This is a genomic window from Pseudomonas sp. NPDC087336 (assembly GCF_044744285.1).
Classification (GTDB): Bacteria; Pseudomonadota; Gammaproteobacteria; order Pseudomonadales; family Pseudomonadaceae; genus Aquipseudomonas.
On record NZ_JBIUYA010000016.1, the window covers coordinates 1 to 55,189 of the forward strand.

Sequence of the window (55,189 nt, forward strand, 5' to 3'; positions counted from 1 at the left end):
TCTACAGCGTTACACGCTGCTGTCAACACCTCTTTTTCAACTTCCTTCTAGCTTCGATGAACTGAAGCAACCTGCTGCCGAAAACTTCGTAACTCGTTGTTTAGCAAGGAGTTTTCCGTTTCGACTGCGCCGGAAGTGGGGCGAATTATAGGCTTCCAGAATCTGCCGTCAACCGCTATTTTCATAAAACAGTCATATAGCTAAAAAACCCGAAAAACAAAAGGCCGACCCAATGGGTCGGCCTTCCTTCTCTACCCTTCTACTTACAAGCTAGGGAAAGCGAACTGCGAAGCTTCATGGCTCGCACGCTGCGGCCAGCGCTGGGTGATGGCCTTGCGGCGGGTGTAGAAGCGCACACCATCCGGACCGTAGGCATGCAGGTCGCCGAACAGCGAACGCTTCCAGCCACCAAAGCTGTGGTAAGCCACCGGCACCGGAAGCGGTACGTTGACGCCGACCATGCCGACTTCGATCTCGTCGCAGAACAAGCGCGCCGCTTCCCCGTCACGGGTGAAGATGCAGGTGCCGTTGCCATACTCATGATCGTTGATCAGTTGCATCGCCTCTTCCAGGCTGTTGACCCGCACGACGCACAGCACCGGCCCGAAGATCTCTTCCTTATAGATGCGCATTTGCGGCGTGACGTTATCGAACAGGCAGCCACCCAGGAAGAAGCCTTCCTCGTGACCTGCGACGGTCAGGCCACGGCCATCCACCACCAGTGTCGCACCGGCGGCTACGCCATCTTCGACATAACCACTGACCTTGTCGCGTGCCTGGCCAGTCACCAGTGGGCCCATGTCCAGACCGCAGGAAGTACCGGCGCCGATTTTCAGCGCCTGGATCTGTGGTACCAGCTTGGCCACCAGCGCATCCGCCACCTGGTCTCCGACGCATACGGCAACCGAGATCGCCATGCAACGCTCGCCGCACGAACCGTAGGCCGCGCCCATCAGTGCGCTGACGGCGTTATCCAGATCCGCGTCCGGCATCAGCACGGCGTGGTTCTTCGCCCCGCCCAGGGCCTGCACGCGTTTGCCGCGTTTGGTGCCTTCGCTATAGATGTACTCGGCAATCGGCGTCGAACCCACGAAGCTCAGCGCTTTAACTTCCGGCGCTTCGATCAATGCGTCCACCGCAGTCTTGTCACCGTGCACCACGCTCAGCACACCTTTAGGCAGACCAGCTTCCAGCAGCAACTGGGCGATCAGCAGCGTCGAGCTCGGGTCACGCTCGGACGGCTTGAGGATGAAGCAGTTGCCGCAAACGATCGCCAGTGGGTACATCCACAGCGGCACCATGGCCGGGAAGTTGAACGGCGTGATGCCGGCTACTACGCCCAATGGTTGGAAGTCCGACCATGCATCGATATTCGGGCCGACGTTGCGGCTGTATTCGCCCTTGAGGATTTCCGGCGCCGCGCAAGCGAACTCGACGTTCTCGATACCGCGCTTGAGCTCACCCGCAGCGTCTTCCAGCGTCTTGCCGTGCTCTTCGCTGATCAGTTGAGCGATACGCGCTTCGTTCTGCTCCAGCAGTTGCTTGAAGCGGAACATCACCTGGGCGCGCTTGGCCGGCGGCGTGTTGCGCCAGGCAGGGAATGCAGCCTTGCCGGCATCGATGGCGCTCTGGATGGTTTCGCGGGTCGCCAGCGGCAACTTGTGGATAGCCTGGCCGGTGGACGGGTTGAACACATCAACCGCGCGACCGTTCTCGGTCACCAGTTCGCCGTTGATCAAATGCGGAATAACGCTCATGGAAGCTCCTGAAAGTTGTCCACAGGCGCACCCCATCGGCGCGCCCGTTGTTTGTAGGTCTATAGAAGAAAAATCAGTCGATCTTGCCCAGCACTTCGCCGACCGCGTCGAACAGACGATCCAGGTCCTTCGGCTTGCTGTTGAACGTTGGGCCGAACTGCAGGGTGTCGCCGCCGAAACGCACGTAGAAACCGGCTTTCCACAAGGCCATGCCCGCTTCGAATGGGCGCACGATGGCGTCGCCGTCACGTGGCGCGATCTGGATCGCACCTGCCAGGCCATAGTTACGGATATCGATGATGTTCTTGGTGCCCTTCAGGCCATGCAGCGCGTTTTCGAAATGCGGTGCGACTTCGGCGACGCTCTGTACCAGGTTTTCCTTCTGCAGCAGGTCGAGTGCTGCCAGGCCGGCGGCGCACGCCACCGGGTGTGCGGAATAGGTGTAGCCGTGGGGGAATTCCACCGCGTATTCAGGCGTCGGCTGATTCATGAAGGTCTGGTAGATCTCGGAGCTGGCAATCACCGCGCCCATCGGGATCGCACCGTTGGTGACTTGCTTGGCGATGCACATCAGGTCCGGGGTCACGCCGAAGGTGTCGGCCCCGAACATGTTGCCGGTACGGCCGAAACCGGTGATCACTTCGTCGAATACCAACAGGATGTTGTGCTGATCGCAGATCTCGCGCAGGCGCTTGAGGTAACCCTGTGGCGGAACCAGCACGCCAGCGGAACCGGCCAAAGGCTCGACGAACACCGCCGCGATGTTCGATGCATCGTGCAGCTCGATCAGCTTGAGCAGTTCATCAGCCAGCGCGATACCGCCCTGCTCCGGCATGCCACGGGAGAACGCATTGCTCGCCAGCAGGGTGTGTGGCAGGTGATCGACGTCCATCATCGCCTGGCCGAACAGCTTGCGGTTGCCGTTGACGCCACCCAGGCTGGTGCCGGCGATGTTCACGCCATGGTAGCCACGGGCACGACCGATCATTTTGGTCTTGGTCGACTGGCCTTTGAGGCGCCAGTAGGCCCGCACCATTTTCACCGCCGTGTCGGCGCACTCGGAACCCGAGTCGGTGAAGAACACGTGGTTCAGGTTGCCCGGCGTCAGGTCGGTGATCTTTTCCGCCAGCTGAAAGGACAGTGGATGGCCGTACTGGAAGCCTGGCGAGTAGTCGAGGGTGCCCAGTTGCTTGGCCACCGCTTCCTGGATTTCCTTGCGAGTATGGCCCGCGCCACAGGTCCACAGCCCGGACAGCGAGTCATAGACTTTGCGGCCCTTGTCGTCGATCAGCCAGCTGCCTTCTGCGCCAACGATCAGGCGTGGATCGCGCTGGAAGTTACGGTTGGCGGTGTAAGGCATCCAGTGAGCGTCGAGCTTGAGCTGGCTGGCCAGGGATGTCGGAGCGTTCTCGGGCAAATTCATGGGCGAAACCTCGCAAGGCAATAAGCGGCGTAGGGGTTTAAAAACCGTAGTTGCAGCTAAGTTGCCACGGGGATAAAGTCGGTGAAATCCAACTTTTGTAACCTTCAGTCAGCCATCCACTAAACTATCGAGAAAGAGCATGAGCAGCCGCCGCCCCGATCCACTGGCGCAAGTCAGCGACTTCGATATCCGCCTGCTGCGGATCTTTCGCAGCGTGGTCGAATGCGGCGGCTTCTCCGCGGCTGAAAGCGTACTTGGTATCGGTCGATCGGCGATCAGCCAACAGATGAGCGACCTGGAGCAGCGCCTGGGTTTGCGCCTGTGCCAACGCGGTCGCGCCGGGTTTTCCCTGACCGAAGAAGGTCGCGAGGTTTATCAATCGGCGTTGCAGCTACTCAGTGCACTGGAAAGTTTCCGCACCGAGGTCAACGGCCTGCACCAGCACCTGCGCGGCGAATTGACCATCGGCCTGACCGACAACCTGGTGACCCTGCCGCACATGCGCATCACCCACGCCCTGGCGCAATTGAAGGAACGCGGTCCGGATGTGCAGATCCAGATCCGCATGATCGCGCCCAACGAAGTCGAACAAGGCGTACTCGACGGGCGCCTGCATGTCGGCGTGGTGCCCCAGGCCAGCGCGTTGTCGGGGCTGGAATATCAGCCGCTCTACAGCGAACGCTCATTGCTGTATTGCGCGGTTGGTCACCCTTTGTTTTATGTCGACGACAAGCAGCTGGACGACGGGCGCCTGAACAGCCAGGACGCCATCGCCCCGACCTTTCGTTTGCCCGCGGATATCCAGGCGCATTACCAGGCACTCAACTGCACCGCCAGCGCGTCGGACCGCGAAGGCATGGCGTTCCTGATCCTGACCGGGCGCTACATCGGCTACCTGCCAGACCATTATGCGAGCCTCTGGGTGCAGCAAGGCCGCCTACGCGCGCTGAAACCCAAGGCGCGGTTTTATGACCTGAGCCTGGCCTCGGTGACCCGCAAGGGACGTCGCCCGCACCTGGTGCTGGAAAGCTTCCTGGAGAGCCTGGCCGCTACGCGCTGACAGGGGTTTTATCGTACCGGGACTTGTCTGGAGCCTGTGGGTGCGCTATCAACGTCATGGCCCGCAACCCCACTTGATCGGAAGTGCCCATGACCTTTGAAGTCCCAGCTCACAGCGGCAAACCCGCCAGCCGTATTCGTCAGAAAAACGAAGAGACCATCATCAAGGCCGCCGAGGACGAGTTCGCCCGTCACGGGTTCAAGGGCACCAGCATGAACACCATTGCCCTGAATGCCGGCTTGCCCAAAGCGAACCTGCATTATTACTTCACCAACAAACTCGGCTTGTATGTGGCGGTGCTGAGCAACATCATCGAGTTGTGGGACAGCACCTTCAATACCCTGACCGCCCAAGACGACCCCGCCGAAGCCCTAACCCGCTACATCCGCGCGAAGATGGAGTTTTCCCGGCGCCAACCGCAGGCGTCTCGAATCTTCGCCATGGAGGTCATCAGTGGCGGCGAATGCCTGACCGAATATTTCAACCAGGACTATCGCGCCTGGTTCCAGGGCCGTGCCGCGGTATTCCAGGCGTGGATTGACGCTGGCAAAATGGACCCGGTCGACCCGGTGCACCTGATTTTCCTGTTGTGGGGCAGCACCCAGCATTACGCCGACTTCGCCACGCAGATCTGCCGGGTCAGCGGACGCAGCAAGCTGACCAAGCAGGACATGGAAGACGCCGGCAATAACCTGATCCGTATCATTCTCAAAGGCTGCGGCCTGACACCTTCCCTCTAAGATCACTATGCCTTTTACCCTCAGCGACTTTTGCGAATACCGCGAAGAGATTCGCAAAAGCCGCTTCATCACCTTCGCCGCGCCGATCGCCAGCCCCGCCGAAGCCCAGGCCTTCATCGCCCAACACAGCGATCCCAACGCCACGCACAATTGCTGGGCATGGAAGCTCGGCGATCAATACCGCAGCACCGACGACGGCGAGCCCGGCGGCACGGCTGGCCGGCCGATCCTGGCGGCAATCGAAGCACAGGATTGCGATCAAGTCGTCGTACTGGTGATTCGCTGGTATGGCGGCATTCAACTGGGCACCGGTGGACTGGCCCGAGCCTATGGCGGCGGTGCCAACAAATGCCTGCAAGCGGCACCGAAGGTTGAGTTGATCAGTCGGGTGCCAGTGCGATGCGCTTGTGCGTTCGGTGAGCTGGCGTTGGTCAAGCTGCGGGTCGCGGAACTCGGTGGATTGGTGGTGCAGGAGGATTTCACGGCCAATGGCGTTGAACTGCAACTGGCGGTGGGCGCCGGGCAGATCCAGACGTTGCAATCTCAACTGGCTGATTTGAGTCGTGGGCGGATCGTGTTGGAGTGTTGAAAGAGCAACCTGGAGCTGCCGCAGGCTGCGATCTTTTGGGGCGCTGCACTTTTTCCCATATTCCATAGTTGCCCACATCCGCTGTGCACCCGGCTGTGGATAACCTGAGCACATACCGCTGTAACCCTTCTGTCATGCGGCTTTGCGGGCTTTGTTCATTTTTCGTCCATTTCACCTATAAAATTGCTAAATTCAAATAAAAACAATCAGTTAGGTTGGTTTATCACTTTTAGAAGAAAGCCGCCCCACGCTTATGCCCGTCCCTTGAGCTTGCGCACAAATACTGTGGAGCAATCTGTGGATAACCCGTTCATGGCTGGCGCGGCTGCATATCGGGCGTGGCTTGCGCTCGAGTGCTCATTTTTTAATCAAAACCCCACGCGCGAAACAAGAGCAGATCAACGGCGTTGCACTTATGTGGTGCCTGGCTTGCGATGACCTTCAGTCCGACAGCGAACTCAATGCCCTCACACACGGGCATCAGGAAGATTTCCTGACCTGATGGCCAGAAAATTGCTTTATCCACAGGCATCCATTCAATCGAATCGAGCCTGTCATGCCCATTGCCGATCCAACGCCCCGTTTGCAACTGAGCAACATCAGTAAACGCTACCCCGGCTGCCTGGCCAACGATGCTATCGATCTGACTATCGCGCCTGGTGAGATCCACGCGTTGCTCGGCGAAAACGGTGCGGGCAAAAGCACCTTGATGAAAATCATCTACGGCGTCGTGCATGCCGACGCTGGCGAGATGTTCTGGCATGGCCAGCCTGTGAACCTGCGCAATCCGGCCCAGGCTCGCGACTTGGGGATCGGCATGGTGTTCCAGCATTTCTCGCTGTTCGAAACCCTGAGTGTGGCGCAGAACATCGCATTGGCCATGGGGCCGGCGGCAGGCTCGCCCAATCAGCTTGAACATAAGATAAGTGAAGTGTCGCAACGCTACGGCATGGCGCTGGAGCCGCAGCGACTGGTCCACAGCCTGTCCATCGGCGAACGGCAACGGGTGGAAATCATCCGCTGCCTGATGCAGGACATCCGCCTGCTGATTCTCGACGAACCGACTTCGGTGTTGACTCCCCAGGAGGCCAAGGACTTGTTCGTGACCCTGCGTCGACTGGCTGCCGAGGGCTGCAGCATTTTGTTCATCAGCCACAAACTCGCCGAAGTGCGCGCGTTGTGCCACAGCGCGACCGTGTTGCGCGGCGGGCGAGTGGCCGGGCATTGCGTACCAGCTGACTACTCGGATCGGCAGCTGGCGCGCCTGATGGTTGGCGAAGCGGCGGAGTTGATCGCCGATTACCCAAAGGTGGTGGGCACCGACGTTTTCTTGAAAATACAAGGTTTGTCCTGGCACAACCCGGACCCGTTCGGTTGCTCGCTCAAGGCCATCGACCTGGCCGTGCGCAGCGGTGAAATAGTCGGCATCGCCGGTGTCGCCGGCAATGGTCAGGATGAGCTGCTGGCATTGCTCAGCGGCGAAGAAAGGCTGGGCCGCAATGAGGCCGCGACCATCAGTTTCGGCGGCGAACCGGTCGCGCATCTACGTGCCGATGCGCGTCGCCAACGCGGACTGGCCTTCGTCCCGGCCGAACGATTGGGGCATGGCGCCGTGCCGGATTTGAGCCTGGCCGACAACGCCCTGCTCAGCGCATTCCAGCAAGGGCTGGTGAGCAAGGGGCTGATCCAGCGCGGTAAGGTCCAGGCGCTGGCGCAAGCGATCATTCACCGTTTCGGGGTCAAGGCTTGCGGCACCCAGGCGCCGGCCCGCAGCCTGTCCGGGGGTAACTTGCAGAAATTCATCCTGGGTCGGGAAATTCTTCAACAACCGAAATTGCTGGTGGCCGCGCACCCGACCTGGGGCGTGGATGTCGGCGCGGCCGCGACCATCCACCGTGCGCTGATTGCCCTGCGCGATGCCGGCGCGGCGATCCTGGTGATTTCCGAAGACCTCGACGAACTGTTCCAGATCAGCGACCGCCTCGGAGCCTTGTGCAGCGGCCGGTTATCAAAGCTCAAGGCTACCGTCGACACCCGCCTTACCGATGTCGGTGGCTGGATGGCCGGCCAGTTCGACGCCCCTCAATTGCCTGCCTGCGCAACACGTTAACGGAGCCTCACATGCTGCTTTCCCTTGAACCCCGTGGCCAGCAATCGAGCCTGATGCTGTGGTGCTCGCCGTTGTTGGCGGCGGTCCTGACCCTGGGCAGTGGCTCATTGCTGTTTATCGCATTGGGGCTCGATCCGTTGCTGACTTTGCATACGCTGTTGATCGCGCCGATCAGCGACCTGTATGGCCTCTGCGAGTGGCTGGTCAAAGCGTTACCGATCCTGCTCTGTGCGTTGGGCCTGGCCGTTGCCTACCAGGCGCGGATCTGGAACATCGGCGCCGAAGGCCAACTGCTGCTCGGCGCCTTGGCTGGCAGCGCGTTGGCGGTAAACGTCATCGAGATGCAAAGCCGCTGGGCACTGGTGCTGATCCTGCTTGCCGGGACCCTGGCCGGCGCCGCGTGGGCGGGGCTGACGGCATGGTTGCGCACGCGCTTTAACGCCAATGAGATCCTTACCAGCATCATGCTCAATTACATCGCCCTGAACCTGCTGCTGTTTTGCGTTCACGGCCCGCTGAAAGACCCGCAAGGGTTCAATTTTCCGCAGTCGGCGATGTTCGGCGACGCCAGCCGCTTGCCGCTGTTGATGGAGGATGGCCGGGTTCACGCCGGCGTGTATTTCGCCCTGCTCGCCCTGGTGGCGGTGTGGGTGCTGTTGCACAAAAGCTTCGTCGGGTTCCAGATCAAAGTGCTGGGGCTGGACAAGCGCGCGGCCGGTTTCGTCGGCTTTCGCGAAAAGCGCCTGATCTGGCTGGCGCTGTTGATCAGCGGTGGCCTCGCGGGCCTGGCGGGTGTGTGCGAGGTAACCGGGCCGATCGGCCAATTGGTGCCGCAAGTGTCGCCGGGCTACGGCTATGCAGCGATCACCGTGGCGTTTCTCGGGCGCTTGAACCCCATCGGCATTGTGTTTTCCAGCTTGTTGATGGCGTTGCTGTACATCGGTGGCGAGAACGCGCAGATGAGCTTGAACCTGCCGCAAGCGATCAGCCAATTGTTTCAGGGGATGATGCTGTTTTTCCTGCTGGCCTGTGATGTGCTGATTCTCTACCGCCCCCGCTTGAACCTGCGCTGGGCGCGCCGCGCACCCGCCAACGCCGTACAACAAGTAGGTGCGCTGTGATGGATATCGATCTGTTGAGCAACATTTTCTACGCCATGGTTCGCTGCGGTACGCCGCTGCTGCTGGTGGCGCTGGGCGAACTGGTCTGCGAGAAGAGCGGCGTACTCAACCTGGGCCAGGAAGGCATGATGCTGTTTGGCGCGGTGATGGGCTTCATCATCGCGTTCAGCACCGGCAACCTGTGGCTGGGCGTATTGCTGGCGATGTTCGCCGGGATGCTGTTGTCATCGTTGTTTGCCTTGGTGGCGCTGGTGTTCAACGCCAACCAGGTGGCCACCGGGCTGGCCCTGACGATTTTCGGCGTGGGACTGTCGACCTTTGTCGGCGCGGAGTGGGTCGGCAAACCGTTGACGGGCTTCGAGCCGGTGGCGCTGCCTTACCTGAGCGAGATACCGCTGATCGGACGCATGCTGTTCGCCCAGGATTTGCTGGTGTACCTGTCATTCGCGCTGTTTGCGCTGGTGGCCTGGGTGACGCTGAAAACCCGTGTCGGGCTGATCATCCAGGCGGTCGGCGAAAACCCGGACGCCGCCAGTGCCATGGGCTTGCCGGTGTTGGCCGTGCGGGCATTGGCGGTGTTGTTTGGCGGCGCGATGGCCGGGCTGGCCGGCGCGTACCTGTCGCTGGCCTACACACCGATGTGGGCGGAAAACATGAGCGCCGGCCGCGGCTGGATTGCCCTGGCACTGGTGGTGTTCGCCAGTTGGCGGGTATGGCGCTTGCTGTTGGGGGCGTATCTGTTCGGACTCGCCAGCATCCTGCACCTGGTGGCGCAGGGGCTGGGGCTGGCGATTCCATCGAGTTTGCTGGCGATGCTGCCGTATGTGGCGACCATTGTGGTGCTGGTGCTGCTGTCCCGGGACAAGGTGCGCACGCGATTGTATGCGCCGGTTTCCTTGGGACAGCCATGGCAGGCTGGGCATTAATTGTTGTTTGTGCGGTCCCCTTCGCAGGCAAGCCCGCTCCCACATTGAATGGGTGTGAACTCGGTCAAAGGTGGGAGCGGGCTTGCCCGCAAAGGGGCCCGCAAAGGCAACACTTGAGCAATGCCCCACGCCAACTCAAAGAATAGAAAAATCACCAACAATGAACTTGCACCATGGGCCAGGGCATATAGCTGCCAAGCCGAAAACAGAAACCTGGCCACGGCGTCATACCGCCCATAAACCTGCTGCGGATCACGAATCCGCAGCACTGACCAGACGCAGACAATCGACCCCAACAGATTCGCCATCAACATGTGCATCGGTTCGAACGGCGGCAGTTCGCCGGGCAAACTCAACGCCTGGCTCACCCCCGTCAAAACCCCGTGCAACGCGGCAAAACTCCACGGTGTGACAAACGCGGCCGTCACAATCAAGTCATACCAGGCACTGCCACGAACCAGGCGGCGATACTGTGTTGAAGTCCACATCGACATTGCTCCATCAATTTCCGGGAGCAACCAGGCTAAAGCCTGGAGTATGCTCCAGGGTCAAGCCCTCGAAGAGACGTGATGATGCGCATCGGTGAATTAGCCCAGGCCAGCGCCGTCAGCCGCGACACGCTGCGATTCTATGAGCAGCGCGGATTGATCGCCGCACAACGCAGCGCCAACGGTTATCGCGACTATCCGGCAGACATGGTGCAACTGGTGCAGTACATCAAGACCGCTCAACAGCTGGGCTTTACCCTCGGCGAGATCGGCCATAGCGTCGGGGCCATCTGGCAGTCGCCCGATCCGGACAGTGCCGTCACACGATTGCTGCAAGACAAGCTCAAACTGATCGAAGCGCGCATGGCCGAACTGGGCGCATTGCGCGATGAGTTGCAACAACGGCTTGGACAAGCTTGTCCATTGAATCCACGTCCCTGAACTTCAAGGAAGCCATACATGTCCAGAAACGCACTGATCATCGGTGCCTCCCGCGGCCTTGGCCTCGGCCTGGTGAAAACCCTGCTCGCCGACGGCTGGCAAGTCACCGCCACCGTGCGCAATCCGCAAAACGCCGATGCCCTCAAGGCACTGGGCCAGGTGCGGATCGAGAAACTCGACATGGACGATCAGCAAGCGGTGATCATGCTGAGTCAGCAACTCAAGGGCGAAGTGTTTGACCTGCTGTTCGTCAATGCCGGGGTAAAAGGTCCTGAGGTGCAGACGCCAGACGGTGGCGCGACCCTGGCCGAAGTCGGGCAACTGTTCTTCACCAACGCCGTGGCGCCGATCAACCTGGCACAACGCTTCGTCGGGCAAATCCGCCCGGACGGCGGCGTGCTGGCCTTCATGAGCTCGGTATTGGGCAGCGTGACCATGCCTGACGCGCCGGAACTGGCGCTGTACAAGGCCAGCAAGGCTGCACTGAATTCCATGACCAACAGCTTCGTCACCCAGTTGGGCGAAACCAGCCTCACCGTGCTGTCGCTGCATCCGGGCTGGGTGAAAACCGACATGGGCGGTGAAGGCGCTGACATCGATGTGGACACCAGCACCCGCGGGCTGGTTGACCAGGTGAATGCGTATGCCGGCAAGGGCGGCCATCACTTCATCAACTACAGGGGTGAAACCATTCCCTGGTAACACCACACCTTTGTCGGGGAAGGCTTGCCCGCGAAGCCCTTTTGATCGACACTTCGCACCTCGCCTCCCCGGCGACCCTGGATCAGCAGACAGGGCAACACTGAGCTGGCAACCCTGAACCCAACTTTCAGAGGAGCCGGCCAACATGCCTGCGACCCGTACCTGGTTAAAAAATCCCCTCGCCATTTTCACGGCCAACGATCTCGATGCCCGTGGCGGCCTGGTGCTGCAAGACGGTGTGATCGTCGAAGTGCTTGGCCTCGGCCAACAGCCCTCCAAGCCTTGCAATGAAGTGTTCGACGCCCGCGAACATGTAATCCTGCCGGGGCTGATCAACACCCATCACCACTTTTATCAAACCCTGACCCGCGCCTGGGCACCAGTGGTCAACCAGCCGTTGTTTCCGTGGCTGAAAACCCTGTATCCGGTCTGGGCACGCCTGACACCGGAAAAACTCGCCCTGGCCACTAAAGTCGCGTTGGCCGAACTGCTGTTGTCCGGTTGCACCACGGCCGCCGACCACCACTACCTGTTCCCCGAAGGCCTGGAAAATGCGATCGACGTACAGGTCGAGAGCGTTCGCGAACTGGGCATGCGCGCCATGCTGACGCGCGGCTCCATGAGCCTGGGGGAAAAGGACGGTGGCCTGCCGCCGCAGCAAACCGTACAGGAAGGTGAAGTGATCCTGGCCGATAGCCAGCGCTTGATCGCCGAGTACCACGAACGTGGCGAAGGCGCGCAAATCCAGATCGCCCTGGCCCCCTGCTCCCCCTTCTCCGTCACCCCGCAAATCATGTCCGCCAGCGCCGAACTGGCGAACCAACTCGACGTGCGCCTGCACACGCACCTGGCGGAAACCCTCGACGAAGAAGATTTCTGCCTGCAGCGCTTTGGCCTACGCACCGTCGATTATCTGGACAGCGTCGGCTGGCTCGGTCCGCGTACCTGGCTGGCACACGGCATCCACTTCAACCCGGACGAAATCGCCCGCCTCGGCGCTGCTGGCACCGGCATTTGCCATTGCCCGAGCTCGAACATGCGCCTGGCCTCCGGTATCTGCCCAACCATCGAGCTGACCGATGCCGGCGCGTTGCTCGGTCTTGGCGTGGACGGTTCTGCCTCCAACGATGCGTCGAACATGATGCTCGAAACTCGTCAGGCGTTGTACATCCAGCGTCTGCGCTACGGTGCCGAGAAGATCACTCCGGAGCGCGTCCTGGGCTGGGCGACCAAAGGCTCAGCCAGTTTGCTCGGACGTAGCGACATCGGGGAAATCGCCGTGGGCAAGCAGGCTGACCTGGCGCTGTTCAAGCTCGACGAGCTGCGTTTCTCCGGCAGCCACGATCCGGTATCGGCGCTGCTTTTGTGCGGCGCAGACCGCGCGGATCGGGTGATGGTCGGCGGCAAGTGGCGAGTGATCGACGGGCAGGTCGAGGGGCTGGACCTGAAGGGGTTGATTGCCGATCACAGCCAGGCGGCCCGGCAGTTGATCGCGGGTGTCTGACACGACACCAGCGCCTACAGGCCAAGCAGCGACAACATGATGAACGTCGCAAACAGCACAAAGTGAGTCATCCCTTCGATGGCGTTGGTTTCGCCATCGTTGAGGTTGATCGCACTGACGATCAGGGTGATGAAGATCATCACGGTCTGCACCGGGGTCATGGCCATCTGGAACGGTTGGCCGGTGTAGAGCGCCATGGCCTCCATCACCGGCACCGTCAGGATCACCGGCGGTGCGCCCGTCCCCTCCAGGCCCAGGTCCAATGTCTTGGACATCACTTCGGCCAAGGCGCCGATCACCACCACACCGACCACCAGGATGCCAATCGACAACGACAGGCTGATGGGTGCCGGCTCCTGCTCCAGCGGTTCCTTCTTGCGGCGTTTTTCCGGGTAGCTGTAGCTGAAAAAGTAACTGTGCGGCCCGACCTGCATCCGCAGGAACAAGGTGTAAAGCACCACCATCGCGCCAATGGTAAACGCCGAATAGAGCTTCCAGTCGCCTTCGGGAATGAACTCCGGCACCACCATCGACACGCCCATGGCAGTCAGGATCATCACGCTGTAGCTGCGCGCCGAATCGTCGTTGTAGGACTGTTCGCCGTGCTTGAGACCGCCCATCAACGCCGCCAGCGATATGCGACTGACTGCAGCGCGGCGCTAACGTTTCGTTTCACCTTAGCGCACCAGCCGATGGCAGCCGTGCAAGCCCATGCACTTTTATCGGCCTCAAGGGCCTCATCGCGGGCAAGCCCACTCCCACAGGGGGCGCGTTGATCCTGTGGGAGCGGGCTTGCCCGCGATGGCCGTTACGCGGTTTCAGAATGTTTGTTGTCCTGTTGGTCAGCAATTTGCATTGCCCCTGCCAACCACAACAAAAGGGAGTTCGAATTCATGCAAATACGTCCGCTGCACAAACTGCTATGCGCCGCCATCGGCCTCGGGATCAGCCTGAGCGCCTCTGCCGCTGACCCACTGAAAGTAGGCTTCGTCTACATCGGCCCGATCGGCGACCACGGCTGGACGTATCAGCATGAACAGGGACGCAAGGCACTGGCGCAACAGCTTGGCGACCGGATCACCACCAACTATGTGGAAAACGTTGCCGAAGGCGCCGACGCCGAGCGAGTGATCCGCAACATGGCCAAGGACAAGTACGACCTGATCTTCACGACCTCGTTCGGCTACATGAACCCGACACTCAAGGTCGCCAAGCAGTTTCCCAATGTGACGTTCGAACACGCCACCGGCTACAAGCAGGACAAGAACCTGGGCACCTACCTGGCGCGCACTTATGAAGGTCGCTACGTCGGCGGTTTCCTCGCGGCAAAGATGACCAAAAGCAAAAAGATCGGCTACGTCGCCTCATTCCCGATTCCGGAAGTGATCCGCGACATCAACGCCATTCAACTGGCCCTGAATAAGTACAACCCGGGCACCGAAATCAAAGTGGTGTGGGTCAATTCCTGGTTCGATCCGGGCAAGGAAGCCGATGCCGCCAACGCGCTGATCGACCAGGGCGTGGACGTGGTGTTCCAGCACACCGACAGCCCGGCGCCGATCCAGGCGGCTGAACGTCGCGGCGTGTATGCCGTGGGCTACGCTTCGGACATGGCACACTTCGGCCCCAAGGCGGTGCTGACCTCCATCGTCAACGACTGGGCACCACATTATCTGCAAGCGACCCAGAGCGTGATCGACCACAGCTGGAAATCCCAGGATTACTGGGGTGGCCTGAAGGAAGGCACCGTTGAACTGCCGATCAGCGACCTGGTGCCGGCGGCGGTGAAAACTGAAGCCGAGCAGATCATCACCGATATCAAGAGCGGTGCGCTGCAGCCGTTTACCGGGCCGATCAAGGACCAGGCCGGGGCCGAAAAAATACCCGCGGGGGTGAGCGCGACAAATACGGAACTGGCATCGATGAATTATTACGTGGAAGGCATGAAGGCTGACATGCCGAAATAATTCCTACAGCAAACACAAAAACCCTGTGGGAGCGGGCTTGCTCGCGAATGCGATTCAACATTCAACATCTTGGTTGACTGTCACACCGCTTTCGCGAGCAAGCCCGCTCCCACATTGGATTTTCAGCGTTCTCAAGGATTGTGTATGAACCAGCTTCCCATCATCGACATCGCCCCGCTCTACATCGACGACCTTAACGCCTGGGCAACCGTGGCAAAGCAAATCGACCACGCCTGCCGCGAATGGGGCTTTTTCTATATCAAGGGTCACCCGATTTCCGCCGCGCGCATCAGCGCCGTGCTCGGCAGCGCCCAGCGTTTCTTCGCCCTGCCCACCGCCGAAAAACTCAAGATCGACATTACCCAGACCCGCCACCATCGCGGCTATGGCGCCATCGCCACCGAGCAACTTGACCCGAGCAAACCCAGCGACCTGAAAGAAACCTTCGACATGGGCCTGCACCTGCCGCTCGACCATCCGGATGTGCTGGCGGAAAAACCGTTGCGCGGCCCCAACCGCCATCCATCGCTGCCGGGTTGGGAGGCGTTGATGGAGCAGCACTACGTCGATATGCAGGCGCTCGCGCAAACCTTGTTGCGGGCAATGACCTTGGCGCTCGGCATCGAGCGGGACTTTTTCGACACGCGCTTTCGTGAGCCGGTCAGCGTACTGCGGATGATTCACTACCCACCGCGCCACACCGCCAGTTCCCGGGAGCAGCAAGGTGCCGGCGCCCATACCGATTACGGTTGCATCACCCTGCTCTACCAGGATGCCGCCGGTGGCCTGCAGGTCAGGAACGTAAAAGGCCAATGGATCGATGCCCCGCCGATCGAAGGCACGTTCGTGGTCAACCTCGGTGACATGATGGCGCGCTGGAGCAACGACCGTTACCTGTCGACGCCGCACAGGGTGATCAGCCCGTTGGGCGTGGATCGTTATTCGATGCCATTCTTTGCCGAGCCGCACCCCGACACCCGCATCGAATGCCTGCCCGGTTGCCAGGATGAGCAGCAGGCGGCGAAATACCCGGCCACCACTTGCGCCCAGTTCCTGCTCTCACGCTTCGCCGATACCTACGCTTATCGACGGGAACCGGAGGCGGCGGAATGAACCGCCTGGTCAGGTTTTACCAATTGTTGCGATGAGCATCTGTAGAATGGCGCCATTGCACCTGATGAGAACAGAATTATGTACGACTGGCTGAACGCCCTGCCCAAGGCAGAACTGCATTTGCACCTGGAAGGCTCGCTGGAACCTGAACTGCTGTTTGCCCTGGCCGAACGCAACAAGATCGCCCTGCCGTGGAACGATGTCGACACCCTGCGCAAGGCCTATGCCTTCAATAACCTGCAGGAATTCCTCGACCTGTACTACCAGGGCGCCGACGTGCTGCGTACCTCCCAGGATTTCTACGACCTGACTTGGGCCTACCTGTTGCGCTGCAAGGCGCAGAACGTGATTCACACCGAACCGTTCTTCGACCCCCAGACCCACACCGACCGTGGCATCCCATTCGAAGTGGTGCTCAACGGCATCGCCGCAGCGTTGAAGGATGGTGAGCAGCAACTGGGCATCACCAGCGGTTTGATCCTGAGTTTCCTGCGCCACCTGAGCGAAGAGCAGGCGCAGAAAACCCTCGACCAGGCGCTGCCGTTTCGCGATGCGTTTGTCGCGGTGGGCCTGGACAGCTCCGAGATGGGGCACCCGCCGAGCAAGTTTCAGCGCGTGTTCGATCGCGCCCGTGGCGAAGGTTTCCTGACGGTCGCCCACGCCGGTGAAGAAGGCCCGCCCGAGTACATCTGGGAAGCCCTCGACCTGCTGAAAATCCAGCGCATCGACCATGGCGTGCGCGCCATCGAAGACGAGCGCTTGATGCAGCGCATCATCGACGAGCAGATTCCGCTGACCGTGTGCCCACTGTCCAACACCAAGCTCTGTGTGTTCGATCACATGTCGCAGCACAATATTCTCGACATGCTCGAGCGTGGCGTGAAAGTGACCGTGAACTCCGATGACCCGGCGTACTTCGGCGGTTACGTCACGGAAAACTTCCACGCCCTGTATAGCGATCTGGGCATGACCCAGGACCAGGCCAAACGCCTGGCGCAGAACAGCCTGGATGCCCGGTTGGTGAAACCCTGAGACCGCCCGTCTACAGGGCCATTTCCAGCTCGGTTTGCTTGGCGAAACGGTGAATTTCTTTTTGCCCGGCGGCGGTGAGCTGCAGGGCACGAGAATCCACGGGCAAGCTCAACCAACCGGATTGCATGAACAGCTGCAACAACGCCGCACCCAGGGCACCGCCCAGGTGCGGGCGTCTTTCGCTCCAGTCGGGACACGCACAGGCAACCTTGCCGTTACGATGGGCCAGCGCCTGAATGAAGACACCGCGTGACGCCAACTGCGTCGAACCCTTGAGGGTGATCGTGACCCGTTGATCGAACTGTTCGATCCAGCCCGCCTCCAGCAGGCGCTGGTACAGATCGGCGGCCAGGGTGCCACCCAGATGGTCATCACAAAGCCGTGCGCGCAACAACGATGAACCCCTCGGCTGAGGTTTGGTCAAGGGAGCGGCGCGTTTGAAGATGTCCGGGATATCCTGCGGTGTGCTGGCCAGCGTGGCGCTGGCCAGGGCTTCAATCGCGACACCGACTTCGGGCGCAGCCAGGCGAAAGAAGCGCTTTCGCCCACGGGCTTCTACTTTCAACAGACCTCCGGCCAACAGCCGCCCCAGGTGTGCACTGGCCGAGGACGGTGACAGGCTGGCCATCAAGGCCAGTTCTTCGGTATGCCGCGCCGAACCGTCCATCAAGGCCCACATCATTGCGCTGCGCTTCGGGTCAGCCAGCAACGTGGCTATCTGGCTGATGCAAGGTGCATGTTCCATGTATTCACTCCCTGTTGAATCGTATCGTCCTGCTGCTCAGAGATATCTTGACCCGTCATGTGCCGTCGGCCAAACGTGGAAACTGCCATAAACCGGGCTCGCCCTTGCGATCGACGGTGCGTTCACCAGGCGAGGGTTAGTATAGGCCGGTTGGCCGCCAGATCCTGCTCCCGGCAAACCGCCGATGCTGATAGTTCCTGAGGGAAATTTCGCTTTTTGCCTGCGACTAATGATCGATGCTGGATAACCCCGGAAAATGACTACACAAGCGGGCGCATCGGCTGGCAAGCATTTCCCGCAACAGGTTCACCGGCTTGCTCAATTGTGCGCGATGGGCGCACAACAGATTCAGCGGCGCGCGCTCGCAGAGCAGTTCCGGCATCAGCACTTTCAAGCGCCCCGCGAGCACATCGGCGGCCACGTCGAGCCAGGATTTATAGGCGATTCCGGCTCCTGCCAGGGCCCACAAGCGCACGACATCGGCATCGTCACTGAAACGATCGCCACTGACGGTCAGACCGACCTCGCGCTTGCCGTCATGAAAACTCCAGTGGTCGTGAACCCGGCTGCCCAGCATGAACAGCAGGCAATTGTGCTGGGCCAGTTGCTCCAGTTGGCGCGGCTCGCCACGCCGGGCGAGATAGTCGGGCGCGGCACACAGCACACGACGATTGTGTGGGGCGATGGGCAGCGCCACCAGGCTGGAATCTTCCGGCTCGCCGTAGCGCAGGGCGATGTCCACTGGTTGGCGGAACAAATCGGCGATGCGGTCGCCCAGCAGCAGGCGCACGGTCAGCTTCGGGTGCTCGCGTTGAAACTCGTCCAGCCAGGGCAGCAACAGGTTGCGACCAAAGTCCGACGGTGCCGACAGCTGCAGGACGCCGCTGACCTGATCCTGGCCACTGGCCAACAAACGCCGGCCTTCATCGAGATGACTCAAGGCCGCCCGGGCGTATTCGAGAAAACCTTCGCCTTCAGCGGTCAGACGCAGGCTGCGGGTTGAACGGGCCAGCAGCCGGGCACCCAGCTGCTGTTCGATACGCTTCAACGCCGCGCTCGCCACCGCCGCCGACATGTCCATGCCCCGTGCGGCCGCAGACAGGCTGCCCAGGTCTGCCGCCCGGACAAACAACTGCAAATCATCGAATCGCAGCATGCGAACCTTTATTATCAAAAAAATGTTGAAAGAGACTGCTGTTTTAGCGGGTTTTATCTTGCATAGAAATAGCCAATCATCCGCCCCATCGAATCTTTCTTCAGATAGCTATTTGGGAGTCTTCCATGAAAGCCGTTGCCTACTACGCCTCACTGCCGATCAGCGATGAAAACGCCCTGCAAGACATCGAGTTGCCGGAGCCGGTCGCCGGCCCCCGTGACTTGCTGGTGGAAGTCAAGGCCATCTCGGTCAACCCGGTGGATACCAAGGTCCGGCAGAACGTCCAGCCTGAAGCCGGCGCGGCCAAAGTGCTGGGTTGGGACGTGGCCGGCGTGGTCAAGTCCGTTGGCAGTGAAGTGACATTGTTCAAGGCCGGCGACAAGGTCTTCTACGCCGGCTCCATCGCCCGCGCCGGGGGTAATAGCGAGCTACACGTGGTGGATGAGCGAATCGTCGGCCATATGCCGAAAACCCTCGGTTTCGCTGAAGCCGCTGCCCTGCCTTTGACGGCCATTACCGCGTGGGAGTTGCTTTTCGAGCGCCTGCAGGTGCGCGAAGGTAAAACCGATGAAGGCCAGAGCCTGTTGATCGTCGGTGCCGCCGGTGGCGTCGGCTCGATCCTCACGCAACTGGCCAAACAGCTCACGGGCCTGAACGTGATCGGTACCGCTTCGCGCCCGCAGACCCAAAGCTGGGTGAAGGCGCTGGGAGCCGATCAGGTGATCGACCACAGCCAGCCACTGAGCCAGGCCCTCAAGCAGACCGGCATCGATCAGGTAACCCATGTCGCCAGCCTGACCCAGACCGATCATCACCTGGATCAACTGGTCGAGGCGTTGGCACCGCAAGGCAAGCTCGCGCTGATCGACGACCCGAAAACCCTCGACGTGACCAAGCTCAAGCGCAAGAGCCTGTCGCTGCACTGGGAGTTCATGTACACCCGCTCACTGTTCGAAACCCCGGACATGATCGAACAGCACAAACTGCTCAACCGGGTAGCCGGGCTGATCGACGCCGGCACTCTGAAAACCACGGTTGGCGAACACTTCGGCACCATCAATGCGGCAAACCTGCGACGTGCCCATGCACTGCTGGAAAGCGGAAAATCCAAGGGCAAGATTGTGCTGGAAGGGTTTTAAGCGACTGCAGGAACTGCCCTCGGACTGCGATGTTTTTTGTTACAAACCGTCAGTCCGAGAGTTGAGCCTTGTCACATTAGCGTTCGTATTCAGGACTACAATCGAAGCCTCTGCGAGACAATCTTTTACTTGAGGAGGTCAGTAATGAAGATCCTGATAAAAGAATTGGCAAAGTCCCAGTGGCAGGTCCGCCTGGATCAACATACCGTCACCTTCCGCAGTGAAGCCGAAGCGCGCGCCTTCACCAATACCCTTGAAGCGCGATTGCACGCCCCTCACCAGATCCCCGACCGCCAACAGCGCGCTGTTGGCTGAGTCCGCCCTTAAACCTGGGCTTGCACCAGCGCCCGGGCATTTTGCAAACGCCGGGTGAGCAGCGCCGCGCTCACCACAAGAATCCCGCACAGGCTGATGACCATGGCCATCGGCATGGCGCTGCCGTCGTGCAAGACACCGACCAGCGCCGCGGCGCCTGCCGCGACACTGAATTGCAGGCATCCGAGCATCGCCGAGGCACTGCCGGCGCGGGCGCCTTGGCCGTTCATCGCACAGGCCGAGGCATTGGGCAGGATGCAACCCAGGCTTGCGATGCAGACGAACAACGGAATCAGCAACGGCCAGAGCTCTGCGGTGTGCAACGCACTGACGGCGAGCAGCACCAGGCCGGCACCGAGGTAAATCCACACGGTGCGTGTCAGCAGGAACGCCGGACCGCGCTTGGCCAACAGTCGCGCGTTCACCTGCGCCACCAGGATGAATCCCGCCGCGTTGGCACCGAAGAACCAGCCAAAATGTTCGGCCGGGACGCCATAGAGCTTGATGAAGATGAACGGCGACCCGGCGATGTAGGAGAACATGCCAGCAATGGCGATACCGCCCGTCATGGCATGGCCGAGGTACACCGGGTCCTTGAGCAAGCGCGCGTACTGATGCAACGCCCCGGCCAAGGGTTGGCGTGGCAAATGGGCGGGCATGCTTTCCGGCAAGCCCAATGCCACGGCCAGGCCTGCCAAGGCGCTGAAACCGGTGAGCGCCAGGAAGATCGATTGCCAGCCTGTGGTGTTGACCAGCAAGCCGCCGAGCATCGGCGCAAGAATCGGTGCCAGCCCCATCACCAGCATCAATTGCGAAAAGACTTTTGCCGAGCCCACCGCATCGCATTTGTCACTGACCACCGCCCGCGAGATCACCATCCCAGCGCAACCGCCCAGTGCCTGGATGAACCGCGCGCCGATCAGCCAGTCCAGGTTCGGCGCATACGCGCACGCCAACGAAGCAGCGGTAAACAGCCCGACGCCGATCAACAACGGAATGCGTCGCCCGAAACGGTCAGCCACCGGGCCGTAGGCCAGTTGACCAATGGACAAGCCAAGGAAATACGCGGCCAACGTCAGCTGAACGTGTTTTTCGTCGGTGCCAAAGGCGAGCGCCATCGCCGGGAACGCCGGCAGATAGAAATCGATCGCCAGCGGACCGAAAGCGCTCAAGGCGCCAAGAATCAGGATTGTGCGAAAATTCATCAGGCATCCCATGGGACAGAGGTCGGCAGGCCGACAGTCTAGCCGCGCAAGGACGCCTTGAACATTAAGTTAGCTCGCTAACTATTAAAAAATCAGGCCAACTTCACGCAATAGCCTTCTTCACTGATGAGCTCGATCACTTGCTCGGTGCTCAATGCGCTCTCGACGCCGACTTCCCTGGCCGCCAGATCGACCCGCACACTCGCCGCCGGGTCCCTGGCCTGCACAGCCTGGGTGATCGCCTTGACGCAGTGACCGCAGGACATGCCTTCAACGTTGAACACTTGCATGGATGACTCCTTTAATGGGGCGTTTGAATGAGGTGACCTACAGTCTCGAGCTTGCCACCATGGCAAGGTCAAGTTCTGAAATGCCCTGCCGGGCTGGAAATCGGCTTCGCGCTCGGCCAAGCTGCGTTCATCTACGACTTGATCCCAGGAGATTCAGCCATGCGCTGGTCAACTTTCAGCCTGTTTGGCCTGCTCAGCCTTTTCACCGCCACAACCCCGGTCAGTGCCGCCGGGGAGGATTATGGCGTACTGATCATTTCCCGCGAGCGCCTGGAAGTCGCAACCAGCTGCGAAATCGGCGTGTACATCCAGGACCAGTTGGCGGCGCGGCTGTTCCAGGAGCAAAGCACTTCGTTCAACTTGCCGCCAGGCAATGTGTCGCTGCGCCTGAAGCTGCTGCCGGGCCAGGCACCGGGGTGCAACCCGGGCATGCTCGCGCCGGGTTCGCAAGACATTCAGCTCAAGGCCGGTGAGGTGTTGAAGTACCGGATTGCGATGACGCAGGACGGGATGTATCTCAAGCGCGCAGGACTCGGCTACTGATTTCCACCGACCTGTAGGAGCGAGGCTTGCCCGCGAAGAACGATAACGCGGTGCAGCAGATAAACCGCGGCGCCCGGTTCGCCGGCAAGCCTGGCTCCTACAAGCTTGATATCGCACAACGATCTTTGTGCTTGACCTTGCCAGCATGGCAAGGTTGATCCTGTAGACATCTTCTACAGGGAGCGTGACCGATGTCCGAATCCACTACTTTCGATCTGCCGATTGCCGGCATGACCTGCGCCAGCTGCGCCGGGCGTGTCGAGCGCGCCTTGAGCAAAGTCACCGGTGCCAGTGCCGTCAGCGTCAACCTGGCCACCGAGCAGGCCCGGGTTCAAGCGCCGGTCGATAGCCTGCCGGCCTTGATGGAGGCGGTACAAAAAGCCGGTTACAGCGTTGCGCAACAGCGCCTGGAACTGAGCATCGACGGCATGACCTGCGCCTCCTGCGTCGGCCGGGTCGAACGGGCACTGAACAAGGTGCCGGGGGTCAGAAGCGTCAGCGTCAACCTGGCCAATGAACGTGCTCATCTTGAGCTGCTCGGGCAGGTCGATCCGCAAACCCTGATCGGCGCCGTAACCAAGGCCGGCTACACCGCCAGCGTCTGGCAAGACGATCATCCACACATCGACACACAGCAAACCCGACTGTTGCGCGAGCGCTGGGCCTTGATCGCGGCCATCGCCCTCGCCTTGCCGCTGGTTTTGCCGATGTTACTGCAACCGTTTGGCGTGCACTGGATGCTCTCCGCCTGGGCACAGTTCGCCTTGGCCACGCCGGTGCAATTCATCTTCGGCGCGCGGTTCTATGTGGCCGCCTGGAAAGCCGTGCGTGCCGGTGCTGGCAACATGGACCTGCTGGTCGCGCTGGGCACCAGCGCCGGTTATGGCTTGAGTGTCTACGAATGGGCCACCGCCGCCGGGCGTATGCCGCACCTGTACTTCGAAGCCTCGGCCGTGGTGATTGCCCTGGTGTTGTTGGGCAAGTACCTGGAAAGCCGCGCCAAACGCCAGACTGCCAGCGCCATTCGTGCCCTGGAAGCGCTGCGCCCGGAGCGGGCGGTCCAGGTGGTCGACGGCCGCGAGCAGGAGGTTGCGATCAGCGCCCTGCGCCTCAATGATCTGGTATTGGTCAAACCCGGTGAACGCTTCCCGGTGGACGGTGAGGTGGTCGACGGCCAGAGCCATGCCGACGAAGCGTTGATCAGTGGCGAAAGCCTGCCGGTGCCCAAGCAACCGGGCGACAAGATCACCGGCGGCGCGATCAATGGTGAAGGCCGGTTGCTGATACGTACCCAGGCACTTGGCGCGGAAACGGTGCTGGCGCGCATCATTCGCCTGGTTGAGGACGCTCAGGCGGCCAAGGCACCGATCCAGAAACTGGTGGATAAAGTCAGCCAGATCTTCGTGCCGGTGGTCCTGCTGCTGGCACTCGCGACCTTGATCGGCTGGTGGTTGTACGGCGCGCCGCTGGAAACCGCGTTGATCAATGCCGTGGCCGTGCTGGTGATCGCCTGCCCTTGCGCACTGGGCCTGGCCACGCCAACGGCGATCATGGCCGGCACCGGGGTGGCGGCGCGTCATGGAATCCTGATCAAGGACGCCGAAGCGCTGGAACGTGCCCATGAAGTCAGTTCGGTGGTGTTCGACAAAACCGGCACCCTGACCTCTGGCGCCCCGCGCATCGCCCACTTGAGTGCGATCGACGGTGACGAAACAACCCTGCTACAACTGGCCGGGGCCTTGCAACGCGGCAGTGAGCATCCGCTGGCCAAGGCTGTACTGGATGAATGCGCACAACGCGGCCTGATCGTGGTCGATGTCAGCGACAGCCAGTCCCTGACGGGGCGCGGCATTGCCGGCAGTCTTGATGGCCGTCGGCTGGCGCTGGGTAATCGGCGTCTACTGCAAGAGAGCGGATTGAGCGCAGGTGAATTGGCCGATTCGGCAACGGCCTGGGAAACCGAAGGCCGGACCCTGTCCTGGCTGGTCGAGCAAAGCCCTGCACCGCGAGTACTGGGATTGTTCGCTTTTGGTGACACGCTCAAGCCTGGTGCGCTGCAAGCCGTGCAACGACTCAGCGCACGCCATATCAGCAGTCACCTGTTGACCGGCGACAACCGTGGCAGCGCCAAAGTGGTAGCCGATGCACTGGGCATCAAGGACGTACACGCCGAAGTGCTGCCGGCAGACAAAGCGGCCGAAGTCGCCACGTTGAAGAAAAACGGTGTGGTGGCGATGGTCGGCGACGGCATCAACGATGCGCCTGCACTGGCCGCGGCGGATATCGGCATTGCCATGGGGGGCGGCACCGACGTGGCCATGCACGCCGCCGGGATCACCCTGATGCGCGGCGATCCGCGATTGGTACCCGCGGCGCTGGAGATCAGCCGCAAGACCTACGCGAAGATCCGGCAGAACCTGTTCTGGGCCTTCGTCTATAACCTGATCGGTATTCCTTTGGCGGCCTTCGGTTACCTCAACCCGGTGCTGGCCGGTGCGGCGATGGCGTTGTCGAGTGTGAGCGTGGTGAGCAATGCGCTACTGTTGAAAACCTGGAAACCCGAGGATCTGGAGGACAACCGATGAACATCGGCCAAGCGGCCCGCCACAGCGGCCTGAGTGCGAAGATGATTCGTTACTACGAGTCCATCGGCCTGCTCAAGGCGGCCCATCGCACCGACAGCGGCTACCGGGTGTATAGCGACGATGACCTGCATACGCTGGCGTTCATCAAGCGTTCCCGGGACCTGGGATTTTCCCTGGAGGAGGTCGGCAAGCTGCTGACCCTCTGGCAGGACCGCCAGCGTGCCAGTGCCGATGTGAAGGCGCTGGCCCGGCAGCATATCGATGAGTTGAACCAGAAGATCCGTGAGCTGGGGCAACTGCGCGATACGTTGCAGGATCTGGTCGAGCATTGTCAGGGGGATCATCGGCCGGATTGTCCGATTCTCAAGAGTCTGGAGTCGGGGTGTTGTGCAGAACCGTCGAATATTTAAGCGCCTGTGACATACCGTAACGCCCACGTTCGTTCCCACGCTCTGCGTGGGAATGCATCCCGTGACGCTCTGCGTCACATTCAAAAGCGGAACGCGGAGCGTCCCTGGCGGCATTCCCACGCAGAGCGTGGGAACGATCACCCACAAAAAAACCGATCACTGCATCCAGGGCGGAGGCGGCTCTTCGGTTTTGCCCGGTGGCGCATCGTCTGCGGCACGCGCCGCTTGCTTGCGCTCTTCATCCAGGCGTGCGGCCTCGATCTCGCGCATGATGCCGCCGACGTCAGCCAGCTCTTCCGGTTCGTCGAACTCGCCGGTCAGGACACTGGCCGGGTGCAAGGTACCCGCCTCGTACAAAGCCCACATCTCCTTGGCGTACCGGGTCTTTTTCAACTCTGGCGCAAACCGTCCGAAATAGGACGCCATGTTGCCAACGTCCCGCTCAAGCATGCTGAACGCGTGGTTGTTACCCGCTGCGTCAACCGCTTGCGGCAAGTCGATGATCACCGGGCCGGTCGGGGTCAACAGCACGTTGAACTCGGACAGGTCACCGTGCACCAGGCCGGTGCACAGCATCAGCACGATCTGCGAAATCAGGAACGCGTGGTATTCGCGCGCCTGATCCGGCTCCAGCACCACGTCATTCAGGCGCGGTGCCGCATCACCGTACTCGTCGGCCACCAGTTCCATGAGCAGCACGCCCTCAAGGAAGTCATACGGCTTGGGCACCCGCACACCGGCATTGGCCAGGCGAAACAGCGCCGCTACTTCGGCGTTCTGCCAGGCGTCTTCGGTTTCCTTGCGGCCAAACTTGGAACCCTTGGCCATGGCCCGGGCCTGTCGGCTGTTGCGCACCTTGCGGCCTTCCTGATACTCGGCCGCCTGACGAAAACTGCGTTTATTCGCCTCCTTGTAGACTTTCGCGCAACGTAACTGGTTGCCGCAGCGCACCACATAAACAGCTGCTTCTTTACCACTCATGAGTGGGCGCAGCACCTCGTCGACCAGACCGTCCTCGATCAGGGGTTCAATGCGTTTTGGAGTCTTCATCAGCTTTTATTGTGGGTCCTTTATTACCAAACACGCGAAAGTCATTCGTTATACGGCAATCCATCCATTCGGGGGAGGGGGTGCCGACGTACCGTTCGCGTGATTTTTCAAAACAGCCCTCAATTTCCGCAGTCAACAGCCGAAGTCCTAAGTGACAAAGTGATTTGTCCGACAATCGTTTTTACAACAATAACGATGCCGCACTCAGGGAACCGGGATCAACAACGTTTACGGCTGCCAATAAACCGCGAGTCATCTGCACTGCGTGGGCCTACAAGAAAATCTGGAGCGCGGATGAACATCAAACAGAAACTGACCTGGGCGTTTGCAATCATCGCCTGCTTGCCGGTGGTACTGGTCGCCACCCTCGTCGTGCTGAACTTGCGCAGTGATGCCAAGGACGAATTCGTCGATAACAGCGGTCGCGAAATCCGTCAGGTCAGCAATGCCATGCAATTGTTCTTCGACGGCATCAGCCAGAACGTCGAGTACCTGGCCCGGCAACCGCTGATCACCCACTCCGACGACAGCCTCAAGACCTACATGAACGCCAACGCCGCCAGCATTCCCCAGGGCGAAATGGACAAGAAAGTCTTCGGCTTCCTGCAAGACCTGGGCAACGCCCATCCGTCTTACGCCTACGTCATCCTCGGCACCGCGGCCGGTGGTTACGTGTCGTGGCCGGACGACGCCAAACTGGCCAACTACGACCCGCGCCAGCGCCCCTGGTACAAGGCGGCCCAGGCCAAACCGGGCAAGCCGTTGCGTACCGAAGCCTATTACTGGGCGGAAAATGATACGTCCTACGTCAGCACCGTACGCACCATCGACAACAAGCTGGGCACCAACGGCGGCGTGGTCAGCATCGACGTGTCGCTCAAACAGCTCACCGAACTGGTCAAGCAGATCAAGCTCGGCGAAACCGGCTACCTGATGTTGCTGGAAAACTCCGGCACCGTACTGGTCGACCCGAAGCAACCGGAACACAACTTCAAGGCCTTGAACAGCCTGGGCGAGGGCTACGCGCAACTGGCCAAGGCCGGCAAAGGCCTGGTCGAAGTCGAACTCAATGGCGAGCGCTACATGGCCAACGTCTGGCCGTCCGAGCAACTGGGCTGGACCTTCATCGGCTTGATCAAGCAGAGCGATGTGATGAGCACCGCGACGCAACTGACCTGGTTGATCGCGATCATCGCCGCGGTACTGGCCGTGATCTTCGCCATCGTCGGCGCCAGTTTCGCCAGCGTCATCGTGCGACCGATCCGCAGCGTGGCCGACGGCCTGGAAGGCATCGCCCAAGGTGAAGGCGACCTGACCAAGAGCCTGCAAATCCGCGGCAACGACGAAACCGCGCAACTGGCCAACTGGTTCAACCAGTTCCTGACCGCGATTCGTAACCTGATCCAGAGCATTGGTGGCGCCGCGACCAGCATCCTGGCCACCTCCAGGAGCTCGACCCAAGTCTCCAGCGACATGGCCGAAGCCGCTGGGCGCCAGCGCGAGGCGGTGGACATGGTGTCCACGGCATTCCACGAAATGGTCGCCACCGCCAACGAAGTGGCGCGTTCCTGCAGTCAGGCGGCCGAGTCCGCCGACAGCGGCCAGCGCCAGGCCCGCGAAGGCCAGCAGCAGATTGACGCGGCCGTCAGCAGTGTCGATCGCCTGAGCCAGGAAATCGAACAATCCGCCCAGTCAATGCAACAGCTGGAGCGCGACAGCAATGACATCCAGTCGATCCTGGGGACCATTCGCTCGATCGCCGAGCAGACCAACCTGCTGGCGCTGAACGCGGCCATCGAAGCCGCGCGGGCCGGTGAACAGGGCCGTGGTTTTGCGGTGGTGGCCGATGAAGTGCGGGCACTGGCCAAGCGCACGGCCGACTCCACGGCGGAAATCGACGGGCTGCTCGGCAACCTGGCCAAGCGCACCAGCCAGGTGACCCAACAGATGCATGCGAGCCTGGAGGTGTCCCAACAATCGGTGACGCGCATCGGTGAAGCGCGCAACAGCTTCGGGCAGATCCGCGAGTCGGTGGACGTGATCCGCGACATGAACACCCAGATTGCCACTGCAGCGGAGCAACAGCATCAGGTGGCCGAAGACATCAACCGGCACATCAGCCAGATCCATGGCGATGCGCAATTGGTGGCGGAACTGGCGAACTCGGCGCGCCTGGATTCCCAGAGCCTGGCCGGGTTGTCCAATGAGCTGGATGGGTTGGTGCGCCGCTTCCGTACCTGATTCGCCAATCCCTCGGGCCGCTTCGCGGCCAATCGCTGGCAAGCCAGCTCCCACAAGGACAGTGAAAACCCTGTGGGAGCTGGCTTGCCAGCGATGGGGCCATCACTGCCGGAACAATTCTCCCGGGGTAAACCCGAACAGGCTCTTGAACGCCGCAATAAACGCCGACGTCGAGTCATACCCACAGGCCAGCGCGGCGTTGGTCACGCTGTCGCCCTCCTCCAGCAGACTCAACGACGACAGCAAGCGCATACGCTGGCGCCAGCCACGAAAACTCAGCCCGGTTTCCCGCTGGAACAGGCGCATCAGGGTTTTTTCCGACGTACCCAGGCGCTCGGCCCATTCGTGCAAGGTCACATTGCGCTCGGGATTTTCGATCAGTTCGTTGCACAACCCCAGCAACCGTTCATGACGGGGCAACGGCAGGGAAAACCCGACTTCCGGCAACGTCGCCAACTGATCGAGTAATACACTCACCAGCCGCGCTTGCGGGCTGTCACCCTGTGGATATTCCACTGGCAGCAGGCAAAAACTCTTGATCAGCTCCCGGGCCAGCGGCGTCACTTCCAGTACCCGGCAACGCCCGTCTGCCCACCCGCAATCCTCGCGACGCACATACAGGCTGCGCATCTCGGCGCGCATCGAGGTCACGACCTGATGATCAAGGTCCGCCGGAATCCAGATACCCCACTGTGGCGGCGCGAAGAAACTGCCCTCGGCGGTGTGTACGCCGAGCACGCCACTGATGGCATAGGAAAACTGCACCCAGTCATGACGATGGGACGGCGTCCACGACCCGGCGTTGAGGCTCTCTACCCGGGCGTACAGCGGACGCGGCAGTGTTATGAGGGGTGGGATGCTGCGTTCGAGAGAAACCTGTCCGTTAGTCGGCATTGCCTGGCCTTGTATTGCGAGACGGCTGATGGGCCGACGTTAGGCCATGTCACCCCTCTATTCAACACCGGACATTATTGTGGGAGCTGGCTTGCCAGCGAAGGCCTCCTTGAATTCTGCACTGGTCTCCAGGACGCCTTCGCCGGCAAGACGGTCTCCTACAAATATCGTTAACGCTCGATGATGGCGGTCACCCCTTGACCGCCCGCGGCGCAGATCGAAATAAGCCCACGCCCCTTCCCCGCCGTATCCAGCAACTTCGCCAGATTGGCAACAATGCGCCCGCCCGTGGCGGCAAACGGGTGCCCCGCCGCCAGTGAGCTGCCTTTGACATTCAGCCGGCTGCGGTCAATCGAGCCCAGCGGCGTGTCGAGGCCGAGGCGGGTTTTGCAATACTCGGGGTCTTCCCAGGCCTTCAAGGTGCACAGCACTTGCGCGGCGAAGGCTTCATGGATTTCGTAGTAATCGAAATCCTGCAGGGTCAGGCCATTGCGCGCCAACAAACGCGGCACTGCATACACCGGCGCCATCAACAGGCCCTCGGCGCCGTTGACGAAATCCACCGCCGCTGCCTCGCCATCGCGCAGGTAGGCCAGGACCGGCAAGCCACGTGCATTCGCCCATTCTTCGCTGCCCAGCAGCACCAGCGAGGCGCCATCGGTCAGCGGCGTGGAATTGCCAGGAGTCAGGGTGCCGTTTGCGCTTTTTTCGAAAACGGGTTTGAGCGAGGCGAGTTTTTCCAGGGTCAGGTCCGGGCGCAAATTGTTGTCGCGGGTTAGGCCGAGAAACGGCGTCATCAAATCGTTTTGCCAACCTTCGGCATAGGACGCGGCCAGCTTCTGATGGCTCTCGAGCGCAAATTGATCCTGCTCTTCACGGGCAATGTTCCAGGTCTGCGCCATCAACTCGCAATGCTCGCCCATGGACAATCCGGTGCGCGGCTCGCCATTGCGCGGGAACTCGGGGATCAGATGCCGGGGGCGCAACTGCAGGAAGGGTTTGAGTTTTTCAACGGTGGTGTTGGCGCGATAGGCTTGTAGCAGAATCTTGCGCAGCCCATCGCTGACACTGATCGGCGCGTCCGAGGTGGTGTCGACGCCACCGGCGATGGCGCAGTCGATCTGGCCCAGGGCAATTTTGTTCGCCACCAGCAGCGCAGCTTCCAGCCCGGTGCCGCAAGCCTGCTGAATGTCGTAGGCCGGGGTAGTGGGCGACAGCCGCGAACCGAGCACACATTCGCGTGTGAGGCTCATGTCCCGCGGCAACTTGAGGACGGCCCCGGTAACTACTTCGCCAAGGCGCAAGCCATGCAGGTTGTAGCGTTCGATCAGGCCTTCGAGCGTGGCCGTGAGCATGGCCTGGTTGCTGGCGGTGGCGTACGGCCCGTTGGAGCGAGCGAAGGGTATTCGGTTACCACCGATGATCGCGACGCGACGCAGCTGAGTCATGAAAAGCTTCCTATTCTGTGAAGGCCATTACCCGCAAGCGTAGGCCTTTTCCAGTGAATCGAACGACTGATTGCCATTCATGGTCCACACTTTGAACCTCATCTGCTGGAGCGCGTTCCATGTCCGACCGCTATATCGACTTCGCCAATTCGTCCATCGGCCATCGACTGGTCGGTGCCATGGGCCTGCCTTCGCCGGTACGCCTGGAACGCTGGCAAGCGGGCCGATTGCGCCCTGTCGAAGGTGCTTTGCTGATTGGCGGCGGACCACTGGCGGAAAAGGTCAGCGCCTTCGCCAACCGCCTGACGGACGCGATCTACTCCTACGGCACCGAACCCTCGATGGCGACCGCGTGGATTCCCGGACACGGCCCGAAGCTCAAGGCCGTGGTGTTCGATGCCAGTGACCTGGTGCAGGCAGACCAGCTCAAGCAACTGCGCGAGTTCTTCCAGCCGCTGATGAAAAATCTCGACCACAGTGCGCACCTGGTAATCCTGGGACGTGACCCGCGAACCTTGAGCGACCCGTTCGCCGCCAGCACCCAGCGCGCCCTCGAAGGTTTCAGTCGCTCGCTGGCCAAGGAGCTGCGCAGCGGTGGCACCTTGCAGCTGATCCATGTGGGCGAGGGTGCCGAGGATCAACTGGAAGGACCGCTGCGGTTTTTCCTCTCACCGAAAAGCGCCTTCGTGTCCGGGCAAGTGATTGGCCTGACGGCCTGCGACACCCAGGTGACGGACTGGACGCGCCCGCTGGCCGGGCGCAAGGCGCTGGTCACCGGCGCTGCGCGGGGCATTGGCGCCGCCATCGCCGAAACCCTGGCCCGTGACGGTGCAGAAGTCATCCTGCTCGACGTGCCCCCGGCCAGGGCCGATCTCGACGCCCTCGCCGCACGCCTCGGCGGGCGTGGTATCACGCTGGACATCTGCGCCGAGAATGCCGCGACGGAATTGGTGGAACAGTTGCCCGACGGCATCGACATCGTGGTGCACAACGCCGGCATCACCCGGGACAAAACCCTGGCCAACATGACCCCGGAGTTCTGGGACGCGGTGCTCGCCGTCAACCTCAACGCCCCGCAAGTGCTGACCAAGGCCCTGCTCGACAGTGGCACCCTGCGCGACGATGGCCGGGTGATTCTGTTGGCGTCGATCAGCGGCATCGCCGGCAATCGCGGACAAACCAACTATGCGGCGAGCAAAGCCGGCCTGATTGGCCTGGCACAGGCGTGGGCGCCGCTGTTGCATGGGCGGGGCATCAGCATCAATGCCGTGGCGCCGGGTTTCATTGAAACCCAGATGACCGCACACATTCCCTTCGGTCTGCGCGAAGCCGGACGACGCATGAGCTCATTGGGCCAGGGCGGCCTGCCGCAAGACGTCGCCGAATCAGTGGCCTGGCTCGCGCAACCGGGCACGGGCGCGTTCACCGGCCAGGCATTGCGTGTCTGCGGGCAAAGCGTCCTGGGGGCCTAGGCATGATCATCAATTGGCACACACTCAACCGCGAACCCAGCCTGCCGGGGCTGTATGTGCAGGCGGCGACGCGGCGCAAAATCACCGGCACCACCCTGCCCCATTCGGGCTTGCGCTGCTGGCTCGATGTCGATCCAACGCGCCTGGCGGCCTATCGCAAGGTCTGCGGCTTCGCCGACAACAGCCTGCTGCCACCCACCTATCCGCACATCCTTGCATTCGCCTTGCAGATGCAATTGCTTACAGCCCGGGACTTTCCGTTCCCGCTGCTGGGGCTGATTCACCTGAGCAATCGCATCCGCGTGCTGCGGCCCATGGGTGGGGTCCATCGAGTGCGGGCCAGCGTGTGCGTGGAGAACCTGCAACCCCATGCGAAGGGCGCGACCTTCGATCTGGTGACCACGCTGGATGATCAATTGGGACCGCTCTGGGAGGCGCAAAGCCAGATGCTTTGCCGAGGGGTGAAGCTTGAGGGCGAGCCCGTCGAGGAGGTGCTGGCCTCAACGCTGGCACTGACGCAGGTCGCCCAATGGACAGCGCCTGCGGACATCGGCCGCCAGTACGCCAAGGTATCCGGCGACTACAACCCGATTCACCTGAGTGCGGCCAGCGCCCGGATGTTCGGTTTTCCCTCGGCGATTGCCCATGGGCTTTGGAACAAGGCCCGCACCCTGGCCGCCCTCGCCGAGCATCTGCCGGCCGCGAATATCGAGATTGCGGTGCAATTCAAAAAACCAGTGCGCCTGCCCAGTGAGGTGACGTTACTGGCCAGCGCCGCAGGTTCAAGTGGGGATCTGCAACTGGTGGGGGTCGGTGAGCTGGAGCACATGGTGGGCCATTGGCGGCCGATTGCCTGACAAGAATCGGGCGACATATACCTTGTAGGAGCACGGCTTGCCGGGCTCCTACAGATTTTCGTCTGGGCCATAACGGAATCAGCGCCTGGCAAACTCCCCCAGAGGCTGCGGGAACAGGTTATTCAGCGTCTCCAGCAACCGCACGTGATAGATCGGCTTGCGAAACAGGTCCAGCACCTGCAACCGCAACATGTCACTGACATCCTCCATGTCGGCATGCCCGGACATCACGATCACCGGCAGATGCTGGCGCGCCGTGTGCTCGCGCAAGCGCTTGATCAACGACATGCCACTCTCTTCCGGCATGCGCAAGTCGGTGATGACCAGCGCGATGTCCGGATTGCGTGTCAGATGCTGCAGCGCCAGCTTGACCGAGGTCGCGGTAAAACAATTGAAACCCTCACCCTCCAGCAATTCCGCCAGCTCAAGCAACGCATCTTCCTCGTCATCGACCAGGAGCAGTTGTTGGCGCGGCAGTGCGGGAGCGTTCATTGGCAACACCTGGAATAGACTAAGCGCTGACATTAGAACCCACTCGTTGCATTGGCAAGTTGCCGGTACGACCCCTGATAGTCACTCACAAGGCGTTTTTGATACTGGTGAACATCGCGGTAAGGTCAGTCCCGATGCCACCACTGAGCCCGGCAATCACCACTGCGACCATCGCGGCGACGATGGCGTACTCGATACCCGAGGCCCCCTCGGTATCCTTGGCCAGCCCTTTGTAAAAAGCGATTTCGGATTTGACCTTTTGAACCAGCTTGGCGAATGACATGAGGTTCTCCTAGACGACACCGAGTGTTGCACCGACGCAACATGATTCCCCTGTGCCAGCACCAGCATTGTCGGCATTCCCCCGCCAAACAACTGTAAAAACGCATTAACACGAAAGTATTAATAGGTTCGTTGACGTCAAAAAACCTTTGTTTTGAGCTGAACTTCGATTTTTCGTTAGAAATTTCCTGCCGGGTAATGGCGTTTTGCTCTAGCTGCGCTACTGTCCAATAGCGAAATAGTTCCATGTTCATAGCTGCCTGATTGCGAAGTTGTCTCGTTGCGCAAAACGAGTTCTTGGTGCAGCAGGATAGGGAGTGCCTTCATGAACAGTCGTGTCATCCTTGGCCTTGCCGGACTGTCCCTGGCGGGCGCGGTCATTGCCGGTTACTGGGGTTTCACCTTGACCCGTGAACCGACCGCCACACCTGTTGCGCAAGCCTCGACCGCCTCCTCGACACCCGCTACTCCCGCAGCTGTTCCCCAGCCAGAAGAGGACACGCGCCAACCGATCGTGGTGTTGCTGCATGACATCGCGCCGTTCGTGCAAATCACCGCCGCCGATGTGGCCCTGGAAAAACTGCGGACCGTCCCGGCCGGCAGCCTGACCCGACTCGATCAAGCCATTGGCCGTACGCCCTGGCGCGCCCTGAGCGCCGGTAGCTGGCTCAACGACGAAAGCTTTGAGGGCGGCGGCAAGCTGGCGCGGATGATCCGGCCCGATGAGCGCGCGCTCGCCGTGGCCGTGGATGAAGTGATCAATGCCGGTGGGCAATTGACCCCCGGGGACTATGTCGATGTGCTGCTGTTCCTGCGCATGGACAACCTCAATCTTCAGCCCTCGGCCCAGCTCGCGGTCCCGGCCTTGCGCGTCCTGGGGGTGGGCGAGCAATTGGGACTGACCAACGACGGCCACCCCACCAGCCCGGCGCATGGCAACGATGAAAAACTCCGGCAGGAGCAACAGCGCGCCAGCGCCCGCACCGTGCTGCTCGCCGTCCCCGAACCGCTGGTGAGCCGCTTGATGCTCGCCGCGCAAGCCGGGGTGTTACGCCTGGCCGTGCGCAGCGCCGAGGAAAAACGCCTGGCGCGTTACTGGGCCGGTGAACGCGATTCCGCAGCCAACATCGCCAACGCAAATCGGGACTTGATCCAGTTCAACCAGTTGGCCATGACCGCGCCGCCCAGGCCTGTGGTCGCCAGTAGCGCAGTCGCGCCGCGCCGGTCGAGTGTGGAAGTCATCCGCGGCAACGAAACCACGCCAAAGTCCCCCTGAATCGAGCAAGGAAACGCTTCAATGCGCAGACGTAGTACGCCGTTGTTCAACGGCTTGATCTGGGCCACCTTGCTGAGCGGCATGTCGGTGACGGCAGCCATGGCTGCCAACGGTAATTGTGCAGCGCTGGGCCCCTTGCCAGCGGTGCTGGAAGTGGGCGAAGGCCTGCAACAGGAAGTGCAATCGCCCGTGGCAATCACCCGGATCGCGGTGGGCGACCCGAAAATCGCCGACGTGCGAGTCAATGGGAGCCAGGCGTTCCTGCTCACCGGCATGGGCTCCGGCGCCACCAGCCTGATGGTCTGGACCGCCTGTGCCAGCGCGCCGCGCCAAAGCATGGTGTTCGTCCAGGGACGCGCGACGGCGGCCATGACCAGTGCCAGACAGTCACCCTCCGATGATCCGCTGCTGCCATCGCAAGTGCAGACCGACATCCGCTTCGTCGAAGTCAGTCGCACCAAGCTCAAGGAAGCCAGTACTTCGATCTACGGCAAAAACTCCAATTTCCTGTTCGGCTCCCCCGGTACCGTCCCCAACACGGCGGTGACCCCGCGGGTGTTCCCGTTGCGCAACCTCGATCCACGGATTGCCGTGCCGAGCATTCCGCTGGCCAACGACATGTTCAACATCGTCGCCGGCGGCGGCAACTTCCTGGCCATCATCAATGCCATGGAAAGCAGTGGCTTTGCCTACACCCTGGCGCGGCCGAGCCTTGTGGCAATCAGCGGGCAAAGCGCAAGTTTCCTGGCGGGCGGTGAAATTCCTATCCCGATCCCCAGCGCCAACAGCAACAGCTACTCCATCGAATACAAGGAGTTCGGCATCCGCCTGACGCTCACGCCAACAGTGGTCAGCAATGACCAGATCGCCCTCAAGGTCGCTCCCGAGGTCAGCGAACTGGATTACAACAACGCGGTGACCATCGGCGGCACCACGGTGCCGGCGTTCACCATTCGCCGCACCGACACCAGCATCTCCCTGGCCGATGGCGAAAGCTTCGTCATCAGCGGCCTGATCAGCACGCAAAACACCTCGCAGGTGGACAAGTTTCCGGGGCTGGGCGACATACCGATACTCGGCGCGTTCTTTCGCAGCTCCTCGATCAATCGCGAAGAACGGGAACTGCTGATGATCGTCACGCCGCACCTGGTGCAGCCGTTGGCGGCCAATGCGCAACTGCCGTCGCTGCCGGGAGAAAAACTGCGCAACTACGACCCCAACTGGTATCGCCTGTACTTCCTCGAAAACGGTGACTTCGATAAACGCAGCGGGCTATCGCAATGAGCCAGAACCTGAGCCAGACCTTCCTCGCGATCACGCGCAACAGCACCGACCTTGAATGGCTGCAAGGCGCGCTCGCCCCCTTGGGCCAGGTGGTCAGCGCCGGTGGCGGCAGCCTCGACGAACTGCTGGCACTGGTCGACGTGACCCTGGCCGGCCTGGTGTTCGTGGGTCTTGACCGTGAACACGTGGTGGCCCAGTGCGCACTGATCGAAGGCGCCCTGGAAGCCAAGCCACGGTTGGCCATCGTCGCGCTGGGCGACGGCATGGACAACCAGCTCGTACTCAACGCCATGCGCGCCGGGGCCCGGGACTTCGTGGCCTATGGCTCGCGTTCCAGTGAAGTCGCCGGGCTGGTGCGGCGCCAGAGTAAGCGCCTGCCACCGGTGGTGCCCAATACTCACCTGGGCGGCCTGACCGTCCTGTACGGCGTGCAGAGCAACGCGGACGGCGCACTGCTGGCCAACCACATGGCGCAGGTGGTGCAAAAAAGCGGTCAGCAAACGCTGCTGCTCGACCTCGGCCTGCCCCGGGGAGACAGCCTGGCCCTGCTGGGCCTGGAGAGTTCGTTTCATTTCGGTGATGCCCTGCGCAACTTGCGCCGCCTCGACGCGACGTTGATCGACAGCGCCTTCACCCGTTGCGAAGCCGGGCTGCGGATCCTCGCCTACGCCACCCAGGATGAACCGCTGGAACACACCAGCGCCGCCGAGCTGTACATGCTGCTCAGCGCCCTGCGCCAGCACTTCCAGCACATCGTCGTGAACCTCACCGGCCAGCCCGACAGCGAAGCCCTGCGCACCTTTGTCAACCATTGCGACAAGCTGCTGTGGTACACCGACCAGAACGTGCTCGACTGCCGCCGCAACCTGGCGGTCCTGAACATGTGGCGCGAAAAAGGCATGAAGCTCGATCACGCCAGGCTGCTGGTGGATCGCTACCTGCGCAGCGTTGCGCCAGACTCCGAAGCCTTGAGCAGAAGCTTCGGCATGGAGGTCATCGCCACCCTCGCCTACAGCCCCGAGGTGCGCTTGAACGCCAAGAACCAGGGCGTGCCCCTGTTCGAACTGGCCCCCCGGGAAGCGCTCACCCAAAGCCTGCGCAACCTCGGCGAACACCTGGCCAAACGCTCCGAAAACCTGGCCAAGCCCAAGTCCTGGTTCAGCCGTTTGAGAGGTACGCCATGAGCGGCGAAAAACTGTTCGGTGCAACGCACCGCGGGGTGGCCGGCAATACCGACCACGAAGGCCTGAAGCTGGTGCTGCACCGCTACATCATCGACGCCATCGAGGAGTCCGGGAAAAACCTGCTGGAAGGCTCGCGCCAGGTGCTGGCGCAGTTCGTCATCGACAAAGTCGCCGAATACATCGCGCGCCTGCACCTGGCGATTTCGCGCTATGAGATGGAGCGCCTGGCCGAAGAAATCGTCGACGAACTCACAGGTTTCGGCCCGCTGGAGGTGCTGCTGCGTGATTCGGCCGTCACCGAAATCCTGGTCAATGGCCCACACCGCGTGTTCATCGAGCGCGATGGCGTGCTGCATCAGAGCGACTTGCGTTTCATCGATGCGCACCATGTCGAGCGCGTCATCCAGCGCATCCTCGCGCCCCTGGGCCGGCGGCTCGACGAGTCTTCGCCGATGGTCGACGCACGCCTGCCCGACGGCAGCCGGGTCAATGCGATCATTCCACCGATTGCGCTCGACGGCCCGTGCCTGTCGATTCGAAAATTCCGCCAGGACATGCTTAACAGCACCGATCTGATGGCCATGCAAACCATCGACCAGGCGATCTACGCATTCCTGCAAGAGGCCGTGGACAAGCGCTGCAACATCCTGATCAGCGGCGGCACCGGCACCGGCAAGACCACGCTGCTGAACATTCTCAGCCAGTTGATCGACCCCCACCAACGGCTGGTGACCATCGAAGACGTCGCCGAACTGCAACTGGGCCACCCTCACGTGGTGCGCCTGGAAACCCGGCCGCCGAATGCCGAGGGCCATGGCGAGGTGAAAGCCAGCGACCTGATTCGCAACGCCCTGCGGATGCGCCCGGACCGGATCATCCTCGGCGAAATCCGCGGTGTCGAAGTGGTCGACGTGCTAACGGCGATGAACACCGGTCACGATGGATCCATGAGCACCGTGCACGCCAACAACGCACAGGATGCGTTGCTGCGCCTGGAAACCCTGGTCGGCCTGACCGGTCGCAGCATTGCCGAAAGGACCTTGCGCCAGATGATCTGCGCGGCGCTGGACGTGGTGATCCAGTTGACGCGCATGCCCGATGGCCGCCGCTGCGTCAGCGAAGTGGTCGAGGTAATCGGCATCCGTGAAGACGTGTACGTCACCAATACGCTGTTCCGCCTCGACCGCCGCAGCGGTTTCGGTTTCATGCGCGAGGCGGTCAACCCTGCCGGTGACAAACTGCGTCGCGAGTCGGCGCTCTCTTGCGCAACGTATTGAGGGCCACGGTATGCTCAAACCGCTGCTGCTCATCCTCGTTTGCCTGGCGTTGCTCGTGCTGTCGGCCCGTCTGCTCGTTCGCGGCTTGCGCGAACCTGGCACCCAGCGCGTGCTGGAGCGCCTGGCCCAAGGGCAACCGAAGCGGATGGCGCGCAAGACAGCCTGGACGGGGCTGGATCGAGCCTTCTTGCGCGCTGGCCTCGGACGGCCCACCGAACGCCTGGGTGCGTGGCTGACGCTGTGGGGCTCGAGTGTCTTGCTCGGCTTCATCGGTGGCGGCTGGCTGGGCTTGCTTGCCCTGTTGCTGTTGCCGCCCCTGCTCCTGCGCCTGTATGTCGATTGGCGTTACCAGCGCCGGCTCAAGCGCATGATCGAACAATTGCCGACACTGCTCGATCACAGCGTGCGCAGCCTCAAGTCCGGACGTACCCTGGCCGATGCGGTGCTGGGCGCCATCGACGCCGCCGAAGACCCGCTGAAAGATGCCTTGGGCCGGGTGAAACGCCAGGTGCACATGGGCATCAGCCTGCCCGACGCCACCTCGGACTTCGCTGAACTCTACGACAAGGACGAACTTCGCCTGTTTGCCCTCGGCTTGAAGGTCAACCACCGCTACGGCGGCAACGCCAGTGAACTGCTGGAAAACCTGATCAAGATCATCCGCGAACGCGAACAGGCAGCTCGCCAATTGAGTGCCATGACCGGAGAAACCCGGGTCACGGCAGTGGTCCTTGCGCTGATGCCGGTCGGGGTCGCCGGCTACTTCCTGGTGTCCAATCCAAAGTACCTGATGACCCTGTGGGACGACAGTTCGGGGCAATCGATGTTGACGGGGGCGCTCGCCCTCCAGGTGTTCGGCTGCCTGGCGCTGTGGCGGATGTTGCGTAGCCTATGAACCCGTCCATGCTGCTGAGCTCGCTGCTGTTCCTGCTGGCCTCGGGATTGTTTATCGGCGTCATGGTGCAACGGCGTCGGCGTGCGCGCCAGGTGGTGCAGCGCCTGGACGGCAAAACGCCGGGCGAAAGCCGCTTCAGCCAATGGCTGCATGCGCTGGGCACCAGCCGGGTCGGCCAGCAGTCGGTCAAACTCGACAACGAAACCCAGACGCTGCTCAATTGCCTGGGCTGGCGTACCGCGCGGCAACGGGCGTTGTTCGCCGCCTTGCAGGTTGGCGTCCCGGTATTGGCGCTGGCGCTGAGTGCACTGGTGCAGGGTCTGTTCTTCCCCCAGGTCATGCGCCCGTGGCTGGTCCCGGCGTTCGCCCTGGGGATTGGTTATCTGCTGCCCAAGCGCCTGCTGGCCGCTGCGGCGCACCACCGGCAGAAAAAACTGGCGATGGAAATCTCCACCTTCATACCGTTGCTGCGCATCCTGTTCGAGTCGGGCATGGCCGTGGAGCAATCGCTGCGCGTCTTGAGCAATGAAGGCAAACAACTGATGCCCGAACTGACCCACGAGCTGCGCCTGGTGCTGGCCCGCGTCGACTCGGGCCTGGAGCTGGGCGATGAACTGAACAAGGCCAGCCGCTTGCTGGCGGTCGACGAATTCACTGACACCTGCGTGATCCTGCAACAGCTGATCCATCAGGGCGGCGGTGCAATGAAATCCCTGCTGGCGCTCAAGCTGTTGCTCGATGACAAGCGCCTGGCGCGTCTTCAGGAATACATCTCCAAGATGTCCGCGAAAATGTCCGTCGTGATGATGCTGTTCCTCTTCCCGGCGTTGTTGATCGTACTGGCCGGCCCGGGTTTCACCGCCCTCGCCCGGGCTTTTGCTTCTTAGAGGAATCGTGATGAAAGCAATGATTGCAGGTTTGTGTCTGCTGATGCTGGGTGGTTGCGCGAGCAACGGCCAGACACCCTGGAGCGCCATGACCGGCACTGCCAGTTGCGGCAAATTGAACGCCGAGCAACAGCTGTCGCTGAACCTCGCCGATGACATGGCCAATGACGGCAAGCTGCACGCCAGCCTGGCCAACCTGCAGAGTCTGCCCGACAGTTTTGCCGACGTGCGCCTGCGCAAGGCCAAGGTGTATCGACTGTTGGACCGCAGTGAAGCCGAGCCTCTGTACCGCAGCCTGCTCGGCGGCTGCCTGGCCGCCGAAGCCGAACACGGCCTGGGCCAACTCGCCGCCGCCCGAGGCGACCATGGCCTGGCCCAGGCGCACCTGCAACGAGCCGCCCGACTGGCGCCCACCGATGAAAAAATCCGCAACGACCTGGGCGTGGTGTACCTCAATCAACTGCGCATCGAAGACGCCAAATTCGAATTCCTCACCGCCATCGAGCTCAAGCAGAGCGACCCGCTGGCCGCGGTGAACCTGGTGACTCTGTTGATCTATCAGGACGACTGGAACCGCGCCGCCGAGCTGGTCAGTCGCCTTGGCCTGAAACCGGCACAGGTCACCCAGGCCCAGGCCCGCGCCGAAAAACTCAAGTCACCCGGTAAATCCGGTCCGACCGTCGCCGCACAAGTCGCCTCCGTTCAGTAAGGAGCACCCCGATGAAACCGACCACCCTTTACTGCCTCAGCGTGCTGACCCTGCCGCTTGCCGCCCACGCCATCGACGCAGGCCCCGCCTCGCCACAACAACAGGAAACCGAAGGCTGGCTGCAACTGCAAGGCAGCAACGCAGCCGCCTCCACCAAACAGCAAACCGCCAGCGCAGCCGAGCGTGAACTGGCGATGCAGCGCTGGCTGAAGAGTTTTCAGCATGAGATTCCGGAGTTCTTTGATCAGGATGCGGGTGGAACGGTTAATAGTGGATCGCAGGAATAATCTGATTTTTTTGGCGATTGACAGACCGTCTTCGCGGGCAAGCCTCGCTCCTACAATTGAAATGCATTCCCCTGTAGGAGTGAACCTGCTCGCGATGAACGATGATGGGGTCTCTCTGGCGGAGCGCTATGGCTGCGGGTCGAGGTTATCCAGCGCCCGATTTACCGCCAGCTCCCCCAGCATGATCACCTGGGCAATCCCCAGCAGCGTGTTGCGCTGCGAGCCCTCCAGGAACGCCGCGAAGTCATTGGCCATGACACTCGCCGAAGCAAGGGATTCACAGGCGTGGGCCAGCAGGGTTTCGGTATCGATATCGGGAGAGATGACGAACATCGTGCTGGGCTTTCGCACGGTGGGTGTCTTGAGTGGATTGAGGTAGTGATCGAGGGCGCGGTCGGCGGCTTCGTGGAGTGTTTTTGAGTTAGGGGATTGGTAGGGGGAAACGTCGTCGGTTGTGGGGGGATTTGGGGTGGGTTTGATCATGGTGAAGCTCCATTCGAGAATTGGAGTTCGCCATCAATGCGACCAAGCAAGTGGGTGGCGAACCGTACGCAGGTTGGTCGACCAGGGAATGGAAACCCGGCAGGGCCTAGGCCCTCCCACGCACAGCTCGCCATTAGGCAAGCACAAAAATGCCGCTCGCGCGGCATGTGCGCCATTCTAAACCCGGGCGACCAAACCCGGTCACTGATTTTGCAGTGACAGACAAAGGCTAAAGATCAGGCGTCTGACGGACAACCTGAAAAGCGTGTCGGATGTTTCCCACAGATTTGAGGGATTCTGCACAAAATTGGTCGGCAGTCAGGCCGTCTTCGCGGGCAAGCCCGCTCCTACAGGGTACCCGGTACATCCGCCAGATTGCGCGGTGATCAGTTCGCCCTCACCCGATGGCGCAGCCCCGAATGATTCGGCGTCAACGCCAATGCCAGCTGTGTGCGGTTATGCATATGGGTCAATCGCAATACCTGCGACACGTACAACTTCACCGTGTTCTCGGTAATGCCCAGCTCGCAGGCGATCTGGTAATTGGTTTGCCCCTTGCCCACCAACCGCGCCACATCCAGTTGGCGTGGCGATAGCTGATTGAAAATGGCCGGGATCTCGGCCTGAACGGTATCGCTGACAGGGCCGTCATCCGCTCCCGGTGCTAACGGTGTGCGCCGAACCCGGTCGAGGTCTTGATACAGGTCATCAAGCGACTCGGACAGGTACTGCAACTTCTGATTCAGATGCCCCAGCTGCAATGTCTTGTGCCGCTCCTGCAGTGCCACTTCCTGGCGTTGCACGCCTTCGAGCAGTTCACCCAGATCAATCGGCTTCTGGTAGTAATCGGCAATGCCTGCGCGCAATGCCTTGATCACATCCTGCTTGTCCGCCTGCCCGGTGAGCACGATGGCTTCGAAGGCCCGGTGTCTGCCGCACAGGCGTTGCAGTTCCTGAACCATTTGAATGCCGTCCAGACCCGGCATGTGTAAATCGCAGAGGACCAGGCCGATGTCCGTGTCCTGCTCGAAATGTTCGATCGCCCGATGGCTGGATTCGCAGGGAACGCAACGGTAGCCATTGCTCTCAAGAAATTCGCAAAGTTCTTTAACGATCAAGGGCTGATCGTCGACCACAAGGACTTTTACTGCCGAAGTACGCTTGTTCACGTGCAACTCCCTGCAAGGCCAAGGACTGACCGTCCCATTACTGAAAGCCTGAGGCTGTACGACCCCTGTATGAAAGTAGTCGCTCTTTCGCCGCTGTACAAAAACGGATGATTAACCGAGCCAGGCAAATGTCAGCAACAGCCCCACCAACAAAAACGGGGCAAAGGGTTGTTTCCTTGACAGACCGGGCTCCAGATAACACAGGCGACTTCTAAGCCCTTGACGGATATGAAGCCAGACTCTTGGCGCCAGCAGCAGCCAACACACACTGGCCAGGCCGGCACCGATGAATACGCCCAGTACATGCCGACCATCGGTTGCCAGCCCCAGGGCGGTCATGAGCTTGACGTCCGCGCCGCCCAGGCGACGCATTGCGTAGGCGGGCAAGGTAAAGGCCAGGGCCAGCAACGCGGCCCAGCCGCCCTCCTCGGCGGGTGCGCCGATCCAGGTGGTTCCGCTCCATAGCAGATACGCCAGGGCCAGCGCCCCGACGCCCAGGGTCAGGCGATTGGCGATGTGCCGTTGCCGGGCATCCTGCGCTGCGCATAGCGTCAGCCAGATCAGTAGGACAAAGCTTGGCATCCGATAAAAAACGTCCGTTATGGCGCAATGATTCTATGCTGACATTACCTCGTGATGTCAGGGTAGTCGCACTCATGAAAAGCAACCTCCCACGCAAGCAAAAAGGTGCCGTAGCGATTGAATTTGCCTTGGTGTTCGTGATCTTTTTTGCCGTGTTCTACGCGATTGTCACGTATAGCCTGCCGCTGCTGCTGATGCAGTCGTTCAACCAGTCGACCGCCGAAGCCGTGCGGCGTAGCGTAGCCCTGGACCCGAACACGCCTGGCTACGAGGCCGCGCTGAAAAACATCGTCAAGCAGGAACTGACTCGCCAGTTGGCGTGGATTCCCGCCGGGCTGAATTTCGATGTCGCCAGCGACACGACCACCACTTATACGGGCGGCGTGTTGAAGGTGGTCATCCACTATCCCTCGCAAAAGTTGAACGCGGTGATTCCGTTTCTGAACCTGCCGGGGATTGGCCCGGTACCGAATTTACCGGCCACGCTCACCGCCAGTTCGAGTCTGCAATTTTGAGTGCCGGGGATAAACTCTTCGGGCGCCTGCTCAACCGCCACCCGCCCGCGCATCAGGAAATCGCGCCGCCCCCGAGCGTGCTCAGCGTCGGCTTGCAAATACAGCTCGATGCCCAAGGTCGGGTGTTGCAGCTGACCGGCCCGTTGCGGCATCTGCTGGCCCAGCAGGTGCCTACGGCACAGCTTGCGCATCTGCTGGATTTTCTCTTGCCCCATTGCAGCCTCGCCATCGAGGGCTCTCCCGCCGATTGGCAAGGCCAGCACCTGGACCTGGATTTCTACAGCCTCAGCGGCCCGCCGCTGCACCTGCGTGGCTGGGTCCAGCCAATGGCCGATACCTGGTTGCTGCAGTTACTGGACATCGGCGACTTGTTGCTTGAACGCCGACAAGCGCGCGTGCGCGAGCAGTGCCAGTTGCTCGCGGCACAGATCGGCGAGCAGTTGCGCCTGTGCAGCCTGACGCGCTTGCCCGACGTGCTGATCGACCAACTGCAATCGCTGGCCCAACGCTTTCACATTCCCTGTATCGCCCTGGCGTTGCTCGATGAGCAGGAGCAGGGGTGGCAGATTCACCAGCACTATGCCGACTTCGACGTGCCCAGCCTGTGGCACAACGGCCAGCGCCTGGGTACCGGGCTCGACAGCTTGAGCGGCTCTACGCCGTATCACCTGAACCTGGCCGAACACCCGCGCCTGCAAGGCACCTTTGGCAATGCCGAGGGTTTCGCCGTGCCCTATCACGACGCTCAAGGCGTGGTGGCCTGGTTGCTCTGTGGCTGTTACCCGGCCCATCAACAGGCCCCGGACGTTAGCGAGCGCGACTGGTTGCAGTTCGCCGCCGCCCTCGCCGGCCCTTTGCTGGAGCGCTTGCGCGAACATCGACACCACCTGCAGCTAGAGCGCCTGGAGTCGTTGCAGGCGCTGCTCGGCACCGGCTGGTGGGAAATGTTCAGCGACAGCACCGAGGTGCAATTGGCCCCCTCCCTGACCCGCGCGTTGAACCTTGACCAGGAACGTTTGCCGCTGCAGGACTGGCTCGCCCAAGTGCACCCCGCCGACCGCGAAGAGTTGCACAGCCGCCTGCAGGACTTGCAACACGAAGGCACGCCATTGCTGTTGTGCGTGCGCCTGAACCGCGCCGACGGCGACGCTCCAACGGTCTGGTATCGCTTGCAAGGCCAGGCCCTGGGCGTAGGCAGCCAACGGCGTCTTGTCGGATTCATGCTCGACATCAGCGACATCAAGAACCAGGAGCAACTTGCCGCCGCCGCCCATGCGCGCCTGGACAATCTGATCGCCAGTTCACCCGCGGTGATTTACGTGCAGCGCTATGTCGAAGGTGCGTTGCAACCCACCTTCTTCAGCGACAGCCTGCAACCCTTGCTGGGCTGGACGCTGGCCGAGTGTGCCGGTGCGGCGTTGGTCGATCGCGTGCACCCCGAAGATCGCGAGCGCTATTTCGAGCGTACCCGCCTGCTGCTGCGCGAAGGTTCGGTACGTGCACGTTATCGGCTGCGCGACAGTCGTGGCGATTACCACTGGCTGCTCGACGAAGCCCGGTTGCTGCGCGATGACCTGGGCTTGCCGGTGGAAGCCGTCGGCCTATGGCTGGACGTCACCGAAGCGACGCTGGCGGCCGAGCACGTCAAGCAGAGCGAGGAGCGTTACCGGATGTTGGTGGAGGACTCGCCGGCCATGATCTGCCGCTACCGTCCGGACCTGACCCTGACTTTTGGCAACCGGCCGCTGGCGACGTACCTGGAATGTTCGCCCGAGGGTTTGCCGGGGGTGAACCTGGGCAGTTGGATGTCGGCGCAGCAGCGCGAGTCCTTCCTCCAGCGCCTGAGCCAACTGAGCCCGGAGTTCCCGGTCAGCACCACGGAAATCAACCTGCAGTTGCCCGGCCGGGAACACGCCTGGTGGGTCTGGTCAGATCGCGGAGTGTTCGACGAGCAAGGTCGCCTGCTGGAAGTCCAGGCCGTGGGTCGCGACAACACCGAAGTCCGGCGCGCCCAGCAACAACTGACCCAAAGCGCGAAAATGGCCACATTGGGCGAGATGGCCACCGGCCTGGCCCATGAAATCAACCAGCCGCTGAACGTGATGCGCATGGCGATCACCAATGTGCTCAAGCGCCTGGGCAATGGCGATGTCCAGATCGACTACCTGACCGACAAGCTCAACCGCATTGACGCTCAAGTCCAGCGCGCGGCGCGGGTGGTGGACCACATGCGTGTGTTCGGCCGTCGCTCGGACATCGAACAGCACCCGTTCGACCCGGCTCAGGCGATCGAAGGCACGTTGTCGCTACTGGCCGAGGGGATGCGCGGCAAAGGGGTGGAGCTGCGGGTCAGCGAGAGCGGTTTCGCGGTACAGGTGCGCGGGTATGTCGATCAGCTGGAACAGGTGTTGATCAACTTGATGGTCAACGCCCGGGACGCGCTGCTCGGCAAGCGCGAAGCCGATGGGCAATTCAAGCCGTGGATAGCGGTGTACGCCGAACGCGATGAACACAGGGTGCGGCTGTGGGTTGAAGACAATGGCGGCGGCATCGATCCGCGCTTGCTCGAGCGGATCTTCGAACCCTTCTTCACCACCAAGCCGGTGGGTGTCGGCACAGGGCTGGGGTTGTCGGTGAGCTATGGCATCGTGCAGAACATGGGTGGAACACTCAGCGTCAGCAATTCGGCCGAGGGCGCGCGGTTTTGCATCGAGCTGCCGATTGTGCCCGCCGATCAGATCACCAGCGACGCGCGCCCGGCGTGACAGCTGAGGTTGGCGCCGACTTCGACCTTGTTCAAGTCGATGCCCAGGCTCGCCAGCAACGTGTTGATCAGGGTATCGAGCAGCGGGCTGAGCACGGTGTTGATCGCATTGACCAGCGCGGTGGTGACGTCGTTCAAGAGGCTGCCCAGGCCACCGACGATGCTGCCCGACAGCCCGTACATGTTCACGCCGAGGTTGCTGACGGTGGTGCTCAGGCTGTTGACGATGTTGTTGGTGGTATAGGCATAGAAAAACGGTGGCTGGTTGATTTCCGGCAGGTTGGCGGCGGCGGGTGCGGAATACACGTGGGGTATGTTGGCATTTTGCGCCACCGCGGTATTGACCTGGATGCCGATGCCACCGCTCGGCCGAGGGTTGTAGCAGACCGCCGGTAAAAACAGCAGTCGGTTGCAGGTTTGCACGCCGACATAAATGACTTGTAGCGGGTTGACGATATTGGTCGGCGGGACCGTGGCGGAGCCAAATACATCCTCCGGGGTGATCTGTCCAATTTTCAGCCCGATCAGCTTGGTCGTGGTGCTGGTGGTCAGGCTTTTATTCGTCGAGCTCATGCAGCTGTAAGCCGTGACATAACTCCAGGCACCGCCCGCTTCCAGGGCGACATCGAGCCGTATCGGCGGTGACAGAAGCTTGACTTCCGTCGTGTCACACGGTGCACCCAAGCCGCACGTCAGCAAATTGTGCAGTTGCAGGCCCAGCAAGTCTTCCAGAAAGTCGGTCAGCGACGTAGCAAGGTCAAGTACGGCGTTGACCAATGGCGTGATGGCGTCCAGTACCGGCAGGTCAATGGACAACAACGTCTTGACCTGGGCGGTTTGAACATAAATGCGGTCAGGCCCCAAAGGTGCCTGGGCCGCCTTTTTCGGATTGCCCACGGCCGACAGTTGCGGTGGCTGCATCACCTGAACCCGCGCAGTGATCTGCGCCAGGCCCGCGAGGTTGATCGGCAGGGTCGCCACCAGGCCGTTTTGCTTGTTGGCCAACTGCACGACGCCTTCAATCAGGTCGAACACTTTGAGGTTCACCGCCAGGGCCGAGATGTCGCTGCCACTTTCGACGTGCAGCAAATCGCCCAGCACCACGCGGGTGGTACCGGCCGCCACTTTCAGCGCCTGCAGGCCGATGATGGTGGCACTCGCGCCCAGCGTGCCGTTGGGGTCCAGCACATTGATGGCGCCCTGGATCAACTGGCTGACGTTGATGCTGTTGCCCAGCACCTGGTCATAACCCGCAGTGGTCAGGCCGAGGTCGACCTTCAGCCGATTGAGGTAGGCGAGCAGGCTGATGTTGCTGTTGACCAGGCCATTCCAGCCGGCGGCATTGATCGTCACGTTGCCGCCCAGCAAGCCACCGAACAGCAAGCTGGTGATGGCGGCCTTGCTGGTGTCGAAGGTGAGCACGGTGCTGCGGATGGTCAAAGCAGCCAGCGGCGGCGGCAGCGCGGCGACCGCCGTTGCCTTCAAGGTCAGGGTGGAGCCCGCCGGTGCACCGCCAAACAGCGCGCCGATGCCGCCGACAAGACTTTGCGTCACGACATGGCTGGCGACGACCTGGATGGCTTCGCTTTTAGCTGGGTCGGCGGCAAACACCCGCAGGTTGTTGCCATCCAGGTTCAGCCCGCCGCAGCTCACCGCCAATGCGCGGCCGTTGCCGGGCAGGGTGAAGCCGTTGCGCTGGGCACTGGCGGTGGCATAGCTGGTGGCGGTTGCACCGCTGGCACAATCACCGCCCCGGGTGGCGGCTTCCAGGGCGGCCATGTCGGCGATGCGCTGCAGGTTGCGTTTTTCCAGGTACAGCCGCCCACTGTCGATGACCAGCAGCATGAACGCCAGCGCCAGCGCCAGCGTCACCACGGCCATCAAGCCAATCGCCCCCCTTTGCCGGGCCGGGCCGCGAAACTGCATGCGGTGCGACATCACGCACTCCTTTGCCGGCACACTGCCGAACGTGACCTCCGTGGGTGTAAGGCAGTGTAGACAAGGGATGACACGACTGCTGGCAAGTCGCCACTTCCCGCGACGACATCCCCCTGTAGGAGCTGGCTTGCCAGCGAAGACGGCCTCCAGAACACCGTAGAATTTGAGGGCCTCTTCGCTGGCAAGCCAGCGCCTACAGTTGATAATTTTGCGACCGCAGGAGGTTTTTATCGGTGAGGGGGATAGTTGGCCAAAATCCGCGTGACCGTTTCGTGTATCGCATTGCTGCGGTCCGTCGGGTTGGGGGTGCGGCTGAGCATCTGTTCGTCACTGCCGCGCCACACCAGCTTGCCGTCCTTGCCGTCGAGCAGGTCGATCTGGATCGTCGCGACCTTGTAGGACACCAGGCGGGTTTCGTTGTACATCGGCGCGCCATAGTAGCCGTACCAAGGGTAACCCCAACCGCCGCCGTAGTTGGTCGTCACCTGTTGCTGGCGATCCTCGACAATCAGATAGGCCTGGACACTCACGTCTCCCTTGGCGCCAGCGCCCGCCTGGCGCAGGCCACGCTGTTCAAGCTGATCGCCCACCGATTCGCGCACGCGCTGTTCGGTCAGGTCGCTCTTGATCCTGGGGTCATCGGGACGGTATTGCAGCGCGGGTTCTTTCCAGCTCCAGCTGCGATAGGCGGCAAAATCGCGGCTGGCATCGAAGTCATGATTAACCTGGTTGGCGGCGCAGGCACTGAGCAGTACGGCCACTGCCAGTAGAGCGAGACGGCGGAACATGATGATTCTCCGGTAGAAGACATGAACCTGCGAAGTGCTCCTTGACCACAGGAAGCTAACTAGGAGGATACGCCGACATTGCCTTTTCTACAGCCTCACGAATGGCATCGACTCGCTCGCCCTGGCTGCCGCGGTTGCTGGTTTCGGCGCTGGAACTCCAGACCGGTTCACCGTTTTGCGCGTCGTACAGGTCGACGTGAACCACCACGACCTGTTCCTCATAAGTGCGCACAATCGGCGTGCTGCCGTACATGCCGTAACCCGGACCATAACCATAGCGGTTGTAGCCGCCATAACCGCCGTAGTACCCGTAATCGTCCTGGACCTGACGCAAGCGGGTTTCCAGACGCAGGTCAGCGCTGACGAACAGGTCCGCCGGCCGATTGTCATGCAAAGGCCGCAGGCCGCGTTGATCCAGCGCACTGCTGACGGCTTCGGCGACCTGCGCCGAGTCCGCCCACGGTGTGCCTGGCGGCATTTGCCCGTTGAGCCAGGCCCAGCTGCGATAACGCCCGTAGTCTCGCGGCGCCGCCGGGTAGGCGCTGCGGTCAAACGTACTGGCAGCCTGGGGCGGCGCTGGCGGCAAGGGTTTGGAACTTGCCACGTACGGATTGCTGCCCTGGCAGGCCGCCAGGGCCAGGCAGATCAACAGCAACCCTGAACGACTTTTCATTTCGAGCTCCGATCAGACCGGCCGACAGATCCAGTGCAAATAACGCCCAAGCCCGGCAAAGGCTGGATGGCGACGATGGGCCAGCTCCATGTCGAGCAAGTCCGACAGCTCGGCGCGGGCCTGGAACTCCACCGGCATGTAATCGTGAAAAACCCGCACGCCACTCTGACTTTCGACCTGCCACAGCCCCTCAAGTTGCGCGGCCAACTCCCGTGGGTCCAGCGGCTGTTGCGGGGTCAGGCTCTGCTTCTCGCCAGCCATGTCGTTCTTGCGCATCTTGCGGAAATGGCCCTTGAGCAAGTTGCGGTAAATCAGCGCATCGCGGTTGTAGAAGGCCAGGGATAGCCAACCATCGGCCTTGGTCAACTGATGCAGCACCGGCAGGATGGCGTGCGGTTCGGCCAGCCATTCCAGCACGGCATGGCACAGCACCAGGTCGTAGGGCTCCGTGAGCTGACCGGGCAGTTCCTGCCAGGGCGCCTGGATGAAGGTCGCACTCTGGCCCGCATCGGCAAAGCGCTGGCGGGCGCCTTCGAGCATGGGTTCGGCGGGCTCGGCCAGGGTCACCTGATGACCACGCTGGGCCAGCCACAACGACATGTGGCCAAGGCCGGCGCCGATATCCAGCACCCGCAATGGTCGATCCGGCAGGGCTTCGACCAGATCGGCCTGGAGCACCGCCAGGCGAATCGCACCTTTGGCGCCGCCGTAGATTTTTTCGGCGAAACGCGTCGCCAGTTGATCGAAATGACGGTCGCTCATCAGCCGAACCTCCGCTCGCTGTCCGCCAGCTTGCTGCGCACAACCTCATTCATGTCCAGCCCCAGTTCGCTGCACAGCAACAACAGGTAGAGCACGATATCGCCGACTTCCTGCCCGGCATGGGCCAGCTTGTCGGCGGGCAACTGGCGCGACTGGTCTTCGCTCAGCCACTGGAAAATCTCCACCAGCTCGGACATTTCGACACTCGCGGCCATGGCCAGGTTTTTCGGGCTGTGAAATTGCCGCCAGTCATTGCGATCACGGATGGCGTGCAGGCGTTCGGTCAGTTCAACAAGGTTCATCGGGCTCTCCTGAAGGCGTATAGCTTCGGGGGGATGACGGGGGAAGGCAAGTGCCTGGCAGCGTTGTCGGTCTTTGCACCATAATCATTCGATGGCGTGATTCGTGGCGCCTGTGAAAATTCGCTGGCAAGCCAGCTCCTACAGACAGGACGTTCATTTCATGCAGGTAGAAGGTTTTTTCGAATGGCTTGGCCAGGTCCTCGGTTCAGTCATCCGCTTCATCGTTGACGGCCTCAGCGGTCTGTTCCAGCTGGTCAGTCGCGCCAGCAGCCATTTTGTCGAAGGCTTGTCCCAGGCTCTGGGCATGGACACGTCGATCATCAGCATCATCACCCTGGTCGTCGGGTTGGTGCTGTTGTGGTCGGCGATCCGCGCGTTCATGAATGCCGCGTTCATCATGGGGATCATCTGGTTGATGCTGGGGTTGTGGCTGCTCAGCTGGATCATGCACTGACACCATCCACCACCGTGTCGCTACAATGCCTGCTCCCCAAGGAGCCTGCATGTCCAACCTGATCGCCGACTGGCGCGACCGCCCAACCCATCGTCGGGTCTGGGCGCTGGCTGCGCCGATGATTCTCTCGAACATTTCCGTTCCGCTGGTGGCACTGGTCGACAGCACCGTCATTGGGCACTTGCCTCATGCCCATCAGTTGGGGGCCGTGGCGGTCGGGGCCAGCCTCTATACCTTCCTCGCCTGGGCCATGGGTTTCCTGCGCATGGGCTCCACCGGCTTTGCCGCCCAGGCCGCGGGACGCGGGGATGGTGCGGCGCTGCGGCAGATTCTGTTGCAGGGCCTGCTGCTGGCCATGGGGCTGGCGGTGGTCCTGGGTGCCTTGGGCGTTCCATTGAGCGGGGTTGCGCTGCACTTCATGCAACCGTCGGCGGAACTGGATCAGATGACCCGCGAGTTTTTTCACACGCGCCTGTTCGGCCTGCCGGCGGCCCTGGCCAGCTATGCATTGGTCGGCTGGTTTCTCGGCACGCAGAACGCCCGCGCGCCGCTGGTGATCCTGCTAAGCACCAACCTGGTCAACATTGCCCTTAACCTGTGGTTTGTCCTTGGCCTGGAATGGGGGGTGGTGGGCGCGGCCCGGGCTTCGGTGATCGCCGAGTGGACCGGTGCGCTGATTGGCCTGTTGATGACCCGCCAGGCCCTGCGCGCCTATCCCGGCCATATCGTCTGGGCCGCACTGGCGCTCTGGCAGAGTTGGCGACCGCTGTTGGCGGTCAACCGCGACATTTTCATCCGTAGCCTGGCGCTGCAGTCGGTGTTTTTCCTGATCACCGTGCAAGGCGCCCGGCTGGGTGATGCAACCGTTGCCGCCAATGCCCTGCTGCTCAATGGCTTGCTGCTCACCGCCCACGCGCTAGACGGCCTGGCCCATGCCGTGGAAGCCCTGTGCGGGCACGCCATCGGCGCTCGCGACCGCGATGCCCTGCGCCGCTCCCTGGTGGTGGCCTGCGGCTGGTCATTGCTGGCGAGCCTGGGCTTTGCCGGCTTGTTTCTGTTTGCCGGACACCTGTTCATCCAGATGCAGACCGACATTACCAGCGTGCGCGACACCGCCTTCCTGTACCTGCCCTACCTTGCCGTGCTGCCGCTGATCGCGGTCTGGAGCTACCTGCTCGACGGCCTGTTCATCGGCGCCACCCGTGCCAGGGAAATGCGCAATGGCATGCTGTTGACGGTGGCACTGCTGCTGCCGTTCGCCTGGGCGCTGCAGGGATATGGCAACCATGGCTTGTGGATAACCTTCCTGCTATTCATGTTGCTGCGCAGCCTGACGCTTGGCTTGATTGCCTGGCGCCTGCGCCAGAACGATGGCTGGTTCGCCCGCGCTCACTGAGCCGGCGTCGTGTACAGCGCCAGATCAGGGTGAGTCGTTCTGCCATAGCTTGCGCAGGCTTTCGAGGCGCTCGTGCTGGGTAGCACCCGACAATGGCTGCACCAGCCAGGCGTCGGGGTATTGCAAGCGCAGCCACATCCAGCCATCAAGCACCGGGCGTTCGCTGAAACCCAATGCCAGGCCCTCTTCCAGATGGTCCCACAGGCGCGTGAAATCAGCTCCTGTGGATCGATTCCAGCGCCAGACGTGGTGCTCCAGCAGACAGGTCTGCAGTTTTTCCCGCTGCCGTGGGGTGAGATCCTCCTCGACCGCCAGGGGGCGCACGGCAAGCCCCGGGTTGAGCAACTGCTGCCAGCCCTGACAGCCGAGCGCGCGGTCCGCCCAGGTGCCGCCGAACCAGCGTAACTGGCTGATAGGCCCCAACCAGCGACTGAGCTCCTCGGCATCGCAGGCATCAAAAAAATAACTGGCGGTGTTCGGGTTGTAGTAACTCAACAAGGCACGGTGATGCAGGTTGAACGAGACGCTGAGCATGCGCCGCAGATGCGCCAGCAATGTCGACGCCGACGCCTCGCTGAACATCAGCAACCCGCGCCAGCGTTGCCCGTCGACGCGGTACAGATCGGCCAGGGCCGGGCAAGTCCGCAGATCAATGAGTAGCGGCCCCTGCTCCTGCAATGCCTGCCACTCGGTGTCTTCGAACAGCCAGAACCGACGGGCATGGGCAAACGTGTCTTGCACAGTTACACCTGCCTGCGGTGCGCCCGGCACGTCCAGCAACAACCATTGCGGGTTCGTATCGGGTGCCTGTAGCGCGCTCATGCCGCACCGCTCTGGCCAAGGCGCGTGGCCGTGCGGCAGATGCAGAGCGCCTGGGCGCAATGATTGAAACTGCCGCCACCGGGCAGCAGGCACAGCAGCATCAGGGGCTCGCCCGAACACAGCCACTGTTGCAAACCGTCCAGCGGGCAATCTTCGAGATCCGTGGTGGCGCGATTGGGTTCTTCGCCTGCTTCGACACTGGCGGGGCCGTGCAGAAACCCGGTGATCAACGGTCGGTCCGGATCACCTTCGGTGAAGCTCACCACCACCTCCGTACCTTCAGCCAATCGGCTGCCCGCAACGTTCAGTGGCGCAGCCAATGGCAACCAGCAGTGGCTGGATACCGCGCCCTCCCCCTGATAAACCCAGTCAAACTGCACCGCCACTGGCCTGGATGGATCAGGTTGCGGCTCATCGACATCGACCACCCATGCCCGTTGCAGGCTGTGCATCCTTGGCTTCACCGCCACATGAGGCTTTTCAAGCGGCAATACCCAGTGCTCCGCCCGCACCGTATTGCCATAGGTCTGACTCGCCGCCTGTGCGCCATGGTGCTCGACATGGGTCACCAGCCACGGCTGATTCCATTCGGCAACCGGGTGCCCGGACAACGACATGAGCTGGCCGCTGCGCAGCGTTGCCAGG

The 55,189-nt window shown here is 61.6% G+C and carries 54 protein-coding genes and 2 pseudogenes (1 of these 56 cut by a window edge); 33 read left to right on the forward strand and 23 right to left on the reverse strand.

The genetic code is table 11. The features are described from left to right. Nucleotides 1-263: 263 nt before the first annotated feature. Both ACIO0C_RS17240 and ACIO0C_RS17245 read right to left on the reverse strand, forming a co-directional pair. Nucleotides 264-1,757: a CoA-acylating methylmalonate-semialdehyde dehydrogenase gene (locus tag ACIO0C_RS17240; protein WP_401313995.1), complete on the reverse strand. Its 1,494-nt coding sequence runs from the start codon at nt 1,755-1,757 to the stop codon at nt 264-266. A 73-nt stretch (nt 1,758-1,830) separates the two neighbouring features. Next, a complete protein-coding gene (locus ACIO0C_RS17245) occupies nt 1,831-3,180 on the reverse strand; it encodes an aspartate aminotransferase family protein (protein WP_401313997.1) in 1,350 nt (449 codons plus the stop codon). 139 nt (nt 3,181-3,319) lie between these two features. Between ACIO0C_RS17245 and ACIO0C_RS17250 the strand changes: the two genes are divergently transcribed. The 6 genes from ACIO0C_RS17250 (at nt 3,320) to ACIO0C_RS17275 (ending at nt 9,726) form a co-directional block, all read left to right on the forward strand. Continuing rightward, on the forward strand, nt 3,320-4,240 hold the full coding sequence (locus ACIO0C_RS17250; protein WP_401313999.1) for a LysR family transcriptional regulator: 921 nt from the start codon (nt 3,320-3,322) through the stop codon (nt 4,238-4,240). Between the two features lie 89 nt (nt 4,241-4,329). Further along, nucleotides 4,330-4,980 (forward strand): TetR/AcrR family transcriptional regulator, encoded by a 651-nt coding sequence (locus tag ACIO0C_RS17255; protein WP_008063926.1) that lies wholly within the window; start codon nt 4,330-4,332, stop codon nt 4,978-4,980. Nucleotides 4,981-4,987: 7 nt separating this feature from the next. Beyond that, on the forward strand, nt 4,988-5,569 hold the full coding sequence (locus ACIO0C_RS17260; protein WP_401314001.1) for an IMPACT family protein: 582 nt from the start codon (nt 4,988-4,990) through the stop codon (nt 5,567-5,569). A 556-nt stretch (nt 5,570-6,125) separates the two neighbouring features. Further along, nucleotides 6,126-7,679 (forward strand): ABC transporter ATP-binding protein, encoded by a 1,554-nt coding sequence (locus tag ACIO0C_RS17265; protein WP_401314002.1) that lies wholly within the window; start codon nt 6,126-6,128, stop codon nt 7,677-7,679. An 11-nt stretch (nt 7,680-7,690) separates the two neighbouring features. Continuing rightward, nucleotides 7,691-8,800 carry an ABC transporter permease gene (locus ACIO0C_RS17270; protein ID WP_401314004.1) on the forward strand — a complete coding sequence of 370 codons (1,110 nt, stop codon included), beginning with the start codon at nt 7,691-7,693 and terminating at the stop codon, nt 8,798-8,800. Beyond that, entirely contained in the window at nt 8,800-9,726 is a 927-nt protein-coding gene (locus tag ACIO0C_RS17275) for an ABC transporter permease (RefSeq protein ID WP_401314006.1), read from the forward strand. The genes ACIO0C_RS17270 and ACIO0C_RS17275 overlap by 1 nt, the downstream gene beginning before the upstream one ends. Here ACIO0C_RS17275 and ACIO0C_RS17280 read toward each other — a convergent pair. Then, nucleotides 9,723-10,214 carry a hypothetical protein gene (locus ACIO0C_RS17280; RefSeq protein ID WP_401314206.1) on the reverse strand — a complete coding sequence of 164 codons (492 nt, stop codon included), beginning with the start codon at nt 10,212-10,214 and terminating at the stop codon, nt 9,723-9,725. The two genes, ACIO0C_RS17275 and ACIO0C_RS17280, sit on opposite strands and share 4 nt — an antisense overlap. Nucleotides 10,215-10,298: 84 nt before the next feature. Here ACIO0C_RS17280 and ACIO0C_RS17285 point away from each other — a divergent pair, with 84 nt between their 5' ends. The 3 genes from ACIO0C_RS17285 to ACIO0C_RS17295 all read left to right on the forward strand — a co-directional run bounded on the left by ACIO0C_RS17285 (nt 10,299) and on the right by ACIO0C_RS17295 (nt 12,861). Continuing rightward, nucleotides 10,299-10,655 (forward strand): MerR family transcriptional regulator, encoded by a 357-nt coding sequence (locus ACIO0C_RS17285; RefSeq protein WP_401314208.1) that lies wholly within the window; start codon nt 10,299-10,301, stop codon nt 10,653-10,655. An 18-nt stretch (nt 10,656-10,673) separates the two neighbouring features. After that, a complete protein-coding gene (locus ACIO0C_RS17290) occupies nt 10,674-11,357 on the forward strand; it encodes an SDR family oxidoreductase (protein ID WP_401314007.1) in 684 nt (227 codons plus the stop codon). Between the two features lie 145 nt (nt 11,358-11,502). Further along, complete coding sequence (locus tag ACIO0C_RS17295) at nt 11,503-12,861, forward strand: 8-oxoguanine deaminase (protein ID WP_401314009.1); 1,359 nt, start codon at nt 11,503-11,505, stop codon at nt 12,859-12,861. 14 nt (nt 12,862-12,875) lie between these two features. On the opposite strand, the pseudogene ACIO0C_RS17300 reads toward ACIO0C_RS17295, so the two are convergent. Then, nucleotides 12,876-13,499, reverse strand: a pseudogene (locus ACIO0C_RS17300) (calcium:proton antiporter); the annotation flags it as partial. Between the two features lie 255 nt (nt 13,500-13,754). Here ACIO0C_RS17300 and ACIO0C_RS17305 point away from each other — a divergent pair. The 3 genes from ACIO0C_RS17305 (at nt 13,755) to ACIO0C_RS17315 (ending at nt 16,973) form a co-directional block, all read left to right on the forward strand. After that, nucleotides 13,755-14,828 (forward strand): BMP family ABC transporter substrate-binding protein, encoded by a 1,074-nt coding sequence (locus ACIO0C_RS17305; RefSeq protein ID WP_401314011.1) that lies wholly within the window; start codon nt 13,755-13,757, stop codon nt 14,826-14,828. Between the two features lie 144 nt (nt 14,829-14,972). Then, a complete protein-coding gene (locus tag ACIO0C_RS17310) occupies nt 14,973-15,941 on the forward strand; it encodes a 2-oxoglutarate and iron-dependent oxygenase domain-containing protein (RefSeq protein WP_401314013.1) in 969 nt (322 codons plus the stop codon). Nucleotides 15,942-16,019: 78 nt separating this feature from the next. Further along, complete coding sequence (locus tag ACIO0C_RS17315) at nt 16,020-16,973, forward strand: adenosine deaminase (protein WP_401314015.1); 954 nt, start codon at nt 16,020-16,022, stop codon at nt 16,971-16,973. Between the two features lie 10 nt (nt 16,974-16,983). Here the strand turns inward: ACIO0C_RS17315 and ACIO0C_RS17320 are convergent, their stop codons facing one another. After that, nucleotides 16,984-17,718 carry a transcriptional regulator gene (locus ACIO0C_RS17320; protein WP_401314016.1) on the reverse strand — a complete coding sequence of 245 codons (735 nt, stop codon included), beginning with the start codon at nt 17,716-17,718 and terminating at the stop codon, nt 16,984-16,986. 226 nt (nt 17,719-17,944) lie between these two features. Further along, nucleotides 17,945-18,874, reverse strand: a complete 930-nt coding sequence (locus ACIO0C_RS17325) for a LysR family transcriptional regulator (RefSeq protein ID WP_401314018.1) — start codon at nt 18,872-18,874, stop codon at nt 17,945-17,947. 125 nt (nt 18,875-18,999) lie between these two features. Here ACIO0C_RS17325 and ACIO0C_RS17330 point away from each other — a divergent pair, with 125 nt between their 5' ends. Continuing rightward, nucleotides 19,000-20,013 carry a zinc-binding alcohol dehydrogenase family protein gene (locus ACIO0C_RS17330; protein ID WP_401314020.1) on the forward strand — a complete coding sequence of 338 codons (1,014 nt, stop codon included), beginning with the start codon at nt 19,000-19,002 and terminating at the stop codon, nt 20,011-20,013. A 144-nt stretch (nt 20,014-20,157) separates the two neighbouring features. Further along, entirely contained in the window at nt 20,158-20,328 is a 171-nt protein-coding gene (locus ACIO0C_RS17335; protein ID WP_401314022.1) for a hypothetical protein, read from the forward strand. 8 nt (nt 20,329-20,336) lie between these two features. Here the strand turns inward: ACIO0C_RS17335 and ACIO0C_RS17340 are convergent, their stop codons facing one another. After that, the gene (locus tag ACIO0C_RS17340; RefSeq protein ID WP_401314024.1) at nt 20,337-21,533 is read right to left on the reverse strand and encodes a multidrug effflux MFS transporter; all 1,197 of its coding nucleotides are present in this window, start codon (nt 21,531-21,533) and stop codon (nt 20,337-20,339) included. A 92-nt stretch (nt 21,534-21,625) separates the two neighbouring features. Further along, on the reverse strand, nt 21,626-21,823 hold the full coding sequence (locus ACIO0C_RS17345; protein ID WP_401314026.1) for a cation transporter: 198 nt from the start codon (nt 21,821-21,823) through the stop codon (nt 21,626-21,628). Between the two features lie 159 nt (nt 21,824-21,982). Between ACIO0C_RS17345 and ACIO0C_RS17350 the strand changes: the two genes are divergently transcribed. From ACIO0C_RS17350 to cueR, 3 genes are all read left to right on the forward strand, one after another. Beyond that, nucleotides 21,983-22,366: a hypothetical protein gene (locus tag ACIO0C_RS17350; protein WP_401314027.1), complete on the forward strand. Its 384-nt coding sequence runs from the start codon at nt 21,983-21,985 to the stop codon at nt 22,364-22,366. Nucleotides 22,367-22,557: 191 nt separating this feature from the next. Next, nucleotides 22,558-24,951 (forward strand): heavy metal translocating P-type ATPase, encoded by a 2,394-nt coding sequence (locus tag ACIO0C_RS17355; protein ID WP_401314029.1) that lies wholly within the window; start codon nt 22,558-22,560, stop codon nt 24,949-24,951. Continuing rightward, a complete protein-coding gene (gene cueR / locus ACIO0C_RS17360; protein WP_020796348.1) occupies nt 24,948-25,361 on the forward strand; it encodes a Cu(I)-responsive transcriptional regulator in 414 nt (137 codons plus the stop codon). Before ACIO0C_RS17355 ends, cueR begins: the two co-directional genes overlap by 4 nt. A gap of 156 nt (nt 25,362-25,517) precedes the next feature. Here the strand turns inward: cueR and ACIO0C_RS17365 are convergent, their stop codons facing one another. Next, nucleotides 25,518-26,411, reverse strand: coding sequence for a PA4780 family RIO1-like protein kinase (locus tag ACIO0C_RS17365; protein WP_008066229.1), 894 nt, complete (start codon nt 26,409-26,411; stop codon nt 25,518-25,520). Nucleotides 26,412-26,705: 294 nt separating this feature from the next. Here ACIO0C_RS17365 and ACIO0C_RS17370 point away from each other — a divergent pair. Continuing rightward, nucleotides 26,706-27,794: pseudogene (locus tag ACIO0C_RS17370) on the forward strand (cache domain-containing protein); the annotation flags it as partial. Between the two features lie 129 nt (nt 27,795-27,923). Next, the gene (locus tag ACIO0C_RS17375; protein ID WP_370628334.1) at nt 27,924-28,652 is read left to right on the forward strand and encodes a methyl-accepting chemotaxis protein; all 729 of its coding nucleotides are present in this window, start codon (nt 27,924-27,926) and stop codon (nt 28,650-28,652) included. A 102-nt stretch (nt 28,653-28,754) separates the two neighbouring features. Here the strand turns inward: ACIO0C_RS17375 and ACIO0C_RS17380 are convergent, their stop codons facing one another. Continuing rightward, nucleotides 28,755-29,546 carry an AraC family transcriptional regulator gene (locus ACIO0C_RS17380; protein WP_401314031.1) on the reverse strand — a complete coding sequence of 264 codons (792 nt, stop codon included), beginning with the start codon at nt 29,544-29,546 and terminating at the stop codon, nt 28,755-28,757. Nucleotides 29,547-29,716: 170 nt separating this feature from the next. Next, nucleotides 29,717-30,994 (reverse strand): acetyl-CoA C-acetyltransferase, encoded by a 1,278-nt coding sequence (locus tag ACIO0C_RS17385; protein WP_401314033.1) that lies wholly within the window; start codon nt 30,992-30,994, stop codon nt 29,717-29,719. Between the two features lie 119 nt (nt 30,995-31,113). Between ACIO0C_RS17385 and ACIO0C_RS17390 the strand changes: the two genes are divergently transcribed. Both ACIO0C_RS17390 and ACIO0C_RS17395 read left to right on the forward strand, forming a co-directional pair. Continuing rightward, on the forward strand, nt 31,114-32,466 hold the full coding sequence (locus tag ACIO0C_RS17390; RefSeq protein WP_401314034.1) for a 3-oxoacyl-ACP reductase: 1,353 nt from the start codon (nt 31,114-31,116) through the stop codon (nt 32,464-32,466). 2 nt (nt 32,467-32,468) lie between these two features. Continuing rightward, entirely contained in the window at nt 32,469-33,323 is an 855-nt protein-coding gene (locus tag ACIO0C_RS17395; protein ID WP_401314036.1) for a MaoC family dehydratase, read from the forward strand. A 78-nt stretch (nt 33,324-33,401) separates the two neighbouring features. Here ACIO0C_RS17395 and ACIO0C_RS17400 read toward each other — a convergent pair whose 3' ends face one another. Further along, nucleotides 33,402-33,815 carry a response regulator gene (locus tag ACIO0C_RS17400; RefSeq protein WP_180204116.1) on the reverse strand — a complete coding sequence of 138 codons (414 nt, stop codon included), beginning with the start codon at nt 33,813-33,815 and terminating at the stop codon, nt 33,402-33,404. Nucleotides 33,816-33,900: 85 nt separating this feature from the next. Continuing rightward, nucleotides 33,901-34,098: a Flp family type IVb pilin gene (locus ACIO0C_RS17405; protein WP_020799213.1), complete on the reverse strand. Its 198-nt coding sequence runs from the start codon at nt 34,096-34,098 to the stop codon at nt 33,901-33,903. Nucleotides 34,099-34,422: 324 nt separating this feature from the next. Here ACIO0C_RS17405 and cpaB point away from each other — a divergent pair, with 324 nt between their 5' ends. From cpaB to ACIO0C_RS17445, 8 genes are read left to right on the forward strand one after another with little or no spacing between them, the layout of a single operon-like run. Next, entirely contained in the window at nt 34,423-35,373 is a 951-nt protein-coding gene (cpaB, locus tag ACIO0C_RS17410; RefSeq protein WP_401314039.1) for a Flp pilus assembly protein CpaB, read from the forward strand. 21 nt (nt 35,374-35,394) lie between these two features. Next, a complete protein-coding gene (locus ACIO0C_RS17415; protein WP_401314041.1) occupies nt 35,395-36,657 on the forward strand; it encodes a type II and III secretion system protein family protein in 1,263 nt (420 codons plus the stop codon). Continuing rightward, nucleotides 36,654-37,841 carry a CpaE family protein gene (locus tag ACIO0C_RS17420; RefSeq protein WP_401314043.1) on the forward strand — a complete coding sequence of 396 codons (1,188 nt, stop codon included), beginning with the start codon at nt 36,654-36,656 and terminating at the stop codon, nt 37,839-37,841. The genes ACIO0C_RS17415 and ACIO0C_RS17420 overlap by 4 nt, the downstream gene beginning before the upstream one ends. Next, nucleotides 37,838-39,118 (forward strand): CpaF family protein, encoded by a 1,281-nt coding sequence (locus tag ACIO0C_RS17425; protein ID WP_401314045.1) that lies wholly within the window; start codon nt 37,838-37,840, stop codon nt 39,116-39,118. Before ACIO0C_RS17420 ends, ACIO0C_RS17425 begins: the two co-directional genes overlap by 4 nt. Before the next feature lie 10 nt (nt 39,119-39,128). Further along, on the forward strand, nt 39,129-40,013 hold the full coding sequence (locus ACIO0C_RS17430; RefSeq protein WP_401314047.1) for a type II secretion system F family protein: 885 nt from the start codon (nt 39,129-39,131) through the stop codon (nt 40,011-40,013). Further along, on the forward strand, nt 40,010-40,900 hold the full coding sequence (locus tag ACIO0C_RS17435; protein WP_401314048.1) for a type II secretion system F family protein: 891 nt from the start codon (nt 40,010-40,012) through the stop codon (nt 40,898-40,900). The genes ACIO0C_RS17430 and ACIO0C_RS17435 overlap by 4 nt, the downstream gene beginning before the upstream one ends. A gap of 10 nt (nt 40,901-40,910) precedes the next feature. Next, a complete protein-coding gene (locus ACIO0C_RS17440) occupies nt 40,911-41,609 on the forward strand; it encodes a hypothetical protein (protein ID WP_401314050.1) in 699 nt (232 codons plus the stop codon). An 11-nt stretch (nt 41,610-41,620) separates the two neighbouring features. Then, on the forward strand, nt 41,621-41,896 hold the full coding sequence (locus tag ACIO0C_RS17445; protein WP_401314052.1) for a DUF3613 domain-containing protein: 276 nt from the start codon (nt 41,621-41,623) through the stop codon (nt 41,894-41,896). Nucleotides 41,897-42,022: 126 nt separating this feature from the next. On the opposite strand, the gene ACIO0C_RS17450 is transcribed toward ACIO0C_RS17445, so the two are convergent. The 3 genes from ACIO0C_RS17450 to ACIO0C_RS17460 form a co-directional block, all read right to left on the reverse strand. Continuing rightward, a complete protein-coding gene (locus tag ACIO0C_RS17450; RefSeq protein ID WP_401314054.1) occupies nt 42,023-42,379 on the reverse strand; it encodes a DUF6124 family protein in 357 nt (118 codons plus the stop codon). 386 nt (nt 42,380-42,765) lie between these two features. Then, nucleotides 42,766-43,548 (reverse strand): response regulator transcription factor, encoded by a 783-nt coding sequence (locus ACIO0C_RS17455; protein ID WP_401314056.1) that lies wholly within the window; start codon nt 43,546-43,548, stop codon nt 42,766-42,768. 111 nt (nt 43,549-43,659) lie between these two features. Beyond that, the gene (locus tag ACIO0C_RS17460; protein WP_401314058.1) at nt 43,660-44,130 is read right to left on the reverse strand and encodes an A24 family peptidase; all 471 of its coding nucleotides are present in this window, start codon (nt 44,128-44,130) and stop codon (nt 43,660-43,662) included. Between the two features lie 74 nt (nt 44,131-44,204). Between ACIO0C_RS17460 and ACIO0C_RS17465 the strand changes: the two genes are divergently transcribed. Next, nucleotides 44,205-44,645, forward strand: coding sequence for a TadE/TadG family type IV pilus assembly protein (locus ACIO0C_RS17465; protein WP_272604508.1), 441 nt, complete (start codon nt 44,205-44,207; stop codon nt 44,643-44,645). After that, a complete protein-coding gene (locus ACIO0C_RS17470; RefSeq protein ID WP_401314060.1) occupies nt 44,642-47,410 on the forward strand; it encodes an ATP-binding protein in 2,769 nt (922 codons plus the stop codon). Before ACIO0C_RS17465 ends, ACIO0C_RS17470 begins: the two co-directional genes overlap by 4 nt. Here the strand turns inward: ACIO0C_RS17470 and ACIO0C_RS17475 are convergent. The 5 genes from ACIO0C_RS17475 to ACIO0C_RS17495 form a co-directional block, all read right to left on the reverse strand. After that, nucleotides 47,380-49,347: a pilus assembly protein TadG-related protein gene (locus tag ACIO0C_RS17475; RefSeq protein WP_401314062.1), complete on the reverse strand. Its 1,968-nt coding sequence runs from the start codon at nt 49,345-49,347 to the stop codon at nt 47,380-47,382. The two genes, ACIO0C_RS17470 and ACIO0C_RS17475, sit on opposite strands and share 31 nt — an antisense overlap. Before the next feature lie 227 nt (nt 49,348-49,574). Further along, entirely contained in the window at nt 49,575-50,135 is a 561-nt protein-coding gene (locus ACIO0C_RS17480) for a DUF4136 domain-containing protein (RefSeq protein ID WP_401314063.1), read from the reverse strand. 55 nt (nt 50,136-50,190) lie between these two features. Continuing rightward, nucleotides 50,191-50,808, reverse strand: coding sequence for a DUF4136 domain-containing protein (locus tag ACIO0C_RS17485; RefSeq protein WP_401314065.1), 618 nt, complete (start codon nt 50,806-50,808; stop codon nt 50,191-50,193). Nucleotides 50,809-50,820: 12 nt separating this feature from the next. Further along, nucleotides 50,821-51,570, reverse strand: a complete 750-nt coding sequence (locus ACIO0C_RS17490) for a methyltransferase domain-containing protein (protein WP_401314066.1) — start codon at nt 51,568-51,570, stop codon at nt 50,821-50,823. Then, complete coding sequence (locus ACIO0C_RS17495; RefSeq protein ID WP_272604502.1) at nt 51,570-51,872, reverse strand: MazG-like family protein; 303 nt, start codon at nt 51,870-51,872, stop codon at nt 51,570-51,572. Before ACIO0C_RS17495 ends, ACIO0C_RS17490 begins: the two co-directional genes overlap by 1 nt. A 160-nt stretch (nt 51,873-52,032) precedes the next feature. On the opposite strand from ACIO0C_RS17495, the gene ACIO0C_RS17500 reads away from it, so the two are divergent. Further along, entirely contained in the window at nt 52,033-52,326 is a 294-nt protein-coding gene (locus ACIO0C_RS17500) for a hypothetical protein (RefSeq protein WP_008058795.1), read from the forward strand. 49 nt (nt 52,327-52,375) lie between these two features. Beyond that, a complete protein-coding gene (locus ACIO0C_RS17505; protein WP_401314069.1) occupies nt 52,376-53,722 on the forward strand; it encodes an MATE family efflux transporter in 1,347 nt (448 codons plus the stop codon). A gap of 24 nt (nt 53,723-53,746) precedes the next feature. Here the strand turns inward: ACIO0C_RS17505 and ACIO0C_RS17510 are convergent, their stop codons facing one another. Both ACIO0C_RS17510 and ACIO0C_RS17515 read right to left on the reverse strand, forming a co-directional pair. Further along, the gene (locus tag ACIO0C_RS17510; protein ID WP_401314071.1) at nt 53,747-54,544 is read right to left on the reverse strand and encodes a DUF4123 domain-containing protein; all 798 of its coding nucleotides are present in this window, start codon (nt 54,542-54,544) and stop codon (nt 53,747-53,749) included. Continuing rightward, on the reverse strand, nt 54,541-55,189 hold the 3' portion of the coding sequence (locus tag ACIO0C_RS17515; protein ID WP_401314072.1) for a contractile injection system protein, VgrG/Pvc8 family. It continues 677 nt past the right edge of the window; only the last 649 of its 1,326 coding nucleotides appear in the window; the start codon falls outside the window, past its right edge; the stop codon is at nt 54,541-54,543. Before ACIO0C_RS17515 ends, ACIO0C_RS17510 begins: the two co-directional genes overlap by 4 nt.

Excerpts from the sequence above, each read along its gene's own strand:
- ACIO0C_RS17240 (WP_401313995.1), bottom strand. The coding sequence starts at position 1,757 with ATGAGCGTTATTCCGCATTTGATCAACGGCGAACTGGTGACCGAGAAC.
- ACIO0C_RS17245 (WP_401313997.1), bottom strand. The coding sequence starts at position 3,180 with ATGAATTTGCCCGAGAACGCTCCGACATCCCTGGCCAGCCAGCTCAAG.
- ACIO0C_RS17250 (WP_401313999.1), top strand. The coding sequence starts at position 3,320 with ATGAGCAGCCGCCGCCCCGATCCACTGGCGCAAGTCAGCGACTTCGAT.
- ACIO0C_RS17255 (WP_008063926.1), top strand. The coding sequence starts at position 4,330 with ATGACCTTTGAAGTCCCAGCTCACAGCGGCAAACCCGCCAGCCGTATT.
- ACIO0C_RS17260 (WP_401314001.1), top strand. The coding sequence starts at position 4,988 with ATGCCTTTTACCCTCAGCGACTTTTGCGAATACCGCGAAGAGATTCGC.
- ACIO0C_RS17265 (WP_401314002.1), top strand. The coding sequence starts at position 6,126 with ATGCCCATTGCCGATCCAACGCCCCGTTTGCAACTGAGCAACATCAGT.
- ACIO0C_RS17270 (WP_401314004.1), top strand. The coding sequence starts at position 7,691 with ATGCTGCTTTCCCTTGAACCCCGTGGCCAGCAATCGAGCCTGATGCTG.
- ACIO0C_RS17275 (WP_401314006.1), top strand. The coding sequence starts at position 8,800 with ATGGATATCGATCTGTTGAGCAACATTTTCTACGCCATGGTTCGCTGC.
- ACIO0C_RS17280 (WP_401314206.1), bottom strand. The coding sequence starts at position 10,214 with ATGTGGACTTCAACACAGTATCGCCGCCTGGTTCGTGGCAGTGCCTGG.
- ACIO0C_RS17285 (WP_401314208.1), top strand. The coding sequence starts at position 10,299 with ATGCGCATCGGTGAATTAGCCCAGGCCAGCGCCGTCAGCCGCGACACG.
- ACIO0C_RS17290 (WP_401314007.1), top strand. The coding sequence starts at position 10,674 with ATGTCCAGAAACGCACTGATCATCGGTGCCTCCCGCGGCCTTGGCCTC.
- ACIO0C_RS17295 (WP_401314009.1), top strand. The coding sequence starts at position 11,503 with ATGCCTGCGACCCGTACCTGGTTAAAAAATCCCCTCGCCATTTTCACG.
- ACIO0C_RS17305 (WP_401314011.1), top strand. The coding sequence starts at position 13,755 with ATGCAAATACGTCCGCTGCACAAACTGCTATGCGCCGCCATCGGCCTC.
- ACIO0C_RS17310 (WP_401314013.1), top strand. The coding sequence starts at position 14,973 with ATGAACCAGCTTCCCATCATCGACATCGCCCCGCTCTACATCGACGAC.
- ACIO0C_RS17315 (WP_401314015.1), top strand. The coding sequence starts at position 16,020 with ATGTACGACTGGCTGAACGCCCTGCCCAAGGCAGAACTGCATTTGCAC.
- ACIO0C_RS17320 (WP_401314016.1), bottom strand. The coding sequence starts at position 17,718 with ATGGAACATGCACCTTGCATCAGCCAGATAGCCACGTTGCTGGCTGAC.
- ACIO0C_RS17325 (WP_401314018.1), bottom strand. The coding sequence starts at position 18,874 with ATGCTGCGATTCGATGATTTGCAGTTGTTTGTCCGGGCGGCAGACCTG.
- ACIO0C_RS17330 (WP_401314020.1), top strand. The coding sequence starts at position 19,000 with ATGAAAGCCGTTGCCTACTACGCCTCACTGCCGATCAGCGATGAAAAC.
- ACIO0C_RS17335 (WP_401314022.1), top strand. The coding sequence starts at position 20,158 with ATGAAGATCCTGATAAAAGAATTGGCAAAGTCCCAGTGGCAGGTCCGC.
- ACIO0C_RS17340 (WP_401314024.1), bottom strand. The coding sequence starts at position 21,533 with ATGAATTTTCGCACAATCCTGATTCTTGGCGCCTTGAGCGCTTTCGGT.
- ACIO0C_RS17345 (WP_401314026.1), bottom strand. The coding sequence starts at position 21,823 with ATGCAAGTGTTCAACGTTGAAGGCATGTCCTGCGGTCACTGCGTCAAG.
- ACIO0C_RS17350 (WP_401314027.1), top strand. The coding sequence starts at position 21,983 with ATGCGCTGGTCAACTTTCAGCCTGTTTGGCCTGCTCAGCCTTTTCACC.
- ACIO0C_RS17355 (WP_401314029.1), top strand. The coding sequence starts at position 22,558 with ATGTCCGAATCCACTACTTTCGATCTGCCGATTGCCGGCATGACCTGC.
- cueR (WP_020796348.1), top strand. The coding sequence starts at position 24,948 with ATGAACATCGGCCAAGCGGCCCGCCACAGCGGCCTGAGTGCGAAGATG.
- ACIO0C_RS17365 (WP_008066229.1), bottom strand. The coding sequence starts at position 26,411 with ATGAAGACTCCAAAACGCATTGAACCCCTGATCGAGGACGGTCTGGTC.
- ACIO0C_RS17375 (WP_370628334.1), top strand. The coding sequence starts at position 27,924 with ATGGTGTCCACGGCATTCCACGAAATGGTCGCCACCGCCAACGAAGTG.
- ACIO0C_RS17380 (WP_401314031.1), bottom strand. The coding sequence starts at position 29,546 with ATGCCGACTAACGGACAGGTTTCTCTCGAACGCAGCATCCCACCCCTC.
- ACIO0C_RS17385 (WP_401314033.1), bottom strand. The coding sequence starts at position 30,994 with ATGACTCAGCTGCGTCGCGTCGCGATCATCGGTGGTAACCGAATACCC.
- ACIO0C_RS17390 (WP_401314034.1), top strand. The coding sequence starts at position 31,114 with ATGTCCGACCGCTATATCGACTTCGCCAATTCGTCCATCGGCCATCGA.
- ACIO0C_RS17395 (WP_401314036.1), top strand. The coding sequence starts at position 32,469 with ATGATCATCAATTGGCACACACTCAACCGCGAACCCAGCCTGCCGGGG.
- ACIO0C_RS17400 (WP_180204116.1), bottom strand. The coding sequence starts at position 33,815 with ATGAACGCTCCCGCACTGCCGCGCCAACAACTGCTCCTGGTCGATGAC.
- ACIO0C_RS17405 (WP_020799213.1), bottom strand. The coding sequence starts at position 34,098 with ATGTCATTCGCCAAGCTGGTTCAAAAGGTCAAATCCGAAATCGCTTTT.
- cpaB (WP_401314039.1), top strand. The coding sequence starts at position 34,423 with ATGAACAGTCGTGTCATCCTTGGCCTTGCCGGACTGTCCCTGGCGGGC.
- ACIO0C_RS17415 (WP_401314041.1), top strand. The coding sequence starts at position 35,395 with ATGCGCAGACGTAGTACGCCGTTGTTCAACGGCTTGATCTGGGCCACC.
- ACIO0C_RS17420 (WP_401314043.1), top strand. The coding sequence starts at position 36,654 with ATGAGCCAGAACCTGAGCCAGACCTTCCTCGCGATCACGCGCAACAGC.
- ACIO0C_RS17425 (WP_401314045.1), top strand. The coding sequence starts at position 37,838 with ATGAGCGGCGAAAAACTGTTCGGTGCAACGCACCGCGGGGTGGCCGGC.
- ACIO0C_RS17430 (WP_401314047.1), top strand. The coding sequence starts at position 39,129 with ATGCTCAAACCGCTGCTGCTCATCCTCGTTTGCCTGGCGTTGCTCGTG.
- ACIO0C_RS17435 (WP_401314048.1), top strand. The coding sequence starts at position 40,010 with ATGAACCCGTCCATGCTGCTGAGCTCGCTGCTGTTCCTGCTGGCCTCG.
- ACIO0C_RS17440 (WP_401314050.1), top strand. The coding sequence starts at position 40,911 with ATGAAAGCAATGATTGCAGGTTTGTGTCTGCTGATGCTGGGTGGTTGC.
- ACIO0C_RS17445 (WP_401314052.1), top strand. The coding sequence starts at position 41,621 with ATGAAACCGACCACCCTTTACTGCCTCAGCGTGCTGACCCTGCCGCTT.
- ACIO0C_RS17450 (WP_401314054.1), bottom strand. The coding sequence starts at position 42,379 with ATGATCAAACCCACCCCAAATCCCCCCACAACCGACGACGTTTCCCCC.
- ACIO0C_RS17460 (WP_401314058.1), bottom strand. The coding sequence starts at position 44,130 with ATGCCAAGCTTTGTCCTACTGATCTGGCTGACGCTATGCGCAGCGCAG.
- ACIO0C_RS17465 (WP_272604508.1), top strand. The coding sequence starts at position 44,205 with ATGAAAAGCAACCTCCCACGCAAGCAAAAAGGTGCCGTAGCGATTGAA.
- ACIO0C_RS17475 (WP_401314062.1), bottom strand. The coding sequence starts at position 49,347 with ATGTCGCACCGCATGCAGTTTCGCGGCCCGGCCCGGCAAAGGGGGGCG.
- ACIO0C_RS17480 (WP_401314063.1), bottom strand. The coding sequence starts at position 50,135 with ATGTTCCGCCGTCTCGCTCTACTGGCAGTGGCCGTACTGCTCAGTGCC.
- ACIO0C_RS17485 (WP_401314065.1), bottom strand. The coding sequence starts at position 50,808 with ATGAAAAGTCGTTCAGGGTTGCTGTTGATCTGCCTGGCCCTGGCGGCC.
- ACIO0C_RS17490 (WP_401314066.1), bottom strand. The coding sequence starts at position 51,570 with ATGAGCGACCGTCATTTCGATCAACTGGCGACGCGTTTCGCCGAAAAA.
- ACIO0C_RS17495 (WP_272604502.1), bottom strand. The coding sequence starts at position 51,872 with ATGAACCTTGTTGAACTGACCGAACGCCTGCACGCCATCCGTGATCGC.
- ACIO0C_RS17500 (WP_008058795.1), top strand. The coding sequence starts at position 52,033 with ATGCAGGTAGAAGGTTTTTTCGAATGGCTTGGCCAGGTCCTCGGTTCA.
- ACIO0C_RS17505 (WP_401314069.1), top strand. The coding sequence starts at position 52,376 with ATGTCCAACCTGATCGCCGACTGGCGCGACCGCCCAACCCATCGTCGG.
- ACIO0C_RS17510 (WP_401314071.1), bottom strand. The coding sequence starts at position 54,544 with ATGAGCGCGCTACAGGCACCCGATACGAACCCGCAATGGTTGTTGCTG.